We start from the raw sequence: 56,133 nt of genomic DNA on the forward strand, positions 1-56,133 counted from the left end.
CTTTCGACCGGGTTGTTGATGCCGATGTCGACGATCTCGAACCCGGCGCCTTCCATCATCATGCCGACGAGGTTCTTGCCGATGTCGTGAATGTCGCCCTTGACCGTGCCGATCACGATCTTGCCGATCCGGGGGGCGCCGGTTTCGGCCAGAAGCGGCTTCAGGATCGCCATGCCGCCCTTCATCGCGTTCGCGGCCAGCAGCACCTCGGGCACGAACAGGATGCCGTCGCGGAAATCCGCGCCGACGATGGTCATGCCGCCGACCAGCGCCTCGGTCAGAACCTTGTAAGGCGCCCAGCCGCGGTCCAGAAGAATGCGCACGCCTTCTTCGATTTCTTCGCGAAGACCGTCGTAAAGGTCGTCGAACATCTGTTGAACCAGATCGTCATCCTCAAGCTCCGAAAGGATGATGTCATCTTCTTCCGACATGGCGCTGCCTTTCCCGTCTGTCATGGTCCCGGCAGGTTCCGGACGAATGGAACCGGCGGGGCTTTCCCCTTCCATCTCTGCGCTTTCGGGGGCGCGGGGCTCGGTCGTTTGCGACCTTGACGATCTTGGAACCGACCTTGCGGGGCAATGCGCGGCCCCGACACCGCCGCAAGCGATCCGGCATTGCGAATGTTCCCGATATGTTCTAATCTGACCGGATGGCAGAGCATGGCTTGCACGATCAGAATGCGCCGAATCCCGGCAAGCCGCGCGGGCGGGGTGCCGCGAGCAATCCGCCCGGGCGCTACGAGCGGCTGCGCAGCGAGGCCGAAAGCGACGGCTGGGATCTGCCGGAGGAGGAGACGGTGCTGCGCCGCGAGGTCCGGGCCGAGGGTGCGCGGCGGATCATCACCTATAACCGCTCGCCCGACCTGCCGTTCGACCGCTCGATCAATCCCTACCGGGGCTGCGAACATGGCTGCATCTACTGTTACGCGCGCCCGAGTCACGCCTGGCTCGGCCTGTCGCCGGGGCTCGATTTCGAGACGCGGCTGATCGCCCGCCCCGAAGCGCCGCGCCTGCTTGCCCGCGAGTTGTGCGCGCCCTCCTACCGCGTCGCCCCGATCGCCATCGGCACCAATACCGATCCCTACCAGCCGATCGAAAAGGAACAGCGCATCACGCGGGCCTGTCTCGAAGTGCTGGCCGCGTTCGGCCATCCCGTGGCGATGGTCACCCGTGGCGTGCTGGTCGAGCGTGACCTCGATATTCTCGGCCCGATGGCGGCGCGGGGGCTGCTGCGGGTCGGGATTTCGCTCACCACGCTCGATGCCGGCCTTGCCCGGCGAATGGAGCCGCGCGCCCCCGCGCCGGCGCGGCGCCTTGCCATGATCCGCCGGCTGAGCGAGGCCGGCGTGCCGGTGCGGATCATGGCATCGCCGCTTGTTCCCGGGCTGACCGATCACGAACTGGAGGCGCTGCTTGCCGCCGGGCGCGAGGCGGGGGCCGAATCCGCCACATGGATCATGCTGCGCCTGCCGCATGAGGTCTCGGCGCTGTGGCAGGAGTGGCTGGTCCGCAACGAGCCGGGGCGCGCGGACAAGATCATGACGCGTCTGCGCGAGATGCACGGCGGCAAGGATTACGATTCCCGCTGGAGCCACCGGATGCGGGGCGAGGGAGAATATGCGCGCATGATCGGACACCGCTTCCGGCTTGCCACGCGCCGGCTCGGGCTCGCGATCCGCACGCGGGAGCTGCGCTGCGACCTCTTTGCGCCGCCGCCCGAAACGGGCGATCAGCTCTCGCTTTTCTGAGGGCGCGGGATTAGCCTCGGGTCATGGAAACGACAGACTGGGACGCACGCTATGACCGTCCCGATTACCTTTTCGGCACCGAACCGACCCTGTTCCTGCGCGAACATGCGGGGTTCATCGCCCCCGAAAGCCGTGTGCTCTGCGTCGCCGACGGCGAAGGGCGCAACGCGGTCTGGCTGGCCGGGCAGGGGCACCGGGTCACGAGCTTCGAGCCATCCGAGATTGCGCTGCGCAAGGCCGGCGCACTGGCGCAGGCGCGTGGCGTAAGTGTCGAGCGTCACAACGCCGATATCGAAAGCTGGGACTGGTCGCGCGAATTCGACGCGGTGGTGGCGATCCTTGTGCAATTCGCCCCGCCCGGGATACGCGAGCGGTTCTTTTCCGACATGATCCGCGCGCTGGCGCCGGGTGGGACTCTGCTGCTGCATGGCTATACGCCGAAGCAGGTGGAATACGGCACCGGCGGGCCGCCCCATGCGGAGTGGATGTATACGCCGGAACTGCTGCGCGACGCCTTCGGCGGGCTCGAGATCCTGCGGCTCGAATCCTACGAGCGCGACGGCGAATCCGGTAAGGGGCGCTCGGCCCGCATCGACCTGATCGCGCGGCGCCCGCAGGCATGACGGGCCGGCGGGATCACTCCCATTCGATCGTTCCCGGGGGCTTGCTGGTCACGTCATAGGTCACGCGGTTGATGCCCTGCACCTCGCTGATGATGCGGGTCGCGGTCTCGCCAAGGAATTCGGCCGAGAAGGGATAGAAATCCGCCGTCATCCCGTCGACCGACGTGACCGCGCGCAGGGCGCAGGCGTAATCATAGGTGCGCCCGTCGCCCATGACGCCGACGGTCCTGACCGGCAGGATCACGGCGAAAGCCTGCCAGATCTCGTCGTAAAGCCCGTGCCGGCGAATCTGGTCGAGATAGACCGCATCGGCACGCCGCAGGATCGCGAGCTTTTCGCGCGTGATCTCTCCCGGGCAGCGGATCGCGAGGCCGGGGCCGGGGAAGGGATGGCGGCCGATGAAGGGTTCGGGCAGGCCGAGTTCGCGACCCAGGGCGCGCACCTCGTCCTTGAACAGTTCGCGCAGCGGCTCGACCAGTTCGAGCCCCATCTTTTCCGGCAGACCGCCGACGTTGTGGTGGCTCTTGATGGTGACCGACGGCCCGCCCGATGCGGAAACCGATTCGATCACATCGGGATAGAGCGTTCCCTGGGCCAGGAAGCGCGCCCCCTCGATCCGGTTGGCGTGGCTCTGGAACACGTCGATGAACAGGCGGCCGATGGTCTTGCGCTTGGTCTCGGGGTCGGTGACGCCTTCGAGTTCGGTCAGGAACAGGTCCTGCTCGTCGGCATGGATAAGCGGGATGTTGTAATGATCGCGGAACATCGACACGACCTGATCGGCCTCGCCCTCGCGCAGCAGCCCGTGATCGACGAAGACGCAGGTCAGCTGGTCGCCGATCGCCTCGTGAATGAGCACCGCCGCGACCGAGGAATCGACCCCGCCGGACAGGCCGCAGATCACCTTTGCATCGCCCACCTGCTCGCGGATCAGGCGGATCGCCTCGTCGCGGTAGGCGGCCATGGTCCAGTCGCGGCTGAAACCGGCGATGCGCAGGAAATTGGCCAGCAGCCGGCGCCCGTTCGGGGTATGGTGCACCTCGGGGTGGAACTGCACCGCGTAGAACTGCCGCGCGGCATCGGCGGTCACGGCAAAGGGCGCACCGTTCGAGGCCGCATGGACCGAAAACCCGGGGGCAAGCGCCGCCACATGGTCGCCGTGGCTCATCCAGACCTCTTCGCGCCCGCCGCCCGCCTCGAACCAGCCCTCAAGCAGGTCGAGCGGCGCGTCAGTCGCCTGCAGGTGGGCGCGTCCGAATTCGGCGCGGCCCGTGCCGCGCTCGACCCGGCCGCCCAGCATCTGCATCATCACCTGCTGGCCATAGCAGATTCCGAGCACCGGCACCCCGAGCGTGAAAATCTCGGGCACAGGGCGCGGGGCATCGACGTCAAGGACCGAGGCCGGCCCGCCCGACAGGATCACGGCGCGGGGGGCGAATTCGGCAAGAAAGGCGGGCGTGACCTTCTGGAACGGGTGGATTTCGCAATAGACGTTCAGCTCGCGCAGGCGCCGCGCGATGAGCTGCGTCACCTGGCTGCCGAAATCGACGATGAGAAGGCGCTGATGATCGGGGCTGTGCTGCATGATTCAAGGCGGTTACAGCGCGACATGCGCGGCTGCAAGATGGAATGTGAGGCGAAGGGCCGCCGGACGGATCAGTCCGGGCGGGAAACGGGCGGGGAATGTCGTTTTCGCATCGCAATCGCCGCAAACCTGCCGGGCCTGCGGCAAAAGGCGCGCTACACAAGTGATGAACGTCCGTTGTCCGGGAGGATGAAACATGAGCGAAGCAGGCACAAGGCGCAGGGGCAGGGGGGGCGGCGGCGCGGCACGGCGGGCGGCACGCACCGCCGTCAGTTTCGAGACCGCACGCTATATCGAGCGCAACATTCCGAATTTCGAGATCCTGAACGAAGAGGCGCTCGAGATCATCGAGACCAATGCCGAGACCGTGCTGGAAGAGATCGGCGTGAACTTCGTCAACAACCCCGCTGCGCTCGACCGCTGGCGCGAGGCGGGGGCCGATGTCGATGACGAACGCGTGCGCATTCCGCGCGGCCTTGCCCGCAAGCTCTGCTCGACCGCGCCGTCGCGCTTTGTCCAGCACGCACGCAACCCCGAGCGCAACGTCGAGATCGGGGGCAAGTCGCTGGTGCTCGCCCCGGTCTATGGCCCGCCCTTCGTGCGGGATGCGCAGGGCGGGCGCCGCTATGCCACGATCGAGGACTTCCGCAATTTCGTGAAGCTCGGCTACATGTCGAAATGGCTGCACCATTCCGGCGGCACCCTGTGCGAGCCGACCGACGTGCCGGTGAACAAGCGCCATCTCGACATGGTGCATGCGCATATGACGCTGTCCGACAAGCCGTTCATGGGTTCGGTGACCGAGGCGAGCCGGGCGCAGGATTCGGTCGATATGTGCAAGATCCTCTTCGGCGAGGATTTCGTGCGGCAGAACGCGGTGATGACCTCGCTCATCAACATCAACTCTCCGCTCACCTTCGACGACGTGATGATGGGCTCGCTCGAGGTCTATGCGAGCAACAACCAGGCCTGCGTGATTTCCCCCTTCATCATCGGCGGCGCCATGGCGCCCGTCTCGGTCGCGGGCACGCTGACCCAGGCGCTGGCCGAGGTGCTCGCGGGGGTGGCCTATTCCCAGCTCGTGCGCCCGGGGGCACCGGTGGTGTTCGGCACCTTCGTCACCACGATCGCCATGAACTCGGGCGCGCCCACCTTCGGCACGCCCGAGGCATCGCAGGTGATCTATGGCGCGGGGCAGCTCGCGCGGCGGCTGAACCTGCCCTTTCGGTCCGGCGGCGCGCTCTGCGGCTCAAAGCTGCCCGACGCGCAGGCCGCCTATGAAAGCGCGAACACGCTCAATGCGGCACTGCTCGGCGGGGTGAATTTCATGCTTCACGCCTGCGGCTGGCTCGAGGGCGGGCTGGTCAGCAGCTACGAGAAGTTCGTGATCGACGCCGACCAGCTCGGCGTGCTGCACCGGCTGGCCGAAGGGGTCGCGATCGACGAGAACGGGCAGGCGATGGGCGCCATGCGCGAGGTCGGCCCGGGCGGGCATTACCTTGGCTGCGAACACACCCAGGCCAATTTCAAGAATGCCTTCTGGCTGACCGATCTGCTCGACTACAAGCCGTTCGAGACCTGGCAGGAAGAAGGCGCGCAGGACACCGTGGCGCTTGCCTCGAAACGGGTGGCGGAACTGCTCGCGCAATACGAACAGCCCGCGCTCGACCCCGCCATCGCGCAGGCACTTGACGAATTCGTGGCCAGCCGCAAGGCATCCATGCCCGACGCCTTCGTCTGACCCTCCCCGGATCAGGAAGGGGCGGGCGCCGCCCCTTCCGCATCGGTCGAACCCTCGCTGTCGGCCGCGGCCTGCAGCAACCGGGCCTCTCCCATCATGGCGATCAGAAGGTCGATGTGGCGCAGCAGCGAATAGCCCTGGCTGCCCGCGACACGCGCGTCCTCGGCCGCACGTTCCATGTCCATGAGGCGCATCAACACAGTCCGCGAACAGGGCAGGGCGCCGTAGCCCAGCAGCCGTTGCAGATGCGCGGTGCGGCGATAGTCGTTCGCGCCGATCCGGGCGGTGCGAATTAGCAGGCGGGGGCGGCGGAGGGCGTGCAGCATGCTCAACACGTCTTGCATCGGAGTCCTTTCGGAGAATCGGTTGTCGATCTCTCCGGCCTAACTCAACCCGAGCGTGTGTTGCGGTTCGCATCCGTGCAGCGCACGGTCGATTCATGTCTGTTTATGTATTCAGAACAATGCTGAGCGTTCCGGCGGATTTTAATATTCGTGTAACCAAATCGCCGCAAGGTTGTGTGAACGCCGGGTTAACAGGTCAAACCGTTGCCCAAAGGAATGCTGAACATGAATGGATCACCGCAGACAGCCCTCCCCGGGTGGGTGCCCGATGCTGCGCGCCACTACCTGACCCACACCGAGGCCGGCATCACGATCCGTGACCTGGCCCGCGCGGCCGGCTGCCATGCCTCGACGGTGATGCGCCAGATCCGGCGTCAGGAACTGCGGCGCGATGATCCTCTTGTCGATGGTGCCCTTTCCGCTCTGGCGCGTGCCTGTTTTCCGAAGGACCGCGCGTTTCCATGCCCCGACGATAGGGCGCAGATCTTAATTGATGCTGAACAGCTTGGCGCCGAACTGCTCCGTGTGCTGCCCCGGCTGAGCGAGGCGGGCGCGGTGCTTGCCGTGGCCGAGGACATGGAGCGCGCCATCGTCGTGCGCGACGGCGAGGGTGCGGACAGCATGCGCACCGCCGTGGTCGATGTTCCGGTGGTGCAGATCATGGCGCTGAACGACTGGATCGCCTGCACGCGCGCGGGGCGCATCAGCCGCTACCGGGTGACCGCGAGCGGCCGCGCCCTGCTGAGCCGTCTCCTCGCCGAGCGCGAAAGCCGCGCCAGCCGCGAGGGAGAGACGGGCCCCGATCCCGCGCGCGATCCCTATCGGCGTGCCTCGGCGCTCTGGGACCGGTGCTCCGAACACGCAAGTTCCCGCCGGCGCCTCCGCCCGGCGGTGACCGAAAGCCCTCTCGCGGCGCTTGCCCGGCGCAAGGACCGCGACGGCCTGCCCTTTCTCAGCGACGAACTCGTGCGCGCCGGCGAGCGTCTGCGCGAGGATTTCGAACTGGCGCAGATGGGCCCCCGGATCACCCAGAACTGGGAACGGTTCCTGAGCGGGGGCGGGCGGGGCGGTTTCGTGCCCGAAAGCAATGTCTGCGATGCACCGGCGCGGGCGCGGGCGCGGGTGGCGCGGGCGCTGGCCGAACTCGGGCCGGGACTGAGCGACGTGGTGCTGCGCTGCTGCTGCTATCTCGACGGGCTCGAAACGGCCGAGAAACGCATGGGCTGGTCGGCGCGCTCGGGCAAGATCGTGCTGCGCATCGCCCTGCAGCGCCTCGTGCGCCACTATGGCGGCGGCTATGAACCAAGCCGCATGATCGGCTGACTGCCGTTCCGCACTCGGGCGCGGGAACGGAAGCGGGAAACGAAAAACGGGCCCGCCGGATGCGGGCCCGCCGAATGGAACGCGAACGCGAGCCGGGTCAGGCAGCGACGCCCTGGCTTTCCTTCAGATAGCCCAGCAGCGTCTCGGGCGAGGATTCGCCGTAAGGATCCTCGGCATGGTTGTCGCAGCGCCCCGGCTCTTCGAACCAGGCCTCGATCACGCCGTCATTGATGATCGCCGCATAGCGCCAGCTGCGCATGCCGAAGCCGAGGTTGTCCTTGGCCACCAGCATCCCGACACGGCGCGTGAATTCGCCGGAGCCGTCCGGGATCACCTTCACATGCGCAAGCTCCTGCGACTGTGCCCAGCGGTTCATGACAAAGGCATCGTTCACCGACATGCAGTAGATCTCGTCGATGCCGAGCTTCCTGAATTCGTCGAATCCCTTCTCGAAACCGGGCAGCTGATAGGTCGAGCAGGTCGGCGTGAAGGCACCGGGAAGCGAAAACAGGATCACCCGCTTGCCGGCAAAATAATCCGACGTGCTGCGGTCTTCCCACCGGAACGGGTTGGGGCCGCCGACCGATTCGTCGCGCACACGGGTGCGGAAGGTCACGTCGGGCAGCTTCACTCCAGGTTTCATGCTCAGAGCTCCTTGTTCGATTGACAAAAACACTTGGGCTTGACTTAGAACCTTTCCAAATGGGGTTCAACCGCCAATCGCCGCCGGTCATGCGGCACCCTGCCGCGGCACAAGGCGCCGGTTGGCGCCGGTTGCGGGCCGGATCCGCGCAGATGGCTGGCGCCCCGCTGCGGCGAGGGCTATAACTTCGGTCAACCCCCGTGCCCGAAAGGTCAGAACCGTGCGAGACCTGAAACTCCCGCAGGAGCGTCACCCCGAAAAGGCCCACCGCCCCGACAACAGCCAGCCGAGGAAACCGCGCTGGATCCGCGTCCGCGCCCCGGCCGGAAAGGGCTATGCCGACACGAAACGCATCCTGCGCGAAAACCGCCTGGTCACGGTCTGCGAAGAGGCCGGCTGTCCCAATGTGGGCGAATGCTGGAACCAGGGTCACGCCACCATGATGATCATGGGAGAGATCTGCACCCGCGGCTGCACCTTCTGCAATGTCGCGACCGGGCGCCCCGATGCGCTCGACCCGTTCGAACCCGGCCGCGTCGCCGAGGCGGTGCGCAAGCTCGGGCTCAACCACGTGGTGGTCACCTCGGTCGATCGCGACGATCTCGAGGACGGCGGGGCGGAGCATTTCGCCCAGACCATCCGCGCGATCCGCCATCGCAGCCCCGGCACCACCATCGAGGTGCTCACCCCCGATTTCCTGCGCTGCCCGCCCGCGGCGCTGGAAACGGTGGTGGCGGCCCGGCCCGATGTGTTCAACCACAATCTCGAAACGGTGCCCGCGCTCTATCCGACCGTGCGCCCCGGGGCGCGCTACTTTCACAGCCTGCGCCTGCTGCAGCGGGTCAAGGAACTCGACCCCGCCATGTTCACCAAGTCCGGCATCATGGTCGGGCTCGGCGAAGACGGGCAGGCGGTGCGCCAGGTGATGGATGACATGCGCTCGGCCGATGTGGATTTTTTGACCATCGGCCAGTATCTGCAGCCGACTCCCAAACATCATGGCATCGACCGCTTCGTCACCCCGGACGAATTCTCCGCCTATGAAAAGGCCGCCTGGGGCAAGGGGTTCCTGATGGTCTCGGCCACGCCGCTCACGCGCTCCTCCTATCACGCGGGGTCCGACTTCGCCCGTCTGCGTGCCGCGCGCGAGGAACGGCTCGGCATCGCCTGAGCCTTCTTCTGGCGGGAAATATCCCGGGGGAATCGCCGCAGGCGATGGGGGCAGCGCCCCCTTCTTTGCCCCTTTCTTTCGCAAGGTCCGGTTCCGAACCGGTCCCGCTCACTCCTGCGGCAGGGCCTTCAGATAAGCGGCGATCGCCGCGCGGTCGTCCTCGGGGAGATGCCCGAGATTGGCCACGACCGAGGCCATCTGCCCGCCGACACTGTCGAAATCGGGGGTGAAGCCGGTCTCGAGATAATAGGCGATGTCGGTCTCGCTCCAGTCGAGCTTGTCGGGGCTGATCGCCGGTATCGTCCCCCTGCCGGAGGGATTCGGCGCGCCGTCCATCCACCGCTTGCGGTCCAGCCCCCCGGTCAGGTTGCGGGGCGTGTGACATTCGGCGCAGTGGCCGAGCGCCTCGACCAGGTAGCGCCCGCGCGCGAGCTCTTCGCTGACCGCATCCTCGAGCACCCATCCCGGAGACATGTTGACGAGCTTCCAGAGCCCGATGCCGCGGCGGATCCCGAAGGGGAACGGCAGTTCGTGAGGCTGATCCTGCGCGTCCGAGGAGGGCAGCGTGTCGAGAAACGCCTTGAGGTCGGCCACGTCGCGGCCCTCCATATGCATGTAGGTGCCATAGGGCAGCGACGGGTAGTAATGGCGCCCCTCGGGCGAGACCCCCTCGAGCAGCGCATTCGCGAGGTCGAGCGTGTCCCAGCCGCCGATCCCCTCGGACGAGGGCGAGATGTTCGGCGCGACGAAGGTGCCGAAGGGGCTGACCATCCGATAGCCGCCGGCCAGCACCAGGCGGTCATCGCCCTTTGCATCCGGCGCCGCGTGGCAGGAGGCGCAGCCGCTGGCCCAGAACACCGCCTCGCCCCGCCCGGCATCCCCCTCGAGCCCGGCGAAACGTTCGGGCTCCACCTGGCCGGGGCGGGTCAGGAACCAGAAGGCCGCGCCGCCAAGCAGAACGAGGACGATCAGAAAACCCAGCACCCGCGCCAGCAACATGATTCATTTCTCCATCGGTTCGGTGAGAAAGGCGATGGTGGGAAGGGCGAGGCCGCCCTGCGCACCGATGCCCCGTGCCCGGGTCGCGCGGCCCGGTTGCAGAGGTTCGCAGTTCGCTCAGTCGTCCTTGACGCGGAAATCCTCGTGGCAGCTCGAGCAGGCCTTGCCGAGCGGCCCCATGGCGGCACGCAACTCGTCCGCCCCGGCCGAGGCCGCCTCGACCATGGCCGCGCTCGACTCGCGCATGGCCTGCAGATCCTCGTCGAACTTCTCCTCGTTTTCCCAGCGCACGGCGAGGGTCTCGGTCACGTCCTGGCCGAGGGTTTCCATGTCGGAGCCCGGAATCCAGTAGGCGCCTTCCTCCATCTCGGCCAGTGCATTGAGGTTCTTCGCCGCGTTCTCGGCTGCTGTGGCGTCATAGTCGATCTCGCCCTTGGCCATGGCGCCGAGCACACCGAGGTTGAAGGCGCTGAGGCGCATATGCGCCTGGCGCGCCTTGACCGCGGCCGTGACCGCGGGATCGGCCTCCTCCTGCCCGGTGGCCGTGGTGCCGGTCATGGTGGCGGCGCCCACCGCGAGCAGGGCGCCGATGACGGGAACAGCAAATCGCATTTGGATAACTCCTGAGTAGGTTCGCGATCAGAGTGATCACGAAATGTAACAGCGCCTCACCCATGGGGAAAGTCCGGAGCCGGGCGTTCCGGTCACGAGGTTGTTATGAGGAAATCCGCAGGGGCCGTGGCGGCGCGCCGGCGTTTTACGGGCGCATGCGCTCGGCCGTGGCCCAGTCGGGCCAGTATCCGGCCCGCTCGACAACAATGATCGCGCCGCAGGCGAGGATGATCGCCAGCACGAGCACGACCCGTCGCGCCGATGGCGGACGGCGGGCCCAGAGCGCCATGCGCAGGAACCAGCGTTCGATGTTCATCGTCGAGTCTCCGCAACCAGTCTTCCGGCCCGTCGGGGCCGCTGTCAGCGCCGCGCAAGTCGAAACCGGCCCGAATCCTGCCCGAATCCCGCCGCGCGGCCCGGGGATCGGCGGCATTTTCCGGGCGGCTGTTCCGCTCTCCCTTGATCTTTTCGCGCCGGCATATGACATCACGGCCCTGTCGCAGCAAGCAAAGGTCACCGATGCCCCGCCATTCGGAATCCCGTTCCATGCCTTACAGCGCCCGGCAGATGTATGATCTGGTGGCCGATGTGGCGCGCTATCCCGAATTTCTTCCCTGGTGCGCCGCAGCCCGCATCCGCAGTATTCGCGACCACGAGGACTCGCAGGTGATGGAGGCCGATCTCGTCATCAGCTTCAAGGTGTTCCGCGAAAAGTTCGGCAGCCGGGTAACGCTCTGGCCGGGGGAACACCGGATCGACACGGAATATCTCGACGGGCCGTTCCGCTATCTGAAATCGCGCTGGGTGTTCACGGACCGCGAGGGCGGGGGCTGCGACGTGGATTTCTTCGTGGATTTCGAATTTCGCAGCGCGCTGCTGCAGCGGGCGATCGGGCTTGTCTTCAACGAGGCCATGCAGAGGATCGTGCGCGCCTTCGAGCAGCGGGCGCACAGCCTTTACGGGTAAGGCCCGTCCGCCTGCCGCCGGCACCGGCGGACCGGCCGGGGCGGTGGCGGACATGCCGGCAGATATGTTCCACCTTCCCCCTTTGCGGCATCGCGCCTTCGTGAACATTTGACAACGCGCCGATTCCGGGGTCCGATGGATTCAGGGTCCGGTTCATGGACTGACGGGCAACATTACCTGCGGGCGATCTGGTGAACGTGTCGTTCATGGCGGCCGATGGGGAAACCGGGCCGGGAATGCGAGGGACGAGGATGATGAAAGGTTCCGCCGCAGCTGACAGGCTCGCAACCTGTCGCCTTGCCGGACCGACGGGATTCCGCCCCACGCATGATCTTCCTGCCATATCGGCGACAGTGCGAGCGCGCCGGGACAGCATGCGGCCAGGCGCCGCTGCCGGCCCTTTCCGCTTTCTTCGCGGCGGCGCACGGCGGGCAACCAAGGAAAGGATGGAGGGAAAGATAAGATGAACGGGGACAAGTCTTCCAACGCATACTGGCGGGCGAACATAAGGATCATCACCATCTGCATGGTGATCTGGGCGCTGGTATCCTATGGCGGCGGCATCCTGCTGCGGCCCGTGCTTTCCGGCATCAAGGTCGGGGGCAGCGATCTCGGGTTCTGGTTCGCGCAGCAGGGGTCGATCCTGGTCTTCATCGTGCTGATCTTCGGCTACGTGTTCCGAATGAACCGGCTCGATCGCGAATACGGTGTCGAAGAGTGAGGATCCAGTCATGAGTCAATTCACCCTCAACCTGATTTTCATCGGCGCATCCTTCGCCATCTACATCGGTATCGCGATCTGGGCCCGGGCGGGCTCCACCGCGGAATTCTACGCTGCCAACCGCGGCGTGCACCCGGTCATGAACGGCATGGCGACCGCCGCCGACTGGATGTCGGCGGCCTCGTTCATCTCCATGGCGGGGCTCATCGCCTTCACGGGATACGACAACTCGACCTATCTGATGGGCTGGACCGGCGGCTATGTGCTGCTTGCGCTGCTGCTTGCGCCCTATCTGCGCAAGTTCGGCAAGTTCACCGTGCCGCAGTTCATCGGCGACCGCTTCTATTCCCAGACCGCGCGGATCATCGGCGTGATCTGCCTGCTGATCATCTCGCTCACCTATGTGATCGGGCAGATGACCGGGGTCGGCGTGACCTTTGCGCGTTACCTTGAGGTCAGCAACTCGACCGGGCTCTGGATCGGCGCGGCGATCGTGTTCTTCTATGCGGTGCTCGGGGGCATGAAGGGCGTCACCTATACGCAGGTCGCGCAGTATATCGTCCTGATCATCGCCTACACGATCCCGGCGGTGTTCATCTCGATCGCGCTCACGGGGAATTTCCTGCCCCAGCTCGGCCTGTTCGGCACCCATACGGGATCCGGCACGCTGTTTCTGGAAAAGCTCGACCAGGTGGTGACGGATCTCGGTTTCCGATCCTATACCGGCCATCACGGATCGACGCTCAACATGTTCATGTTCACGCTGGCGCTGATGATCGGCACGGCGGGGCTGCCGCATGTGATCATCCGCTTCTTCACGGTGCCGAAAGTGTCGGATGCGCGTTCCTCCGCGGGCTGGTCGCTGGTGTTCATCGCGCTTCTCTACACGGTCGCGCCGGCGGTCGGGTCGATGGCGCGGCTCAACCTCACCACCACCATGTGGCCCGGGGCGGCGAGCGGCGAGACCTTCAGCACCGATCCGGTGAGCCTCGAGCAGATCGAGACCTCGCCGAACCTCGAATGGATGCGCACCTGGGGCACCACCGGGCTGCTGACCTGGGAGGACAAGAACGGCGACGGGCTGATCCAGTATTACAACGACAAGGCCCCCGCCGATTCGGAGATCATGCAGCTGGCCGATGAAAACGGCTGGCAGGGCAACGAACTGACCAGCGTGAACGACGACATCATGGTGCTTGCGAACCCCGAGATCGCCAACCTGCCCGGATGGGTGATCGGCATCGTCGCGGCGGGCGGGCTCGCGGCGGCGCTCTCAACAGCGGCGGGGCTCCTGCTCGCCATCTCGGGGGCGGTGAGCCATGACCTCATCAAGGGGGCGATCAGTCCCGGCATCAGCGAAAGGAACGAACTGCTGGCCGCGCGGATCTCGATGGCGGTGGCGATTCTGGTGGCGACCCTGCTCGGGCTGCATCCGCCGGGATTTGCCGCCCAGACCGTGGCGCTGGCCTTCGGTCTTGCCGCAAGCTCGATCTTCCCGGTGCTGATGATGGGTATCTTCAGCAAGCGGGTGAATCGGGCCGGGGCGATCTGGGGCATGCTGTCCGGCATGCTGACGACCATCATCTATGTCTTCGTCTACAAGGGCTGGTTCTTCATCTCGGGGACCAACATGCTCGAGGACTCGCCTGAATTCTGGCTGTTCGGCATCGCGCCGGCATCCTTCGGGGTGATCGGTGCGATCATCAACTTCGTGGTGGCCTATGTGGTCTCGGCGGCAACGGCCGAACCGCCGGCCGAGGTGCAGGCGCTGGTCGAATCGATCCGCGTGCCCCGCGCCGATGCCGCTACGGGCCAGCCGGTCCAGGCCCCCTGAAACAGTGGCCGCGCCCGCATGGTCATCCATCGCGGGCGCGGCCGTTCCCTACCGGAGCGCTCGCATGACGCAGATCGTCGAGTTTCTGGCCTCGGTCCATCCCTTCGACATACTGGACGAACCGACCCGCGCGCGTGTCGCATCCCTGATGCTGCGCCGCGAAAGGGCGGGGGGCGACACCATCTATCGGCAGGGCGAGGAACTGGAAGGACTGAACCTGATCGAAAGCGGCAGCGTCGCCATCATCGACGGCAATGACGTGCAGGTGTCCGAGCTCGGCCGCGGCGACAGCTTCGGCGAGCGCGGCCTGCTGCGGGACGGGCGCGCAATCACGAGCGCGCGCATGTCGGCCCCCGGCGTCCTGCTGACCCTGCCTGCAGCCGAATTCCACCGCCTGATGCGGGAGGCACCCGTATTCGCGCGGTTTTTCGACCATTCGCCCGACAGCGGCGCGCGCCGCGCAAGCGCCGGGTTCGCGACGCGGCGGGTTGCCGATTTCCTGAGCGGCGAGGTGCGCTCATGCACGCTCGACACGCCGATTTCCGAGGCGGCGCGGATCATGCGCGATGCGCGGGTCAGCAGCCTTGGCGTCACTGAAAACGGGCGGCTGGTCGGGCTCGTCACGGTGCGCGACATGTCCGACCGTGTGGTGGCGCAGTCGCGCGACGGATCGCTGCCGGTGCGCGAGATCATGACACCCGATCCGGTCACGCTCACCCCCGATGCGCTGGGATCGGATGTCCTCGGGCTCATGTTCGAGCGCCGCATCGGGCATCTGCCGATCGTCGATGGCGGGGTGCTGCGGGGCATGGTCACGCAGACCGACCTGATGCGGGCCGAGGCGATCTCGAGTTCCGCGCTGCGCCGCGACATCGCCCGTGCCGGAACGGTTGCGGACCTTGCAGAGGCGGCCGGGCGGATCCCCGATCTGCTGGCACAGCTCGTTGCTTCCGGGCAGCGCCACGAGATCGCGACCCGGCTGGTCACCGATGTGGCGGATGCGGTCACGCGCCGCCTGCTGGCCATGGCCGAGGACCGGCTCGGCCCGCCGCCCGGAGCCTATCTCTGGGCCGCCTGCGGCAGTCAGGGGCGGCAGGAACAGACCGGCGTTTCGGATCAGGACAACTGCCTGATCCTTGACGATGCGGTGCCCGCCGACAGCCCCTATTTCGCCGAACTCGCGCGGATCGTGAGCGACGGGCTCGATGCCTGCGGGTATGTCTATTGCCCGGGCGACATGATGGCGACCAACCCGCAATGGCGTCAGCCGCGAAGCGTCTGGCGGCGCTATTTCCGCGGCTGGATCGAACAGCCCGATCCGCGCGCGCAGATGCTGGCAAGCGTCATGTTCGATCTGCGCGCCATCGGGGGCGACCCGGGGTTGCTCGAGGGACTGCAGGCCGAGACGCTGGACATGGCCGCGCGGAACTCGATCTTCGTCGCGCATATGGTCTCCAATTCGCTCAAGCACCGCCCGCCGCTCGGATTGTTCCGGGGCTTTGCCACGATCCGCTCGGGCGAGCACCGCGACCATATCGACATGAAGCTGAACGGGGTCGTGCCGATCACCGACCTGGCCCGCGTCTATGCGCTGCAGGGGCGGATCGAGCCGGTGAACACGCGCGCCCGCCTTCAGGCGGCTGCCGCGACCGGAGTGGTTTCGGCAGCGGGGGCGGCCGACCTTGTCGCGGCCTTCGATCTGATCCAGACGCTGCGGCTGGAAAATCAGCTGCGCCAGATCCGGGCCGGGGAAAAGCCCGGGAATTTCCTTTCGCCCGCCGACCTGTCCGATTTCGAACGCAACCACCTGCGCGATGCCTTCCTCGTCGTGCGCACCATGCAGTCGGCCCTGCGCCACGGTCGCGAGGTGCCGATATGACGCGCAGCATGGGGGGCGACATCTTCGGCATGCTGGTGGTCGGGCTGGGCGCGGCGGCGTTTCTGTTCGCGGCGCTTCATGCGGCCCGCAAGGCGGGATTTGCGCCGCCGCGCTGGACGATGCCGGCCGGGATCGGGGCGGCGATGCTCGTCTTCACGATCTGGAACGAATACACTTGGTTCCCGCGGGTCCGCGACCAGTTGCCGGACCGGGTGCGGATCATCGAGACCGGGCAGGGCGGCAAGGCCTGGCGCCCCTGGGCCTTCGTGTTTCCGCTCACGACCCGGTTCGCCGCGCTTGAACCGCTGGCGGCGGCACCTGACGATGAAGGAACGCTGCGCGTGCGGATCCTGCTGATCGAGCGCTGGCAGCCGACCCGCTTTGTCACGCTCGATCTGGATTGCGCCGGCGCGCGGCAGCGCATGGTGGCGGCTGACGGAACCACGCTCGACTGGGAGCGGGTCGGGGAGGAGGACGAGCCGGTCCTGCAGGCCGCCTGCACAAGGGAGGAGGAGACCGCCTGATGGCACGGATTCTGGTGATCGAGGACGAGGACAACATCGCCATTGCGCTCGAGTTCCTGCTGACCCGCGAGGGGCATGAACATTCGCGCATCGCCAGCGGTGCCGGCGCGATCGACACCATCCGCGAGATGCGCCCCGAGGTGGTGCTGCTCGACATCATGCTGCCCGATGTCTCGGGCTATCAGATCCTGCAGGATCTGCGCGCCGACGGCGACCTGGCCGGCACCCATGTGCTGGTGATGACCGCGCGCGGCGCCGAGGTCGAGCGGCGCAAGGGGCTTGCGCTCGGCGCCGACGGCTTCATCGCCAAGCCGTTCGAGCTTTCGGAACTGCGGGCCGAGATCTCGCGCCTGCTCTCGGCGTGATGCTGTCCCGCCTGTCCCTGCGCCTGCGGATATTCCTGATGTTCGCGGCGCTGGCGTTCGTGCTGCTTGTGCTGATCGCGGCGGGGGCGCTGATCATCGCGCGCGAACTTGACGATCCCGGGCTCGTGGTCGGCGGGGCAGCGCTGCCGGCCTTCGGGGTGCTCGGGTTTGTCACCTGGGTCTGGTTCCTGTTTGACCAGAACGTCGCCCGCCCGATCGAGACGCTGGCCGGCAGCCTGCGCACCGGTGCGGTGCCGGGGGCGCAGGAGGGGGCCTATCTCGCCGATCTTGCCCCGGCCGCCCGTGCCGCCGCGGCGGCGCGGGCGCGCGAATCCGAACGGCTTGCCGAGGCGGTGCGCCAGCACGGCGAGGATCTGCTGCGCGAGAAATCCATGCTGGAATCGATCCTGTCGGACATCGGCGCGGCGGCGCTCATGGTCGATGCGCGGGGACGGGTCATGTTCTACAACGGCGCGGCGGCACGGCTGATGCCGGGGCTTGCGCTCGACCGCGATCTGGCCCGCGCCCTGCGCCCCGGTGCGGTCGAGGCCGCGCGCACGCGCCTCGGGGTGAGCGGGCAGGACGGCGCCGCCACGGGCGCCGGGGCGCCGCCGGCGACCACCGGGCTCGTCTGTTTCACCACCGCCGGCGAGCGGCTGCACGGGCAGATGAGCGCGCTTGGCGAGGGGCGCGGCCATGTGCTGATCCTGCGCCCGGCGCGCGAAACGTCCGAGCGCGCCCTGCGCGAGAATACCGAGGTGCTGCGCCGCTCCGCCGCAAGCCTCATTCCGCTGCTCGGGGAACTCGACGGGCCGGTGCCGCCGCTCGTGGCCGAGGCGATCCGCTCCGAGGCGTCGCGGCTGGCCGGGGCGCTGCGGGCGCTCGCCCCCCCGGCCGAGGCGCGCGGGCCGGTCGCCGAGCGCGTGCGCGCGGCGGAACTCGCCGGGTCGGTGCGGGGCGTGGCCGGCAGCCGCTGCACCGGGGATTTCCTGATTGCGGCCGACGGGGGCGCGATTGCGGCGCTGCTTGGCGATCTTGCCGTGCGGCTCGTGGAAAGCGGCCGGCCCGCGCCCGACCTTCTGCTCGAGGACGGGGGCGCGGACACGGGGGCGCTGATCCGCCTGTCGTGGGCGGGCGAGGTGCTGTCGGTCGCGATGCTTGACCGCTGGCTGGAGCACGCGCCGGATCCCGACCGCCCCGACCAGAGCGGGGCCGAGCTTCTGGCCGAGATGGGCAGCAGCATCTGGCCCGAGATCGTGGGCGATGGGCAGGCGGCGCTGATCCTGCCGCTGCCGCTCGCGCCGCTCGATGCGCCCGGCGCAGACCACGGCGCGGCGCTCACCTATGATTTCGGGCTCGGCGGCCGGGAAGGGGGCGAGGGGCTTTTGTCGCGCCTGACCTGCGTCGTGTTCGATACCGAAACGACCGGGCTCGACCCGGCGGCGGGGCTTGTGCAGATCGCCGGCTTGCGCATCACCAACGGGCGCCTCACCGGAGAGCGGTTCGAAACGCTGGTGAACCCCGGCTGCCCGATCCCGCCGCGCGCGACGCGGGTTCACGGCATCACTGATGCCATGGTGGCGGATGCCCCCGGCGCGGCGCAGGCATTGCGCGCCTTTCACGGGTTCGCCGAAGGGGCGGTTCTGGTGGCGCATAACGCACCCTTCGATATGGGATTCCTGCGCCGGGACGCCGCCGGCGCCGGGATCGCCTTCGATCATCCGGTGCTTGATACGGTGCTCCTGTCGGCCATGGTCTGGGGGCAGGCGAGTTCGCATTCGCTTGATGCGCTGGCCGGGCGGCTCGCCATCACCATCGCGCCCGAGCGCCGCCATACCGCCATGGGCGATGCCGAGGCCACGGCCGAAGCCTTCCTGCGCCTTATCCCGGCGCTCGAGGCCAAGGGGATCGCGCGGATAGCCGATGTGACCGCCGAGGCGGCGCGCCATCGCCGGCTGCTTGAGGATGCCAATCTTTCCCGCTCGGCCGAGCCCGGCACGGAGGGGGATAAAGACAGCGATGCGGCCCGCGCCGATCCGCCCGGCGGCTGAGACGCGTGCCTCCGCGCGGGGGAAAGACGCTACCTGAGTGCCGCGAGCAGCAGCGCCAGCGCATGTTCGGAGCTGCGCGCGCGCACGGTTTCGCGCCCCACCGCGCCGTAATCCACCGTTTCGCTCCGCGTCGGCTTGCCCTTGCGCGCCGTGCCGAAGCAGACACGGCCCTCGGGCTTGTGTTCCGACGCGCCGGGCCCGGCGATCCCGGTGGTCGAGACCGCGACATCCGCGCCCGAACGGGCCAGCGCGCCCTCGGCCATTTCGCGGGCGACCTCTTCGGAGACGGCACCGCAGCGTTCAAGCGTCTCGTCGCGCACGCCGAGCAGGTCCCGCTTGGAGTCGTTGGAATAGGTAACAAAGCCGCGCTCGAACATGTGCGACGATCCCGGCACACTGGTCAGCGCCGCCGCGACGAGGCCCCCGGTGCAGCTTTCGGCGCTGGCGACCCGCAGACCGGCAGCGCGGGCCCGGGTCAGGATTTCGGACGGAACCGTCATGCGATCACCCCGTGCCAGAGCGCGGCGAGGATCATCACCCCGATCGCGGCAAGCAGCCCGGCGATGACATCGTCCAGCATCACCCCGACCGGCCCGCCCTTGCGGTCGGCCCAGCCGACCGGGCCCGGCTTTGCGATGTCGAACAGGCGGAACAGCAGGAAGGCCGCGACCCAGCCCGGCCACATGGCGGTGATGTCGATGCCCCGCGACCAGGCGGCGGCGCTGAGCGGCCAGAGCGCGAGCATCTGCCCCGCGACCTCGTCGATCACGATCTCGGATGGATCCTCGTCGCTGCTGGTGCGGATGGCCAGCCCGACCGCCCAGAAGCCCTGCAGGACGACCGCGATCGTTGCCGCCGCGAGCAGCGGAAAGCCACCGAGCGCATGAAAGAGCCAGACAATCGGCAGCGCCGCGAGCGATCCCCATGTGCCGGGGGCAGGGCGCAGATGGCCAAGCCCCCCCATGGTGGCGATGAGCCGGGCAAGCGCGGTCATGACCGCACCAGCAGGGCCGAGGCGAGCGCGGCGATGCCCTCGCCCCGCCCGACGAAGCCGAGCCGCTCGGCGGTGGTGCCCTTGACCGAGACGCGCGCGGCCTCCACCCCCATGATGCGGGCAAGCGCCTCCTGCATGGTCTCTGCATGGGGGGCGATCTTCGGGGTTTCGCAGACCAGCGTCACATCCACATTGCCGATGGCATAGCCTGCCTCGTGCGCGGTCCGCACCGCATGGGCCAGAAAGCGATCGCTCGCCGCGCCCTTCCACTGCGGATCCGAGGGCGGGAAATGGCGCCCGATATCGCCCTGGCCGAGCGCGCCATAGATCGCGTCGCACAGCGCATGGATGCCCACATCGGCATCGGAATGGCCGGTGAGCGTGCGCTCGTGCGGCACCGAAACGCCGCAGAGCATGACATGATCGCCATCGCCGAACCGATGGATGTCGAAACCGTTGCCGACCCTGATGTCCATTCCTGCTCCTGCTGCTCCTTCGGTCAGTATTCGATCGGCCCGCGCCAGATCGCCCGGCATGGTGATCTTGAGATTGTCGGCCTCGCCCTCGACGATGGCAACCGGCAATCCGGCGGCGCGGGCGACCTCGACATCATCGGCCGCCTCGCCCGGACGGGCGGCATATGCGGCATGGGCGCTGCGGATCGCGGCAAGGTGAAACCCCTGCGGGGTCTGGGCCGCGAACAGCCCGCTGCGGTCGATCGTGCCGGCGACTTCGCCCGTCCGCCCCTGCCAGAGCGCATCGGTCACCGGCAGCGCCGGCGCGGCCGCCGGGTGGTGGTCGAGCGCGTCGATCACGCGTGCGATCAGCCCCTCGCTCAGGCAGGGGCGGGCGCCGTCGTGGATCAGCACCCGGTCGATGCCGTCCGGCAGCGCCGCAAGTCCCCGCCGCACCGAATCCGCCCGGCTTGCGCCGCCCGCCACGACATGCAGGCCGGGCCGGGCGGAATATTCGGCCCAATGCGCCGAATCCTGCGGCGACAGCACGAGGATGATGCGTGAAATGCGCGCAGAGGCACGGAACCGCTTGATGCTCCAGTCGGCGACGCGCATTCCGGCAAGGCGGCGCCACTGCTTGGGTGTGCCGGCGCCGGCACGGATGCCGCGCCCGGCGGCAAGGATGATCGCGGCAGTGGTCATCTCGGGCTCCCGCAGGGATTGAGACGGCCATTCATAAGAGGGGCTTTTTCTCAAGGCAATTACCTGCCAATGCGGCGGCGCATCATTGCTGGCCGGAATGGCGCATTCGCCGGTCATTGATTGGCACCACGGACAGCTTCTGTTAAAGCCGTCTCGTTTTTTGGGGTTAAAATAAGTTGACTTGTTATCCGCTTGCACTTCCGCCGGCCGCGCCGGTGTTTCTGGCCCCGATGGCCGGTATCACCGATCGTCCCTTTCGCGACCTCGTCACCCGATTCGGTGCCGGCCTCGTCGTCAGCGAGATGATCGCCAGTCACGAAATGATCCGGGCCCGGCCCGGCACGCGGGAGCGTGCCGAACTTGGCGCCGAGGTGGACAACACCGCGGTGCAGATCGTCGGCCGCGATGCGCACTGGATGGCCGAGGCGGCGCGGATGCTCGCGGATCACGGGGCGCGGATCATCGACATCAACATGGGCTGCCCCGCACGAAAGGTGACAAGCGGGCTGTCGGGCTCTGCCCTGCTGCGCGAGCCGGACCACGCGCTGCGCCTGATCGAGGCGGTGGTGGCGGCGGTGGATGTCCCGGTCACGCTGAAGACCCGGCTCGGCTGGGACGACGACATGAAAAACGCGCCCGAAGTCGTGGCCGGTGCGGAAAGGGCCGGGATCGCGATGGTGACGATCCATGGCCGCACGCGCTGCCAGTTCTATCGCGGGCGGGCCGACTGGGCCGCGATCGGCGCGGTGCGCGAGGCGGTGACGATCCCGGTCATCGCAAATGGCGACATCAGGGACGCGGCCACCGCCCGGCAGGCGATCCGGCAATCCGGCGCGACCGGTGTCATGGTCGGGCGCGCCGTGCGCGGGCGGCCGTGGCTGCTGGCCGCGATCCGGCATGACCTGTTCGGCACGCCGGCGCCGCATGTGCCGCGCGGGGCGGCGCTCGCCACCATGGTGCAGGAGCATTACGAGGCGATGATCGGCTTCTATGGCCGCGAACTCGGGGTGCGCGTCGCCCGCAAGCATCTTGGCTGGTACATGGACGATGCGGGAACGGTGCCCGCCCTGCGCCGCCGGATCCTGACCGCGGGCCGCCCGGAAGAGGTGCTGGAGCTGCTCGGGCAGGCCCTGGCGCCATGCGGCACGACCCCCCGCACCAGCGGGGCGGCGGCATGAGCAGCGTCTATCTGAAACATACAGGCGATCATCGCGGCGCCCTGCCGAAGCTGGCGCCCACCGATCGCGGGCCGGGCGGCATGCGGCCGGGCACTCCGGGCGGAATCCTGGACGGTGCCGAAATCCTCATCGCCGTGGCCGATCACGGGTTTCAGGACCGGCTGGGCCGCAGCCTGGAACAGGAGGGATGCCGGATCCGTACGACGGTCTATCCGGGGATGATCGCCCGCTGGGCGCGCGAAGGGCTCGGCGATGCGGCAATTCTCGACGCGGGGGACGCCGATACCGCGCCGTTCTGGTTGCTCAAGCAGCTTGCCGCCCTGCGCCCGGGCCTGCCGATCATCATCTTTTCCGAGGATCCCGAAAAGGCATCCCGGCTGCGGGAACAGGGCGTCATGGTCTGGGACTGCCTGCCGCGCCCGGCCGATCCCGGTGTCATCGTCCCGGCTGTCGCGGGCGTGCTCGAGACTGCGCGCAGCGATCCCGAAGGGCCCGCCGCGGATGCGGTCCGGGGCGGACATCCGGTCGCGCTCATCGGCCAGAGCGCGGCGATGCGCGAACTTGGCGAACTGGTCAGCCAGTTGGCGAACGGCCGGCTGCCGGTGCTGATCGCCGGTGAAAGCGGCAGCGGCCGCTCGCTCATCGCCCGGATCCTGCATGAACGGTCTGCCGCACGGGGGCAGGAACAGCTTGTTCTGCTCGGCAATCACGAACTCGGCAGTTGCGAGGAAGCCAACGCAGTGCTGCAATGCGCCAGCCGCGGCACCCTGCTGATCGACGAGATCACCGAACTGACGCCCGAGGCCCAGGTGCGGGCGGTGCGCCTGATCGACCTGTCCGACGGCGGACCGCGTTTCATCGCCACCGCCTGCGCCGATCCGATGCAGGCGGTCCGCGACGGCCTGTTGCGCAGCGACCTGTATTACCGCCTGGCCGGCGCCGTGCTGCAGATTCCGCCGCTGCGGGAGCGTATCGAGGACATTCCCGCCTTTGCCGTGCATTTCCTCGAACAGGCGGGATCGACGCGCCGGCTGGATTCCGCGGCCATGGCGCTGCTCGGCCAGCATTCCTGGCCCGGCAATCTGCGCGAACTCGGCAACATGATGGGCCGGCTTGCGCTGGCCGGGACGGGCGGCACGATCACCGCCGACGAGGTCCGGGCCATTCTCGGCAAGGACAGCGCCCCGCCGCCGCCCGTCCGGCGGGATGCGCTTGCCGATACCATCACCCGGCACCTCGAGCAGTATTTCCGGCTGCACGAGCCCGACCTGCCGCCGCCGGGGCTGCACCGGCGCTTTCTGCGCGAGGTCGAGGCACCGCTGATCCGGGTCGCGCTTGATGCAACGGGCGGAAATCAGGCAAGATGTGCCCGGATCCTCGGTATCAACCGCAATACCTTGCGCAAAAAGATCGACAGCCTCGATATAGAGGTGACACGCGGACGCAAAATGATGTAAATCGGTCACATGAGCGTGGCGAAGAGGCGTCATGCACGGGCCGGACTGCGGACGGATAACCAGCATCCGGCTGGCGGGACACGAGGCGAGGGCGGGCGCGTGGCAGCGCGGACATCGAAACGGCCGCTTGCGGCATTCAATCGCTGGAGACGCACAAGGCGCGCGCGCAATCTCGGCACGCTCGGGCTGGTGGTGCTGGGGCCGCTGCTGGCGCTGGCCACGTATCTCGTGCTCGGCCAGTTCGACAAGCACAGTTCCGCGCGGCTGCTGCGTTTCGTGCTGCTGGCCGACCTCGTCTATGTGCTGGCGGTGGCGACGCTGGTGCTGCATCAGATCGCGCGGCTGGTGGCGGCGCGGCGTGCGAAATCGGCCGGGTCGCGGCTGCATCTGCGGCTGACCGGCGTCTTTGCGCTGCTGGCGCTGATCCCGACCGTGACCGTCGCGGTCTTTGCCATGCTTACGGTGAATGTCGGGCTCGAGGGCTGGTTTTCGGACCGGGTGAGCCAAGTGGTCGGATCCTCGCTCGCGGCGGCGCAGGCTTACGAGGCCGAGCAGCGCGAGGATCTGGCCGAGGACGCGCTGGCGCTGGCGCGTTATCTCGATTCATCGCGCCAGGTTGCGCTGTTCATGGACGACGGAGAACTGCGGCAGATCCTGAACCAGGGGCAGGCGCAGATCCAGCGCGGGCTGCGCGAAGCCTATGTGATCGACGGCACCGGCAGGATCCGCAGCCGCGGCGAACGGTCCTACCTGTTCGATTTCGACGATCCCGGCGAGGACAGGATCGCCGAGGCGCGCGATGACGCCCTGACCATCATCCAGGACTGGGACAACAATGAATTCCGGGCGCTGGTGCGGCTCGATGCCTTTGCCGACCGCTATCTCTACGTCAGCCGCGAGGTGGACGGCGAGCTTCTGAACCTGCTCGACGAGACCAAGGAGACGGTGCATCTTTATCAGCAACTGGAAAGCGAACGCGGCAAGGTGCTGTTCGAATTCGGCCTGATCTATCTCGGCTTTGCGGTGATCCTGATCCTTGCCGCGATCTGGCTGGGCCTCTGGTTCGCCGAACGCCTGTCGCGCCCGGTCGGGCGGCTTGCGGGGGCCGCGCAGAAGGTCGGGGCGGGCGACCTTGACGTGCAGGTGATCGAGGAAGAGGGCGACGACGAGATCGCCCAGCTCGGGCGCTATTTCAACCAGATGACGCGGCAGTTGAAACAGCAGCGCAGCACGCTGCTGGAAAACACCGAACAGATCGAAAGCCGGAGGCGGCTGTTCGATTCGGTGCTGTCCTCGGTCACGTCGGGCGTCGTCGGGCTTGACGCGGAGGGCAGCGTCACCTTCGTCAACCGCGCCGCGCACCGGCTGCTGGACTGGAGCGGCAAGAACCGCTCGGTGCCGCTGCCGCTGGCCGTGCCCGAGTTCGGCACGCTGTTCGCGACGCTGATGAAGCAGGGCGGCAGCGAGGGCGTTCATGGCGAGGTCAAGGTGACGCGGCAGGGGCGGCTTGAAAACCTGCTGGTGCAGATGGCGCCGCGGCGTGCCGAGGATGGCGAGCTCGAGGGCTATGTGGTCGTGTTCGACGACGTGACCGACCTGGTCAGCGCCCAGCGCATGGCCGCCTGGGGTGACGTGGCGCGCCGCATCGCCCACGAGATCAAGAACCCGCTGACGCCGATCCAGTTGAGCGCCGAGCGGATCAAGCGCAAGTTCGGGCCGATGGTGGGCGAGGAGGCCGGGCGGCTTGAATCCATGACCGATGTGATCGTGCGCCAGACCAATGACCTGCGGCGCATCGTCGACGAGTTTTCCAAGTTCGCCCGCATGCCCGAACCCGACCGGCGGCGCGAGGATCTGACCGCGCTGGTGCGCGATGCGGTGGTGCTGCAACAGTCCGGCCACCCGGAGCTGACCATTCAGGCCGAGCTCCCCGAGACGTCCATGCCGGCCGAGGTGGATGCGACCATGATCGCGCAGGCATTGACGAACCTCATCAAGAACGCCGGAGAAGCGATTGAAACACGACAGAAAAAAGACGAGACAGTCGAGTTCGACCCAAGGATACGGGTCACTCTTTCCCGCGATGGCGGCAGCCATGTCATCACCATCGCGGATAACGGCATCGGCCTGCCCGAGGACCGGGCGCGGCTGTTCGAGCCCTATGTGACCACCAGAAGCGCGGGAACCGGGCTCGGACTGCCGATCGTGCGCAAGATCATCGAGGAACACGGCGGCTCGCTCACGCTCGAGGACGCGCCCCGCTTTGGCGACACGCCCTGGGCGGGGGCGATGGCGGTGATCCGGTTGCCGGCGCTCGACAGCGGTGCGCCGGCGGTGGTTCCGCTCGACAGCAACAGGAAAAATCTGACGGAGAAGGCAGGTTAGGGACATGAGTGATATTTTGATTGTCGATGATGAACGCGACATCCGCGAGCTGGTGTCGGATATTCTGGAGGATGAGGGGTTCTCCACCCGGCTTGCCGGCACGTCGGATGAATGCATGGCCGAACTGAACAGCGAGCCGCCGGCGCTGCTGATCCTCGACATCTGGCTCAAGGACAGCAGCATGGACGGAATCGACATCCTCAAGCGCGTCAAGCGCGACAACCCGGATGTGCCCGTGGTCATCATCTCGGGGCACGGCAACATCGAGATCGCCGTTGCCGCGATCAAGCAGGGGGCTTACGATTTCATCGAAAAGCCCTTCAACATCGACCAGCTTCTTGTGGTGATCCGCCGCGCCATGGAGACCTCGCGTCTGCGCCGCGAAAATTCCTCGCTGCGGCGGCGCGAGGTGAGCAGCGCCGACATGATCGGCGAAAGCGCCGCCTTCCGCACCATGTGCGCGCAGCTCGACAAGGTGACCAAATCGAACGGCCGCGTGATGCTGACCGGCGCCGCCGGATCGGGGAAGGAGATCGCCGCGCGCTACATCCATTCCAAGTCGAACCGCGCCGGCGGCCCCTTCGTCACCGTCAGTTGCGCCAGCATCGCCAGCGATCGCATGGAAGAGGTGCTTTTCGGCCGCGAAACCCCCGAACGCGGCATCGAATCGGGGCTGCTCGAAGAGGCCCATGGGGGCGTGGTCTATTTCGACGAAGTGGCCGACATGCCGCTTGGCACGCAGTCCAAGATCCTGCGCGTTCTGGTGGATCAGCAGTTTCAGCGGGTCGGCGGCACCGACCGGGTGCGGGTCGATCTGCGCGTGATTTCCAGCACGAGCCGCGATCTCGAGGCCGAGATCGAGGCCGACCGCTTCCGCCCCGAACTCTACCACCGCCTGAACGTGGTGCCGATCGCGGTGCCCGCGCTCGAGGAGCGGCGCGAGGACATCCCGATTCTGGTCGCGCATTTCATCGAACGCTTTCACGCCGACCAGGGGTTCCCGCTGCGCGACCTGAGCGAGGAGGCGGCAGCGCTGATGCAGACCATGGAATGGCCCGGCAACGTGCGCCAGTTGCGCAACCTGATCGAACGGGTGCTGATCCTCGGTGACGGCAGCGGGCCGATCGAGGCGCGCGAACTGCCCTCGGAGGGCGAGGCGCAGGTGCAGGACGGGCGCATCGTGCTTTCCGGTGCGCTGGCGACGCTGCCCCTGCGCGAGGCCCGCGAGGCGTTCGAGCGCGAATATCTGCTCAACCAGATCAACCGCTTCGGCGGCAACGTGAGCCGCACCGCGAGCTTTGTCGGCATGGAGCGCAGCGCGCTGCACCGCAAGCTGAAATCGCTCGGCGTCGTCACCTCGACCCGGGCCGGCGCCCGGGTGGCCCATTTCGACGAAAACATCGCCGCCGGCGAGGCGCCCTGATCCAGTCTGGCCCTGGCGGCCAGGCGCGGCATCCGGCCTGCCGGTCCGGTCCTGTCAGGGCTGTGGCGCGGGGCTCACGTTGACGATCTGCCAGCTTCCGTCGCGGTGCCGGATCACGCAGGAATTCTGGGTGACCTGCGGCAGGATCCGCGTGGCGCCCTGCGGTGCGGCAGCGGCGACCGAGGCCGGGCAGCGCGGCAGGCTTACGGGCGTATAGCCGCGCTTCATCATGCACATGTCGCGCAGCCGGGCGCGCAGCGGCGCGTTCACGTCCTCGGTATAGACCGCGCCCTCGCGCCAGTAGCCGCCCCGGATCACGCAACGGCCTTCGGCGTTGCAATACTGGCGCGGCGGCACGAAATAGGGCGGCTCGCGCCGGATCCGGGTCGCGACCGGCGCATCGCGCAGGGATTCGACCTCGCATTCGGTCTGGTCGCGCTCCATCTGCGCGACCGATGTGCCCGGCTTGTTGTAGAACCGCACCGGCCCGCAGGCGGCGAGCGCCAGCAGCGAAAGCAGCAGGGCGGCGGGGGCAAACCGGGTCATCATGCGAGCTGTCATCATGACCCAATTCTGCCCCTATTTGACGCGGCTGACAACGGAATTGACCGTGCGGCGGCACTCTGTCATGCAGGAGGCGGCCTGAACGGGCCGGGAGACGGGGCCGCTTGGCATGAAGATCATCATCTGCGGCGCGGGTCAGGTCGGCTGGCAGATCGCGCGCCACCTCTCCGGCGAAAAGAACGACGTGACCGTGGTGGACAAGAACGCCGACCTGGTGCGGCGGGCGACCGACATGCTCGACGTGCAGGGGGTGGCGGGATTTGCCAGCCATCCGGGGGTTCTGGCGCGGGCCGGGGCCAATGACGCCGAGATGATCATTGCCGCGACCTATTCCGACGAGGTGAACATGGTTACCTGCCAGGTGGCCCATTCGCTGTTCGGCGTGCAGCGCAACATCGCCCGGATCCGGGCGCCGGCCTATCTCGAACCGGCCTGGTCCGATCTCTATGCGGGCGAACGCCTGCCGATCGACGTCATCATCAGCCCCGAACAGGAAGTGGCCGAGGCGGCGCTGCAGCGGCTTTCGGCGCCGGCGGCTTTCGACAGCGAAGTGTTCATGGACGGGCGCGCGCAGCTTCTTGGTCTTGCGGTCGAGCCGGGCTGCCCGGTGGCCAATACGCCGCTGCGCCAGCTCAGCGAGCTGTTCTCGACCCTGCGGGCGGTGGTCGTCGGCGTGCGCCGCGAAGGCACCCTTTTCGCGCCCGAACCCGATGACCAGCTTTTCGCGGGCGATGCCTGCTATGTCTTCGTCCATCGCGACGACGTGCAGCGCACCATCGACATCTTCGGCAAGAAGCAGCGCCAGCAGAATCGCATCGTGATCGTCGGCGGCGGCAATGTCGGGCGCATCGTGGCGCAGCGGCTGGAACGGGCGCCGGGGCGCATCCGCACCCGCATGATCGAGCAGAACCGCATCAATGCCGAAATCGCGGCCGAGGATCTGGACCGCACCATCGTGCTGCATGGCGACGGGCTGGATGCAACGCTGCTGCACGAGGCCGGGATCGTTGACGCGGACGCGATCCTGGCCGTCACCGACGACGACAAGACCAACATGCTGGTGGCCGTGCGGGCCAAGGCCGAGGGCTGCCCGATGGCGATCGCGCTCGTGAACGATCCCACGCTCGTGCCGCTGATGGAGCCGCTCGGCATCGACGCCTATATCAACCCCCGCGCCACCACGGTGTCCTCGATCCTGCGCTATATCCGCCACGGGCGCGTCCGGGCGGTCTATTCGATCGGCGATGCCGAGGCCGAGGTGCTCGAGGCGCAGGTGATGTCCACCTCGCCGCTCGCCGGGCAGTTGCTGCGCGACATCGAATTCCCCGAGGGCGCCCTGGTCGGGGCGGTGATGAAGGCGGGCGAGGTGCTGCGCCCCCATGGCGACCTGCGCATCGACGAGGGCGACATCGTCGCGATCTTTGCCATGGCCGCGGATGTTCCCGAGATCGAGCGGCTGTTGCAGGTCGCGATAGATTACTTCTGACATGGCGGTGCGGCGGGCAGACAGGTCGCCGTTCCTGCGGCAGCCGCTGTTCCTGCAGATCTGGGCGGTGGCGGCGCTGTCGATGGCGATGCCGGCGCTGCATGCGCTGGTGTTGGGAAACGTGGCCCTGTTCCGCGTGTTTTCCACGGCGGGAACGCTTGGCCTCGTGGCGGGCGTCATGGTCGCGCTCGCCCGCAGCGGGCGGCCGCGCAACTGGGTGCGCTCGCAGCTTCTGGCGCTGCTTGCGACCTTTGCAGTGCTGCCGCTTTTCCTCGCGCTGCCGCTCTATCACGGGCTCGGCACGACGAGCTTCATGAACGCCTATTTCGACATGGTGAGCGCGATCACCACCACCGGCGCCAATATCTACGACGATCCGGCGCGGCTCGACCCGACGCTGCATCTGTGGCGGGCGCAGGTCGGCTGGATGGGCGGGCTGTTCGTCCTGATCGCGGCGGCGGCGATCCTCGGCTGGCTGAGCCTCGGCGGCTTCGAGGTGACCTCGCGCAGCCAGCCGGGCCGGGCGGTGCTGCTCGAGGTGCAGCGGGGCGAGCGCGATCCGCGGCTGCGGCTCTTGCATGTAACCGCGCGGCTTGCGCCGCTTTACGCGGGGCTGACGGCGCTGGCCTGGATGCTGCTTTACATCGGCGGCGACGATTCGCTGGTGGCGCTCTGTCATGCCATGTCGGTGATGGCGACCTCGGGGATTTCGCCGGTCGGCGGACTCGGCGGCGCGGAGTCGGGCATCGCCGGCGAGATGGTGCTGTTCCTGTTCATGTTCCTGGCCCTGTCGCGGCTGACCCTTTCGGGCGATACGGCCGAGCCGGGGCCGCTGCGGCTGATTCGCGACCCCGAATTCCGCCTTGGCCTGCTGCTCGTGGTTTTCGTCTCGCTGCTGCTGTTCCTGCGCCATTTCCTCGGCGCCTGGGAGACCGCTCCGCAGGAGGGCGTGCTGCAGGCGCTGCGCGCGCTCTGGGGGGCGCTGTTCACGGTGATGTCGTTCCTGACCACGACCGGTTTCGTCAGCGACGCCTGGGAACAGTCGCGGCTCTGGTCGGGGCTCGAGACGCCGGGGATGATCCTGCTTGGCCTTGCGCTGATCGGGGGCGGGGTCGCCACCACCGCCGGCGGGGTCAAGCTGCTGCGGGTCTATGTGCTGTATCTCGCCGGGCTGCGGGAGCTTCAGCTTCTGGCCTATCCCTCGTCGGTGGCGGGGCGCAGCCAGCATAACCCGCGCATCCGCCGCAGCGGCATCTTCATCACCTGGCTCACCTTCATGCTGTTCGCCCTGACGCTGGCGCTGCTGACGGTGGTGCTTGCGGCAATGGGAATCGGTTTCGACCAGGCGGTGGTGCTGGCCGTCGCCACGCTCTCGACCACCGGGCCGCTGATCGAGGTGGCGGGCGAAACGCCGCTGCGCCTGATCGAGCTCGGCCCCGCCGCCAAGGCCGTGCTCTGCGCGGCGATGGTGCTCGGGCGGCTCGAGATGCTGGCAATCATTGCGCTTTTCGCGCCCTCGCTCTGGCGCCAGTGATGCCGGCGCGATGGCCCGGTGATGCACCTGTGCGCGAACGGGTGATTTTCCGCGCAACAAGTGACTGTTTTTGGGGGTGGAATCCCCGCATTCGGCAAGACATACTCGGGCAGGAAACCGGGCATGCGAAAAGGGCCTGCTCAAAAACGGGGGCGAAAGAAAAACAATGGCTTCGGACCGACAGAACCTGCAGGATGCTTTTCTAAACCATGTGCGCAAGACCAAGGTGCCCGTCACGATCTTTCTGATCAACGGCGTGAAGCTGCAGGGCGTGATCACCTGGTTTGACAATTTCTGCCTTCTGCTGCGCCGTGACGGGCAATCGCAACTGGTTTACAAACATGCGATTTCCACCATCATGCCGTCGCAGCCGATCACGCTTTACGAGGGCGAAACCAACTCTTGAACGAAGAGGACCGGACCACGACCCGCGCCTGGGTTCTGCAGCCCGACATCCGTTCCGACCCGGAGCGCCGCGATCCCGAACCCGCGCTCGAGGAGGCGGTGGCGCTTGCCGCCGCGCTGCCCGGACTCGACATCATCGGTGCCGAGGTGGTGCGCATCGCGCGGCCCGAACCGGCGACGCTGCTCGGCTCCGGCAAGGTCGAGGAACTGGCCGCGCGCCTTTCTGCCGACGAAATCGACCTCGTGCTGATCGACGGACCGCTTTCGCCCGTGCAGCAGCGCAATCTGGAACGCGCCTGGGATCTCAAGATCCTTGACCGCACAGGCCTGATTCTCGAGGTGTTCTCCGAACGCGCCGCGACCCGCGAGGGCGTGCTCCAGGTCGAGATGGCGGCGCTGTCCTATCAGCGTTCGCGGCTGGTGCGGGCCTGGACGCACCTTGAACGCCAGCGGGGCGGTTACGGCTTTGTCGGCGGTCCCGGCGAAACCCAGCTCGAGGCCGACCGGCGCAATATCGACGACCAGCTGACCCGCCTGCGCCGGCAACTGGAAAAGGTCGCCAAGACCCGCGGGCTGCATCGGCAGGCGCGGGCGAAGGTGCCCTATCCGGTGGTGGCGCTGGTCGGTTATACGAACGCCGGAAAATCGACCCTGTTCAACCGCCTGACGGGTGCCGGGGTGCGCGCCGAGGACATGCTGTTCGCGACGCTTGATCCGACCATGCGGCGGGTGGTCCTGCCCGGCGGGCTTGAAATCATCCTCTCGGACACGGTCGGTTTCGTCAGCAACCTGCCGACCGAACTGGTCGCGGCCTTCCGTGCGACGCTGGAAGAGGTGCTCGTGGCCGATCTTGTGCTCCATGTGCGCGACATCTCGCATCCCGAGACCGAGGAACAGGCGGCGGATGTGGCGACGATCCTCGAATCCCTCGGTGTCAGTGCCGAGACTCCGATGATCGAAATCTGGAACAAGATCGACCGGCTGGACGCCGACGCCCGCCACGCCGTGCTGGCCCGTGCCGAGCGCAAGGAGGATGTGATCGCGCTCTCCGCGCTGAGCGGCGCGGGGCTCGAGCCGCTGCTGGCGCATATGGGCGAAAAGCTCAGCGGTCCGCGCCGCTCCGGGCGGCTGGAGCTTGCCTTTGCCGACGGAAAGCGGCGCGCATGGCTGCATGAACAGGGCGTGGTGCAGGCCGAGCATGAGACCGAAACCGGCTGGGCGATTGATGTTTTCTGGAGCATGAGGCAAGAGCGGCTCTTTCAGGACCTCTGAGGGAGCGCGTCATGACACTGCCGGAAATCTTGCTTCTGGTCGCGGCCGGATTCGGTGCCGGGGTCATCAACACGATTGCCGGGGGCGGCACCTTCCTGACCTTTCCGGCCCTGGTCTTCAGCGGAGTTCCCCCGGTCATCGCCAATGCCACGAGCACGGTTTCGGTCTTTCCGGGCTATCTTTCGGGCGCGGCGGGGTTCCTGCCGGAACTGCGCGCCTTCCGGCGGGCGGAACTGCTGCGGCTCACGGCCCTGTCGCTGCTTGGCGCCTTTGGCGGCGCGGCCTTGCTGCTCGTTTCGTCGGACAAGGTGTTTTCGCTCGTCGTGCCGTTCCTGCTGCTCGCGGCGACGCTGGCCTTTCTCTATGGCGAGACGATTCGCAAATGGGCGGCACGAAGCGCCGTGGGCGTGAAACCGCAGGGCGCCTTCGGGCTGCTCGCGGTCTGTGTCTACGGCGGCTATTTCAACGGCGGGCTCGGGATCGTGCTGCTGGCGCTGTTCGCGCTCTGGGGGATGGAGGACATCCATCGCATGAACGGGCTGAAGAACGGGCTGTCCTTCGCGGTGTCGATCATCGCGGTCGGCACCTTCGCCGTGGCCGGGCTCGTGGTCTGGCCGCAGGCGGTGCTGATGATGGTGGCCTCGACCATCGGCGGCTATGCCGGGGCGCCGATCTCGCGGGCGCTGCCGCGCCGCGTGCTGCGCGGCTTCATCGCGCTGATCGGCTTCGGCATGAGCGCGGTCTTTTTCTATCGCCTGTTCTGAGCCGGGTCACTTCGACGGCAGAAGACGCGTGGTCCCGACCGATCCCGCCCGCGCCAGTTCGAGGTCGAGCGACATCGGCACATATTCGCCGCGCCGCCAGAGTTCCGACAGATCGTCGTAATGCCCGGACAGGAAATGCCCCGACTGGCCGGTCGAGATCACGAAGACCGATGAATCCGGGTCGGCGAAATCATAGACCCCCCGATAGCCGGCGGCATGGACGTTGCGGAACGGGGCCGGCCCGCTGCCCAGCGTGACCCCGCGCTGAAGCGTGTTGTCGCCCCCGCCGGTGGACTGGCGAATGTTGACGAAATGGCGCAGCAGCGGCACCTCGCCCAGCACCGGGTGATCCTGCAGCGCCAGATGCGCATCCCCCCAGCGCAGGCTTTCGAGCGTGGTGCCGTGGTGTTCGCCGATCCAGATCAGCGCATCATCCAGCGCGAGCCGCGCCATCTCGGAACAGGTCTCGGTGCGGGCGCTGTGGCGCACGTTGCACCAGGCCGAGGCGCCGTCGATGTCGCGGAACACGCGCTCGATGAAAAGCGGCTCCACATGGGTGAAGTCATCGGCAAGCGGCCCGAGTTCGTCACGGATCAGCCGGTCCTGAAGCGCCCGCAGCCAGGCGGCATAGATCAGCGGCTCGGGCATGTGTTCGTTCATGTCGCCGTTCCACTCCGACAAAAGCCGCAGCGCGGTCTGCCGGCGCCGCTCGAGCGTGCCCTCGGGCGCGGCTTTTTCGGTGAACCAGAGATCGGCGCCGATCAGCGGCAGCAGCGAGCGCGCGGTAAAGCTGACCGTGTCGAGCTGCGCCTCGATGAAGCTTTCGCGGGTGTGGACCTCGCGCCGCTGCATCAGGTGCTTCCAGCGTTCGATCCGCTGCGAATCGCCCCACAGGTACGACACATGGTCGGGAAAGGGGCGGTCCACGGTCTTGTTGTTGGTATTGCCGACGATCCCGCCCGAAGGGTCGAGGAATTCGGGATTGTCGGCATAGGGCAGGGTGCCCGGCCAGCGGTTTTCCTTGCGCCAGCCGGGGCTTGGCAGGCGTCCTTCGGTCTGGTGCGCGGGGGCGCGGCGCGGCGCGGCGCCGATCATCTTCATGGCCACGCCATCGGCATCGGCCAGTTGCAGGTTCTGGGCCGGGGCCACGTGTCGCTCTCCGGCGCGGATCGCCTCCTTGGTGCTGCGGGCGCGCATCACCGCCATGGCGGCGCTCAGGCTCGTGTCCTCGGGGTCGAGCCCGGTCCAGCCAAGCGTCATCACATGGCCCCGGGGCGTGATCGCGGCCAGCCCGCGCAGGTCGCGCGGCAGCACCGGACCGTTTTCGCTCCAGCGCAGGGTGAGGGTGACGGGCTTTTCACCGCGGATCTCGATGATCGAGGGGCGCGATTCGAACGGCTTGTAACCCTCGGGCGTGCGGTATTCCTCGGGGTTGTCGGGGTTCAGTTCCTCGATGAACAGATCCTGGTCGTCGAGATAGGCCGAGGTGATCCCCCAGCCGAGCCGCCCGCTGCGCCCGCTCAGCACCACGGGAATGCCCGGAATCGTGGCGCCGATGACGCCGCCGGTGCCGAGTTCGAGCCGCGCCAGATACCAGATCGAGGGGGCGCTCAGGGCAAGGTGCGGATCATTGGCCAGAAGCGCGCCCCCGGCGGCCGAACGCGAAGGCGCCGCGCTCCAGCCGTTCGAGGCGCCGGCAAGGACCGGCGGCGCAAGCGGAGACAGGAAATCTCCGCCCGCCTTGTCCACGGCTCTGGAATCCAGTTCAGCATGGCGCGGCAGAGAATTGAAAAGACTTGCATAGTCGGGCAGGGCGGCAAGCCCCTCACCGGGCGCATCGGGCATGAGATCGGCAAGGCGCGCAGGGTCGTCGAGCGCAAGCGCGGTGCGGGCGCGCAGGATCTCGTTGCTCATCTGCCCGGTTGCCCGGAACGCCATGAGCTTGGCCAGCGCGATCGAATCGGCCGCCTGCCAAGGCGCGATCGGGGCGTTGAAGATGAACATCTCGGGCGCCCCGCGCCCGAGCGCGCGCTCGTTGATCTCGTCGAGCCGCGCATTCACCCCGGCCGCATAGGCCCGGAGCGCGGCTTTCGTGTAATCGTCCTGCGCGGCGAGCGACTGCCGTGCCAGGCGATGCAGGTCGAGCCGGCGCATCAGCCGGTCGGTGGCCAGGCTGCGCGGGCCGAAGACCTCGGAAAGCCGCCCCTGCACGGTGCGGCGCATGACCGTCATCTGCCAGAGCCGGTCCTGCGCATGGGCATAGCCGAGGCCGAAGAACACGTCCGGGTCGGTTTCGCCGAGGATATGCGGCACATCCGCCGTATCGCGCACGATCTCGACCGGGGCCGCGATCCCCTCGACCCGAAGCGTCTGGTCGTAATCGGGCAGGGAACGGCTCGCCAGGTAATAGGCCAGCAAAGCCGCGGCACCGGCCAGCACCACGAGCACGGTTGCAAGTCGCAAAAGCCAGCGGAACAGCAGTTTCATCTTGGCGTGATCTCCGGCGCGCTATTCTTCTGGCCGCATACGGATTGCGGATTTCCCAAGGCCCTGCGGGGCTGCTAGCCTGATAAGGGCAACCGCAGGCCAGTCCAAGGCCGCTCCGGGATGGAAGAAGGAAAAGACGATGGTCAAGCTCGCATTTCTGGGGCTCGGGGTCATGGGGTATCCGATGGCCGGCCACCTGAGCAAAGCCGGCCATCCGGTCACGGTTTACAACCGCACCGGAGCGAAGGCCGTGCGCTGGCAGCAGGAGCACGGGGGCGCCACCGCGCCGACGCCCCGGGCCGCTGCGGCGGCGGCCGGGGTGGTGCTGGCCTGTGTCGGCAATGACGACGACCTGCGCAGCATCTGCCTTGGCCCGGAGGGCGCCTTTGCGGGGATGGAGCCGGGCTCGGTCTTTGTCGATCACACCACCGTGTCGGCCGCCGTCACGCGCGAGCTTTGCGCCGAGGCCGCCCGGAGCGACATCGCCTTTGTCGATGCGCCGGTATCGGGCGGGCAGGCGGGGGCGGAACGGGGTGCGCTTTCCATCATGTGCGGGGGCGATGCGGCCGCTTACGCGCGAATCGAACCGGTGATCGGGGTCTATGCGCGGATCTGCCGGAGGATCGGCGAAAGCGGCTCCGGCCAGATGACCAAGATGTGCAACCAGATCGCCATCGCCGGGCTGTTGCAGGGCCTGTCCGAGGCGCTGCATTTCGCCGAGGAGGCCGGGCTCGACTGGCGCGCGGTAGTCGAGGTGATCAGTGAGGGCGCGGCGGGAAGCTGGCAGATGGAGAACCGTCACGAAACCATGTGGGAGGGCGAGTTCGACCACGGCTTCGCCGTGGACTGGATGCGCAAGGATCTGCGGATCTGTCTCGAGGCGGCGGAAGAGGTGGGGGCCGCGCTTCCCGTGACGGCGCTGGTCGACCAGTTCTACAAGGACGTTCAGGCCATGGGCGGTGGCCGCTGGGATACGTCGAGCCTGATCCAGCGCCTGCGCGCTTTCAGCTGATCCTGTGCCGCCCGCTGCCCGGACGGTCAGGGAATGATGCGCGTGTATTTCGTGCCGTCGAGCGTCGCACCGATGCGCAGCCCGGCCTGGCCGAAGACGGCGGCGAGAATGGGCTTGGTCAGGCGGTTGCTGTCGGTGCCGAGCGATCCGGCCGTGTCCGCGACCACATATTCCATGTCGGCCCCGACCGACCAGCCGGCCGAACTGCGGAAGTCGCGCAGCGCCTGCTCGGTCATGAAGAACAGCACATGGGCATATTGCTGTGCGCCGATCTGCAGCCCCGCGCTCGCCTTGGTCGCCGAATAGTAATCGACCGTGATGTCGTTCACCCGCAGCGCCCCGCGCCCGTAGGCCCCGCCCAGCCAGAGCCCGGCCTCGGTCATCAGCGGCATCACCAGCACCCCGGATGCCTGTTCCGCCAGCGGCTGTGTGTTGGGATAGAGGCGATACATTTCCTTGAGCGTCGCATCGACGCGCGCGTCGATGACCGAGGCACCCTGAGTGCCGATGCCATTGCCGTTGCAGGCCGCAGCGGTCATGCCGACGCCGGCCAGCGCGGCAAGGGTAAAGCCGCGGCGGGAAAAGATGCGGGGGGAGGGGCTGCTCATGATTGTCTGCCTCGTAGCTCGTTTTGGGTGGTACGGTCTCGTGCCGTTCTGCCTGCCTTGGCCGCTTTCTGCGGCTTTCACGCAAGTTATACGCAAGCGGCCCGGCTCTGTCACGTCGCAAGCGCGAGGGCGGCGGCCGGTCGCCGCAGCGGATCCGGCGGCTTCAGCCCCGTGCCCCGAGAATCAGCATCGGCTTGGCTGCGCCCGGCCGGCGCGCATGCAGAACCGCGCCTTTCCATTCCGCCAACGGAAACGCCTCGACCTCGGGCAGGTCAAGCCCGGCGAGCCTGGCCCAGATGCGGCGGAAACTGTCCTGCCATGTGGGCGCATCCATCCCGGCCAGATGATCGCGAAGGTGGAAACGCCGGTAATCCGCGCGAACCGGCCCCATGGGGCGGATCGGTTCGCCCGTGAGAAGCCCATAACCGACAAAGACCGCTCCCGGCCGCATGGCGCAGATCACGGCCGAGCCGGTTTCGCCGCCAAGCGAATCGAACACGACATCCGCCCGGGCGGCAAGATTGCGCACCCGCGCGGGGTCATCCAGCGGAACGGGCTCGATCCCGCTGGCCGTCAGCCGTGCGGCGCGCGCGGGCGAGCGGCAGAGCCCCCGGACCTCGGTTGCGCCCGCCTGCCTTGCCCAGCGCCCGAGCAGCTCCGAACACATGGAGCCCGCGCCGCTCAGCAGCACCCGCCGCCCGGCCACCGGCCAGCGCTCGAGCATGGTCATGGCGGCAAGCGGATTGATATAGGCCCGCGCCGCCGTGGCAACATCGACCGGAACCGGCACCAGGATCGCAAGATCCGGGTCGCAATCGACAAATCGCTGCCATGTTCCTGCGCTGCGCAGCGGCAGCACGCGGCGCCCCGCGAGATGGGCGAGCGCCTCGGGCGCGCCGATCACGCGCCCGACACCTTCATAGCCGGCAATGGCGGGAAGGCGGATGCGATGCGCATAGGCCCCGCTCACCGGGATCAGATCGGAGGGATTGACCGGGGCAAGCTCCATCGCGACCCGCAGCAGCCCGGGCGGGCGCGGCGGCAGCGGCGCGGATTCGAGTGCAAGACACGCGAGCGGATCGCCGAAGGTCCGGTAGATGAGGCGCTGTTGCTGCATGCGGCTGCGCTGCCTGACCGTCGTTTCCGGCCGGGCCGCCGGTCTCAGCCGTTCAGCAGCCGGGCGGCTTCGGGGGCGAAATAGGTCAGCACCCCGTCGCAGCCCGCCCGCTTGAAGGCCAGCAGGCTTTCCAGCATGACCTTTTCACCGTCGAGCCAGCCATTCGCGGCGGCGGCCTTCAGCATCGCGTATTCGCCCGACACCTGATAGGCGAAGGTCGGCACGCCGAAGGCGTCGCGGGCGCGGCGGCAGATGTCGAGGTAAGGCATGCCGGGTTTCACCATGATCATGTCCGCACCCTCGGCAAGGTCGCGCTCGACAAGGCGCAGCGCCTCGTCCGAATTGCCCGGATCCATCTGATAGGTGTTCTTGTCGCCCTTGAGCGCGCCCGAGGCGCCGACCGCATCGCGGAACGGGCCGTAAAAGGCGCTCGCGTATTTCGCCGCATAGGACAGGATCGCGACATCCTTGTGCCCGGCCGATTCAAGCGCGCTGCGGATCGCGCCGATACGCCCGTCCATCATGTCGGAGGGGCCGATGATGTCGGCGCCCGCATCGGCCTGCGCCAGCGCCATGCGCACCAGCGCGGTGACGCTTTCATCGTTCACGATCTCGCCCTCGACCACATAGCCGTCATGGCCGTTGATGTTGTAGGGATCGAGCGCGACATCGGTCATGACCGCGATGCCGGGGGCTGCCGTCTTGATCGCGCGGATGGCGCGGTTGGTCAGGTTGTCGGGATTCCAGGCCTCGGCACAGTCCTCGGTCTTGAGCGCCGGATCCGTATAGGGAAAAAGGCAGATCGCCGGGATCCCGAGCGATTCGGCCTCGCGCGCGGCCTTTGCCACGCGATCAATGCTCAGTCGCGACACACCCGGCATGGAGGGCACCGGCTGTTCCACGTCCTCGCCGTCGCGCACGAACACCGGCCAGATCAGATCATCGGTCGAAAGCCGGCTTTCGCGCACCAGGGCGCGCAGGGCGGCGGTGCGGCGGGTGCGGCGCGGACGCGCCGCGGGAAAGGGGGCTATGGTCGGTTTCATGGCACGGGTACCTCGCAGCTTGTCGCTGCCCCGGGGATGCACCGCGGCAGGGGCCCTGTCCAGCCCCTGCCGCGGCACCGTGCCCGCGGATCGCGGATCAGACCAGCCGGTCCGCGCGGATCTCGACCGGTTCGGCGTCGCCGCGGCGCGCCAGATAGGCGGGGCGCGGCTTTGCGGCGGCAAAGGGCGCCTGCAGGCGGTTCGACACCGCGTTATAGACGAAAAACGCGTTCGAGCGCGGCGCGGGCGTGATGTTGCCGTTCGAGCCGTGGATCGTGTTGCAGTCGAACAGGATCAGCGTGCCGGCCGGACCCTCGGCGTCGGTGATGCCGAACCGCTCGGACAGCCGCGCGAGGCTGTCTTGCGAAGGGGTGCCGACCTCCTGCGCCTTGAGCGAGGTTTCGTGATTGGAATCAGGGGTTTCGCCCTCGCAGCTTATGTAAATGTCCTGCGAGCCCGGCATCAGCATCAGGGCGCCGTTATGGGCGCGGTTGTCGGTCAGCAGAAGCGAGGCCGAAACCGCGCGCATCCGCGGCATCCCGTCCTCGGCATGCCAGGTCTCGAAATCCGAATGCCAGTAGAACTCCTTGCCGGTGAAGCCCGGTTTGTAGTTCAGCCGCGACTGATGAATATAGACATCGTCATTCAGCAGGAAACGCGCGATACCGGCAAGGCGGCGGTCGCAGGCCAGCCGCATCATCAGCGGGTCGTGTTCCTCAAGGCGGAAGATGGTGCGCACCGATTCCGATTTCGGCTCGAACACGACATCCTCGCGGCGCAGGTTTTTCCCGTCGTCGCGCAGCGCCGAGGCCCGTTCGATCAGGGCGGTCACTTCCTCGGCCTCGAACATGTCCTTCAGGATCAGGAACCCGTCGCGGCGAAAGCTCTCGGCCTGTTCGCGGCTGATGGGAGCGGCCGGCGTCCATTCGGACCACAGCACCGGATCCGCACGTTCGAGCCACTCTTCCCGGTCGCGCCGCCGGCTGGGATAGAGGTCTTTGCCGCCGCTCCTTGCGGATTGCTCATCGGCAAATTCCAGGGGCATGATGTCTCCTTATCTGTTGTTTCCATCGTTGCGAGTGATGCCCCATATAAGGCTGTCGGGCGATTCTGACCAGTTTTGTGGGTTTTTCCCGTGTTTCCGCGCCCTATGGGCAAAGCGGGAACGCTGCGCTAGAACCGCGGCGAAGCCGGTCCCGGCCGCGGACCCGGCTGGTGCAGACGCGCGCAGAAATGCGAAGGAACCCTCCTCTTGAGCTGGCATCAAACCGTTTTCGAACTGATCGACATGCGGTCGTTCCCGAGCCTCTGGTTCTGGATCTTCCTGGCCTCGAGCTGGTCCGTCGCGACCTGGCGCGTGCTTGGCGTGCCGCATGACATGATCCTGCGGGCCCGCGATCCCGGCAGCGAGGCCGAGCGCGACCTTGCGGCACTGGTGCAGATCAACTGCCGCCGCCTGCTGGCGCTTGGCGCGGGGCTCGGCGCCTGGGGGCTCGGCGGTGCGGCGTTCCTGTTCACCACGCTGTTCCTGCTTGGCTTCTTCTACGATATCGAAATCGCCCAGGCGCTGTTTCTGCTGGGCTTTCCGCTGGCACTGGCGGGCAGCGCGAGCCTTACGCTGGCCCGCCGCCTGCAGGCGCGCCCGCTGGCCGGGCCGCTGCTCTGCCGCTGCCTGCTGCGCCATCGGCTCCTGCTGCAGTCGATCGGGGTCGTTGCGATCATTGTCACCGTCCTCTGGGGCACCTATCAGAACATTTCTTCCACGGCCCTGATCGGCTGAACCCGGTCCGGTCCGCTGCCAGCCTGCGAGTCCGTCCTGCCATGAGCCAAAACCGACATGTCACCATCGGCGGCGCGCCCGAAGGGTTCGATGCCCGCCTGATCCTCGACGAGATCGAGAAAAGCGACGCGCCGGTGCTGCATGTGGCGCGCGACGACAAGCGCCTTGCCGCCATGCGCGCGGCGCTGGCCTTCTTCGCACCCGCCATGCCGGTGCTGAGCTTTCCGGCCTGGGACTGCCTGCCCTACGACCGCATCTCGCCCCATGCCGACATCGCCGCGGCCCGCATGGCGACTCTGGCGACGCTCGTTCATCGCAAGCCGGCGCATTTCGTGCTGCTGACGACCCTCAACGCCGCGACGCAGCGCATCCCGCCGCGCGAGGTGCTGCGCGGTTCGGCCTTCAGTGCACAGGTCGGCGAACGGGTCGATGAATCCGCCCTGCGCGCCTTTCTGGCACGGATGGGGTTTTCGCAAAGCGCGACGGTGATGGAACCCGGCGATTACGCGATCCGGGGCGGCATCATCGACATTTATCCGCCGGGGGATTCGGGGCCGGTGCGGCTTGATTTCTTTGGCGATATTCTGGACGGCATCCGCCGCTTCGACCCCGAGACCCAGCGCAGCGATGCGCGGCTCGACAGTATCGAGCTTGCCCCGGTCTCCGAGGTCATTCTTGACGAGGCGGCGATCACCCGTTTCCGCCAGAACTACCGCATCAGTTTCGGCGCCGCCGGCACTGACGATCCGCTTTACGAGGCGGTAAGCGCCGGGCGCAAGCATGCGGGGATGGAACACTGGCTACCGCTGTTCCATGACCGGCTGGAAACCCTGTTCGATTACCTGCCGCGCGCCACGGTCACGCTTGATGATCAGAGCACGGGGGCGCGGCTTGCCCGCTGGGATTCCATCGCCGACCAGTACGAGACCCGCCGCCTGGCCATGCAGGACCGCCGCACGGGCGAAACCCCCTACAAGCCCGCCCCGCCCGAATCGCTCTATCTGGATGATGCGGCCTGGGAACAGGCGCTTGAGGGCCGCCGCGTGCTGCAGTTCAACCCGCTGCCGCAGGCCACCGGCCCCGGTGTGATCGACGCCGGCGGGCGGATCGGGCGCAGTTTCGCCCCCGAGCGCCAGCGCGAGGACGTGAACCTGTTCACCGCGCTGGCCCGGCATATCCGCGACCGCCTTGACCGCGGACCGGTGATCGTCGCCTCCTGGTCGGACGGCGCGCGCGAGCGCCTCTCCGGCCTGATCGAGGACGAGGGGCTCACCGAGACGATCCCCGTGCCCGATGCCGGCCGCGTCGGCCGGCACGGGCTGCACCTTGCGGTCTGGCCGCTCGAGACCGGGTTCGAGACGCCGGAGCTCACAGTGATTTCCGAACAGGACGTGCTGGGCGACCGGCTGATCCGCCAGCCCCGCAAGCGCCGCCGTGCCGAGAATTTCCTGACCGAGGCCCAGAGCCTCAGCCCCGGCGATCTGGTCGTGCATGTGGACCACGGCATCGGCCGCTATCAGGGGCTCGAGGTGATCAGTGCCGCCGGGGCCGCGCATGAATGCCTTGCGATCGAATATGCCGAGGGCGCGCGCCTGTTCCTGCCGGTCGAGAATATCGAACTTCTGTCGCGCTACGGCCATGAGGAGGGGCTGCTCGACCGGCTTGGCGGCGGTGCCTGGCAGGCGCGCAAGGCCCGGCTCAAGGAACGCATCCGCGAGATGGCGGACCGGCTGATCCGCATCGCCGCCGAGCGCGCCCTGCGCCAGGCCCCGGTGCTCGAACCCGAACACCACTCGTGGGAGGCTTTCGCCGCGCGCTTTCCCTACGAGGAAACCGACGACCAGCTGGCCGCGATCGGGGACGTGCTCGACGATCTTTCCAGCGGCAACCCGATGGACCGGCTGATCTGCGGCGATGTGGGCTTCGGCAAGACCGAGGTCGCCATGCGCGCGGCCTTCGTCGCCGCCATGTCGGGGGTGCAGGTCGCGGTGATCGCGCCGACCACGCTGCTTGCGCGCCAGCATTACGCAAGTTTCGCCGAGCGGTTCCGCGGCTTTCCGCTGCAACTGCGCCCGCTGTCGCGTTTCGTCTCGGCGCGTGATGCGCAAAAGACCCGCGACGGGCTGGCCGCGGGCACCGTCGATATCGCGATCGGCACCCATGCGCTGCTGGCCAAGGGCGTGCGGTTCAGCAATCTCGGGCTGCTCATCATCGACGAGGAACAGCATTTCGGCGTCGCCCACAAGGAGCGCCTCAAGGCCCTGCGCAGCGAGGTGCACGTGCTGACCCTCACGGCGACGCCGATCCCGCGCACGCTGCAGCTTTCGCTCACCGGCGTGCGCGACCTCAGCATCATCGCCACGCCCCCCGTGGACCGGCTGGCGATCCGCACCTATGTCAGCGAATTCGACCCCCTCACGATCCGCGAGGCGCTGCTGCGCGAACATTACCGGGGCGGTCAGTCCTTCTATGTCGCGCCGCGGGTCAGCGACCTGCCGGAGATCGGCCAGTTCCTGCGCGAGGAGGTGCCCGAAGTCTCGGTCGTGGTGGCCCATGGCCAACTGTCCGCGCGCGAACTCGACGCCCGCATGAACGCCTTCTACGACGGCAAATACGACGTGCTGCTTGCCACCACCATCGTCGAATCCGGCCTCGACATCCCGAGCGCGAACACCATGATCGTGCACCGCGCCGACATGTTCGGACTGTCGCAGCTCTACCAGATCCGGGGCCGCGTCGGGCGCTCCAAACAGCGCGCCTATGCCTATCTCACCACGAAACCGCGCAAGAAACTCACCCCGACCGCCGAAAAGCGCCTGCGCGTGCTCAGCAGCCTCGATTCGCTCGGCGCCGGCTTCGCGCTCGCGAGCCAGGATCTCGACATCCGCGGCGCCGGCAACCTGCTGGGCGAGGAACAGTCGGGCCAGATGCACGAGGTCGGCTTCGAACTCTACCAGTCCATGCTCGAGGACGCGATCGCCCGCATGCGGGCCGGCGATCTCGAAGGGCTCAGCGACGCGGATGACCAGTGGGCGCCCCAGATCAATCTGGGCGTCTCGGTGCTGATCCCGGAAACCTACGTGCCCGATCTCGACGTGCGCCTCGGGCTTTACCGCCGCCTGAGCGGCCTCTCGACCAAGGTCGAGCTCGAGGGCTTCGCGGCCGAGCTCATCGACCGGTTCGGCAAGCTCCCGCGCGAGGTGAACACCCTGCTGCTCGTGGTGCGGATCAAGGCCATGTGCAAGCGCGCCGGCATCGCCCGGCTTGATGGCGGCCCCAAGGGCGCGACGGTCCAGTTCCACAATGACCGCTTCGCCTCGCCCGAGGGGCTGGTCGAATTCATCAGGGCCGAGGACGGACAGGCCCGCATCAAGGGCAACCGCATCGTTCTCACACGTGACTGGCGCAAGGACGCGGACAAGATCAGGGGCGCCTTCGCCATCGCCCGCGACCTTGCCGAAAAACTCGTCCGCAAGGCCAAGAACAGCGAATCCCCCCGCCCCTGAAAATCCCCCCGCGCCTTCTTCTGGCGGAAATATCCCGGGGGAGTCGCCGTCAGGCGACGGGGGCAGAGCCCCCGCCCGCATCCCCGCCGGATCCCCCGCCCGGGCGGCGCCCCTCGCGCCGCTCGATCACGCGGATCCGCAGCATCAGCAGGAAGCCGCCCGCCGCCATGATCAGGATGCCGCCGACCATGGGCCGCAGCGTCCCGTCGAACAGCAGCCCGATCGGCGCCGCGATCACCGCCGCCATCACCGTCGAGAGCGCCCCGATGACCGAGGCCGCCATGCCGGCGATATGGCCCATGGGCTCCATCGCCATGGCGTTCAGATTGCCGATGGTCATGCCGGCGGTCAGGAACACGCTGGCCTGGAACAGGAGGAACAGCGGGAACATGAGCCGGTCGGGCAGGGCCGAAACCAGCACCAGAACCATGACCGCAAGCGTCCAGAGTCCCTCGAGTCCAAGCGCCCATGTGGTGATGCGGCGCATCCCGAACCGTACCACGATCACCGCGTTCACAAGGCTCGCGCTGGCCGAAATGATGGCAATGGTCGCGAACCAGAAGGGAAAGCTCTCGGCCCGCAGGAAGATCACGTCATAGACCTGCTGCACCATGGTGATCATGGTAAAGATCATGCCGAGGCAGAGCCCCTGCACGATGATGGTGAGCCGCACCATCTTGTGCAGCATGAGTTCGCGCGCCGCCGCCACGAGCAGCGCGGGGCGGAACGGGCGGCGCGCCGGCACCGGCAGCGGCTCGCGCAGCCGCAGGCCGAGCCAGAGCACCGCAATCAGCGTGAACAGCACGAAACCGAGGAAGATCCCGCGCCAGCCGACAAGGACGATGATCCCGGTGCCGAGAAGCGGCGCAAAGGCCGGGAAGATCGCAAAGACCATCATCGCGATCGACATCATCCGCGCCATGACGCGGCCTGAATAAAGGTCGCGCATGATGGCCAGCGAGACCACCCGCGGCGCCGCCGCCCCGAGCCCCTGGACCACCCGTGCCGCGAGCATCACCTCGAGCGTCGGCGCGACCCATGCGGCGAAGGCCCCGATCACATAGATCACCGCGCCGGCATAGATCACCGGCTTGCGCCCGAAAGCGTCCGACAGCGGCCCGGTCACGAATGTTCCAAGCCCCATGCCCAGTACGAAGGCCGTGAGCACGAGCTGCGCGCGGTTGATGTCCCCGGGGCTCAGCTCGGCGCCGATCCGGGGCAGGGCGGGCAGCATCGAATCGATCGAAAAGGCGATCGTGGCGAATGTCATCGCGATCAGCGCGATGAATTCGGCCTGGCCCATTCTCTGGCCGCGTTCGGTAAGGGTCATGGTTTCCTCGGCAATGAATTGCCGCGCCTATCACGGGAACGGGGCAGGCGCCAGAAGGGGCTTGATCTTATCCTGACAGAAAGACTAAGAGATAAACCAGCGAGTCACCCGGGAGAGGCCGACAGATGAAAATCACGATGAAGATCACGGCGACAGGCCTTGCAGCGGTTCTGCTGGTTTCCGGCGCGGCTATGGCCGGGGCGGAAGATGCTGCGGCCCCGGACGCGGGCGGCAACGGACCGGGCATCAGCTACGCGCTGTTCGAGGACGTGGTGCCGCATATCGACCTCGAGCAATGCCCGGCCGGATATGCTGGTCAGGACGTGTTCTGCCGCCTGACCCTGGCCCATGACCAACTCAATCTCGTCGTTTTCTCGGAAGAGGGCGACCAGCCGATGATCGCGACCGAAAAGGTCGATCTGGATAAGACCGAGCTCGTCTTCTGAACTCGGCATGGCCGGTGCGGAGTGCTTCCTCCCTTCGCCGCACCGGCCGTTTATTCCGCCCCGCCCAAGAGTTCGGAAATCACCTCGAGCCAGAGCGCGGAGGGCTGTGCGCCCGGAACGGCGTGGCGCCCGGCAACGATGAAGGTCGGGACCGAACCGACGCCCATGCGGCGGGCCTCGGCATCGCGGTCGCGGATGTTTTCCACATCCGACCCCGATTGCAGCAGGCGCAGCACCACCGCCGCATCCATTCCGATCGAATCGGCGATGTCGGCCAGGGTCTCGTGATCGCCGATGTCGCGCCCCTCGACGAAATATGCGGCAAAGAGCGCATCAACGGCGGCGTTCTGGCGGTGTTCGATCCCGGCCCAGTGGATCAGCCGATGCGCGTCGAGCGTATTGGGCATGCGTTTCATCGCGGAAAGGTCGATCGTGAGCCCCGCGCGTTCGGCATGTTCCATCACCGGCAGATGCGCCTTCACGACCGCCTCCTCGTTGCCGAAACGGGCGCGAAGATATGCGCGCCGCTCCATGCCCTCGCGCGGCATCTCCGGGTTCAGCTGAAACGGGTGCCACTGGATCGCGAAGGGATTGTCCGGCGCTTCGGCCAGCGCCCGGTCGAGGCTGGCCTTGCCGATATAACACCACGGGCAGACGGGATCGGAGAAAATATCAAGCCTTGCAGGGAGTTCAGGGCGAGTGTTGATGTTTTCGCTCATGTTTGTTCCGCCTTGAAATGGGCCCGCAGCGCGCTGCGGCGCAGTTTTCCGTTCGCGCCGAGCGGCAGGTCGTCAAGATGCACGAAGGCGCGCGGCTGCTTGTAGCGGGCGAGGTTCTGCGCGCAATGGGCCTCGAGATTGGCCGCGGGCACGGGAACCGGGCCGGTGTAAAAGGCGACGATGATGCGCGTGTCGGGTTTGATCTCCACATCGGTGACGGCCGCCTGCCGGATGCCGGGATGGGCGTTCAGCACCTCTTCGACCTCGAGCGGGGAGACCCGAAAGCCTCCGGCGTTCATCATGTCGTCCCCGCGCCCGAGATAGGAGATCTGCCCGTCAGCGGCCATCGTTCCCTGGTCCCCGGTCAGGAACCATTCGCCCCGGAACCGGCTTTGCGTCGCCTCGTCCGCGCCGAGATAGCCGAGCATGAGCCCAGGATCGCGGCGCGAGACGGCGATGGTCCCGGCCTCGCCCAGCGGCAGCGGCTCCCCGCTGTCATCGGTGATGGCGACGCGGCGGCCTTTCTGCGGGCGCCCGAGCGTGCCCGACCCGACGGAAAATCCCGGGCCGGCGGAAATGAAGGTCGAACATTCCGACATGCCGAATGCCTCGTAAAGCGGGGTGCCGGTGGCCTTGCGCCAGGCGGCTTGCAGCGCGGGCGACAGCTTTTCCCCGGCGCAGATCCCGTGGCGCAGGTCGGGCAGGTCGATCTTTTCGCCCGACTGCAGGATCTTGCGGTAAACTCCGGGGGCGGCGGCAAATATCGTCGCGCGACTCTTGCGCAGCAGGGCCGGGAGCGCGGCAATCGTGGTTCCGGGCGATGGAATCAGCGCCGTCGCGCCGATGGTCCAGGGGTCCATGAGCCCGGTGCCGAGGGTGAAGGTCCAGTTGAACGCCCCGGCATGGAGCAGCCGGTCATCCGCGCGCAGCCCGTACCAGTCCTCGAACATCATCTGCCGCGCCCAGATCGCCCGGTGCGCATGGGCGACCGCCTGCGGCTGCCCCGATGTGCCCGAGGTATAGACCACATAGGCCATGCGATCCGCGTCGCCCATGGCATAGGCGCAGGGCGGGCCGCTGCGCATCGTTTGCAGCCGCCCGAGCGGTATCTCGTGCGGATGGGGCGCGCTGGCGACCGCGGGGTCGCGCAGCACCGCTTTGGGTGCAAGCGTTGCGATCAGCGCCGCGATCTCCGGCCCCGTCAGTTGCGCCGAGGCCGGAACCGGCACCAGCCCGGCGGCGATGGCGCCAAGATAGGCGATCGGGAAATCCACGCTGTTGCCGAGCCGCATGAGAACGATGTCGCCGGGGGCGAGCCCCTCGGCCAGAAGCCCGCTGCCCGTCGCCCGCACCGCCCGTTCAAGGTCGCGAAAGCTCCATTCCTGCGACTCCTGCGGCGCGCTGCCGCCAAGGAGCAGGAGCGCGGGCTTGTCCGGCCGTGCGCCGGCACGACCGAGCACATGGGCGGCCAGGTTGAACGGGGCAGGACAGGGCGGCGGTGGCCCTTCATCAAAGATGGACAGCATGTTCCGTGGCTAGAGGCGCCCGCCGGGCAATGCAAGGCCGGGCCGGCCGGTTCGGGGAGAGAGAAGCCGGAACGGAAAGGGGGCGGAAGAACGGGCCGCGGCATGGCCGCGCGAGCCTCAGCCGGAAAAGCCGGTGACTTCGCGGGTGAGGGATTCGAAAAAGAGGAAATCTTCGATTTCCTCCCGGGCTTCGGTCGTGGTGATGTTGTGCACCCGCGCGAGATAGGCCTCGAAACAGGCACGATCGGCGCGTGCGATCTCGATCGCGCTGTCCTCGATATGGGGAAACCGGGCCTTCATACGGATGAACCACAACCCGCCGCTGTTTGTGAGATCAGCCCACGTCATGAGATTCTACCGTAGCGCACCATGTGCCGACCCTCGTCGAAACCTCGCAGCCAATCATGTGCCAGATTCTGCAACAGCACAGATATTAGCACGCTGCAACGCAGAGAAAAGGCGATATTCCGCTGATATGGAACTCTTACGTCGCGTAAATGATCAGGTTCAGCCGGGCTCGTACCACCAGACATCGGGGAAAAAGCCGGGCTGGTCGCCATAGACGGGAAGCGTTTCAGGGTGACGCAGCTCTTTCCTGTGTGCGATTCGTCCCATGTCATACTGCCAGATCGGGATGACGTAGCGCCCGCTGGTCAGCACCCGGTCGAGCGCTCGGACCGCGGCGGTGAAATCCCCCGTGCTCTCGACCCGCAGCATGCGGTCGATCATGGCATCGACCGCCGGCGAATCGATGCCGGGCAGGTTGCGCGTGCCCGGAAGCTCGGCCCCTTCGCTGCCCCAGTAGAGCCGCTGTTCGTTTCCGGGGCTGAGCGAAAGATCGCGCCGGAAGGTGGTCACGTCGAAATCATACTGGGCGATGCGGGCCTCGTATTGCGCGTCGTCCACCGGCTGCACCCGCATGTCGATGCCGAGCCGCCCCAGCGCCTGCGAATAAAGGTTCATCACCGTCTGGTTGCCGGTATCCCCCTGCCGCAGCAGCACGGTGAAGGAAAACGGCCGTCCGTTTTCGTCGCGCAGGCGCCCGCCCCGGACCTGCCAGCCCGCATCCGCAAGCAGTCTTGCCGCCTTGCGCAGATTGCTGCGGTTGCGCGCCGTGCCGTCGCCCCGCGGCAGGGAATAGCCCTCGAGCGCCCCGGGCGGGAGGCTGTCCGCAAAGGGTTCGAGCAGCCCGCGCACCGCGCCCTGCGCCGGCCCCGGACCCATGGCGAGGTCGGAATTGTCGAAATAGGAGCGGATGCGCGGCTGCGTCCCCCCGGTCATGGTGTCGTTGATGTATTCGAAGTTGAAGGCCAGCAGCATCGCCTCGCGCACCCGCCAGTCATTGAACGGGGCGCGCCGGGTGTTCATGGCAAAGCCGGTCATGCCGGTCGGCCGGCCATGGGGGATTTCCGTCTTGACGATGTCGCCGCGCTGCACCGCCGGAAAGGTGTAGCGCCGTTCCCAGCGTTCGGCGTTGAATTCGCGCAGGGCGCTCAGTTCGCCGCCCTTGAAGGCCTCGAACAGGACCGTCTCGTCGCCGTAGAATTCGACCCGGATCTCGTCGAAATTGTGGGTGCCGCGGCGAAAGGGCAGATCCTTGCCCCAGTAATCGGGGTCGCGGCGGAAGGTGACATATCGTCCCGCCTCGTAGGCGCTGACCACATAGGGCCCGGAGCCGATCGGGATCGGGTCGAAGCTCGCGCGGGCGAAATCGCGCCCCTCCCACTGGGCTTTTTTCAGGATCGGGCGCAGCCCCGCGATCAGCGGCAGTTCGCGGTCATTGGTGCTGAAGGTCAGACGGACCTTGCGCTCGCCGGTCTGTTCGATCGATTCGATCTGCCGCGCGAGGCTGCGATAGCGCAGGTGGCCTTCGCTGCCCAGGATTTCGAAGGACCAGATCACGTCCTCGACGGTCACCGGGCTTCCGTCCGAGAACCGGGCGGAGTCGCGCAGGGTGAATTCGACCCAGGACCGGTCGGGCGGAGTCTCGACCGATTCGGCCAGCAGCCCGTAAAGGGTGAAGGGTTCGTCCCAGGAGCGGCCCATCAGGGATTCATAACCCCAGAAGCTCTGCTGCCAGGGCGGGGTGCCCTTCTGCACGAAAGGATTCAGCGAATCGAACTTGCCGGTGTCGCCCAGGACGATCCGCCCGCCTTTGGGCGCATCGGGGTTCGCATAGGGGAGCGCCACAAAATCCGGTGGGAGCGCGGGTTCCCCGTACATAGCCATGGCGTGCTGCGGCGCGGCCTGCACCGTTGCGGCGAGGGCGGACAGCATCGCGCCCAGCAGCAGGGCTGCCAGTGCATTCATGCGTGGAAGAGTGACCTGCCCCAATCCGATACCGTTCCTGCCCGGTTATTTTGCGTGGGCGACGTTACCGGGGGATTAACGTCATTTCAAACTTTTAGCTTGGAAGTCCCGGAAAGAACGCCTATAAGTAGGGCACTGCTCGATAGGTTTCTTGCCTGTATGAAACCTGCCTCAATGACTTGACGCCCGCCTCGTGCGGGCGTTTTTTTATGCGGGATCCGGTCTTGTTCAGGACCGCCTGCAGGGGATTGCATGGGCGCCACCATATCCGCAAGACTCGGGGGCGCCAGACAGAGCCTCATCACAAATAAAGGAGCACAGGGTCATGTCCCTCTCTGGAAAGACTGCCGTCATCACCGGGTCCACCTCGGGAATCGGGCTGGGGATCGCGCGGGCGCTTGCGGGCGCGGGTGCCGATGTGGTGCTGAACTCCTTTACCGACGGCGACGACGATCATGCGCTCGCGCAGGAGATTGCGGCGGAGTGCAATGTCACCGCGCGCTACATCCAGGCGGACATGTCGAAAGGCGACGAATGCCGCGCGCTGATCGAACGGGCCGGCCGCTGCGACATTCTGGTGAACAACGCCGGCATCCAGCATGTGGCGCCGGTCGATGAATTTCCGGTCGGGAAATGGGATGCGATCATCGCCATCAACCTGAGTTCCGCCTTTCACACCACCGCCGCCGCCCTGCCGCTGATGCGCAAGGCCGGCTGGGGCCGGATCATCAATATCGCAAGCGCCCACGGGTTGCGCGCAAGCCCGTTCAAATCGGCTTACGTCGCGGCGAAACACGGGGTTCTCGGCCTGACCAAGACGGTCGGGCTGGAGACCGCGAAAGAGCCCGTCACCGTGAACGCGATCTGTCCGGGCTATGTCCACACGCCGCTGGTCGATGCCCAGATTCCCGACACGATGAAGCAATACGGCATGGGTCGGGACGAGGTGATCGAAAAGGTGATTCTCGAACGCCAGCCCTCCAAGGAATTCGTGACCGTGGATGAACTGGGCGGGCTTGCGCTGTTCCTCTGTTCGGACGCGGCGGCGCAGATGACCGCCTCGGCCATCAGCGTCGACGGCGGCTGGACCGCGATGTGAGCGGGGCGGCCGCAACCGGACGAGGCGGTGAAACCGGGAAAGGACCGGCCCCTGAGCCGAAGCGGATCAATCTCGCCCTTCAGGGCGGGGGCAGCCATGGTGCCTTTACCTGGGGCGTTCTGGATCGCTTCCTTGACGAGGAGGATGTGGAAATCGCCGCCATTTCAGGGACTTCTGCCGGGGCCTTGAACGGAGCCGCCTTCAAGGCCGGGATGATGTATGGCGGGCGCGACGGGGCGCGGGAAAACCTCGAATGGCTGTGGGAGCGGATGGGGGCGCTGCCCGAGGGCAGTCATACGGGGTGGATGCAGATGTTCGATCCGCTCCAGATCGCGCGCGGCCTCGAATATTCGCCGCTCTATGCCATGGCCGATGTCTGGGCACGGTTCGTTTCGCCCTATGTCTATGGCCCGCTCTGGCGCAATCCGCTGCGCAAGGTGGTCGAGGCCTTCAATTACGAACATGTCTGCGCGGCGGCGCTGCCCGAACTTTTCGTCAGCGCGACGCGGGTGCGGGACGGCAAGATCCGGGTGTTCAAGGACGCCGACATCACCACCGATGCGATTCTCGCCTCGGCCTGCCTGCCGAACCTGTTCCAGGCGGTCGAGATCGAAAACCCCGCGACCGGAGAATCGGAAGCCTATTGGGACGGCGGCTATACCGGCAATCCGGCGCTGTTTCCGCTGTTCGGCGAGGGGCGGCCGGCCGATATCGTGGTGGTCAGCATCAACCCGCTCGAGCGCAAGGATGTGCCGGTCACGGCGCAGCAGATCTATAACCGGATCAACGAGATCAGCTTCAATTCCTCGCTTCTGCGCGAGATCCGCGCCATCGCCTTCGTGCAGGAGCTTCTGGACGAGGGGCTCATGGGCGCCGGGCGCATGAACCGGATCCGGATTCACATGATTTCGGATGATGAGCTCATGGCCGGGCTTTCGGTCGCCACCAAGATGACGCCCAACCCGTTCGTGCTCGACCGGCTGAAGCTGGCCGGGTGGCGCGCCGCCGACAGCTTTCTGGCCAGGCACAAGGACGATCTGAACCGCCGCGGCACGGTCGACCTTGCGGCGCTGGTCAACTGAGCGGCGCGGCGGGCTCCGGCGGGCTGCGCGGGGCGGATTCGGATGGATAGACAAGGCCCGCGGTGATGATCAGCTTGGCCCCGTCCTCAAGCGACATGTCGAGCTCGATCACATCCGCGCGCGGCACCAGCAGCAGGAAGCCCGAGGTCGGGTTCGGCGTGGTCGGCACGAACACCCCGAGCAGATCGTCGCCGGCGCCCGCGCGGGTCGTGATCTCGCCCCGCGCCGGCGCCGAGATGAAACCGATCGCCCAGACGCCCCTGCGGGGGTATTCGATCATGCAGACCTTGTCGAACTTGCGCCCGGTGTCGGTGAACACCGCCTCCGAGATCTGCTTGATCCCGGCATAGATCGTGCGCACCACCGGCATGCGATCGACGATTCCCTCGGCATAGCGGATCAGCGACCGCCCGATCAGCCCCTTGGCGAGCCAGCCGACGATCACCGTGAACACGAGAAAGATCAGCACCCCGACCCCGCGCAGGTTCACGCCGATATAGGTTTCGGGGCGGAAGCGGTCCGGGATCAGCGGCAGCACCACCCCGTCGATCCAGCCGATCGCGGCCCAGATCAGCCAGATCGTGAGCGCCCCCGGCGCGATCACCACGAGCCCCGTGAGGAACGAGGAGCGCAGCCCCTTGAACCGGGGCGGGCGGCGTTTCGGATTGTCGTCGGAGATCGTGCTCATGGCGGATTCCTGCGGCAGGCCGACGCAGGTTAGGTGCAATCAACCGCCGCGGCAATTGCTGTCAGGAAGCGCTGGAATCCATGCCCGCAGACCTGCGTCCGAAGGCATGTGTTCCTTGCCCGGTCTTCGGGGCGTCAGCGGGCGGCCGGCCCGTTTCCGAGCGGCGCCAGCAATGCGTCGAGCGCGGCAAGCGGCGCCTCGTGATCCCAGATTTCCGCCCCGATGCCGAAAAAGTCGGTCACAGGTGCGAGCATCGCCACGAGGTCGGGCGTCAGCCCGCCTTCGGCCACCACGGGGATCTCGATCAGGTCGGACCACCAGGCGAACAGGTCGCCCTCCGCGCGGCTGCCGTCGCCAAGCCCGGTCTCGCCGACCGGGCCGAACCCGATGTAATCCGCGCCCGCTTCGCCCGCGTTCATGCCCTCGTGGCGCGAGGTGCCGCAATAGCTGCCGATGATCGCATCCGCGCCGAGCATATGGCGCGCCACCCGCACCGAACGCGCCCCGTCGCGCAGGTGAACCCCGTCAAGCCCGAGCCGCTGCGCCAGCAGCACATGATCGCTGATGACCAGCGCCACCTCGCGGGCATGGGCGACCTCGCGCAGCGGATCCGCGTGGCGGGCGATGTCCTCTTCCCGCGCGCCGGCAAGGTCGAGGCGCAGGCAGGCGACTTCGCGGGCATCGAGTATCCGCGCCAGAAGATCGGGAAACCCCGGGTCGATCCTCGGCGGTGTGATCAGGTAAAGCTGTGGCTGCTCGTCTGTGCTCATGGGGCGTCCTCGCGAAAACCGCGGCATGTCTAGCCCTTCGCAGCGGGAAAGCCCATGGGTTTTCGCACCCGCCGACACCCTTGCCTTGTTTCCGGCCCGCCGCCGTTCTATCGCACGGGAGAAATCCGGCGCGAGGCGTGCCGGGATGCCGAACGGAGCCCGCATGAGTGCCGAACACCCGCAGCCGCGCTTTGTCCTGATGCGCCCGCAGATGGGCGAGAACATCGGCGCGGCGGCGCGCGCCATGTGGAATTTCGGGCTCGACCACATGCGCGTGATCGCGCCCCGCGACGGCTGGCCGAATGCGAGCGCAAGCGCCATGGCGAGCGGGGCGGGGCGGCTGCTCGACGAGGCGGTGCCTTGTGCCGATCTTGACGCGGCGGTCGGGGATTGCAGCTGGGTCGTCGCGACCACGGCGCGGCCGCGGGAACTGAACAAACCGGTGCTGAGCCCCGAGGCGGCAATGCAGGAAGCGGCGGCGCGGATCGCCGGTGGGGAAAAGGTCGCGGTGCTGTTCGGCCCCGAGCGCGCGGGGCTTGAGAACGAGGATGTGGCGCGGGCCAACGCGATCATGACCGTGCCGGTCAATCCGGCCTTTCCCTCGCTCAACCTTGCGCAATGCGTGCTGCTTGCGGCCTATGAATGGCGCCGGGCGACGCAGGCGGTGGTGGCGCGGGTCGAGGCCCCGGACGAGTCCGGCTGGGCCAGCGCGCAGGAGATCGAACATCTGGCCGGGCATTACGAGGCCCGGCTTGACGAGGCGGGGCTGTTCTATCCCGAGGACAAGGCGGCGCAGATGAAGCTCGGGCTGCGCAACCTCTGGTCGCGGCTGGCGCTCACCAGTTCCGACGTGCGCCTTCTGC

General features: G+C 67.2%; 52 protein-coding genes (2 of these 52 only partly in view). 29 read left to right on the forward strand and 23 right to left on the reverse strand.

Annotated features, from left to right (window positions below; translation table 11 throughout):
- Window positions 1–431 carry the 5' portion of a corrinoid protein gene (locus B0B01_RS00325; RefSeq protein WP_076646218.1) on the reverse strand. Its footprint begins 268 nt before the window's first position, so 431 of the gene's 699 nt are visible here — the first part of the coding sequence; it begins with the start codon at window positions 429–431; its stop codon lies off the left edge, out of view.
- A gap of 233 nt (window positions 432–664) precedes the next feature.
- Between B0B01_RS00325 and B0B01_RS00330 the strand changes: the two genes are divergently transcribed.
- The gene (locus tag B0B01_RS00330) at window positions 665–1,747 is read left to right on the forward strand and encodes a PA0069 family radical SAM protein (protein ID WP_234967667.1); all 1,083 of its coding nucleotides are present in this window, start codon (window positions 665–667) and stop codon (window positions 1,745–1,747) included.
- A gap of 23 nt (window positions 1,748–1,770) precedes the next feature.
- Window positions 1,771–2,370, forward strand: a complete 600-nt coding sequence (locus B0B01_RS00335) for an SAM-dependent methyltransferase (protein ID WP_076646223.1) — start codon at window positions 1,771–1,773, stop codon at window positions 2,368–2,370.
- 13 nt (window positions 2,371–2,383) lie between these two features.
- Here B0B01_RS00335 and guaA read toward each other — a convergent pair whose 3' ends face one another.
- Window positions 2,384–3,955, reverse strand: coding sequence for a glutamine-hydrolyzing GMP synthase (gene guaA / locus B0B01_RS00340; protein ID WP_076646225.1), 1,572 nt, complete (start codon window positions 3,953–3,955; stop codon window positions 2,384–2,386).
- Window positions 3,956–4,151: 196 nt separating this feature from the next.
- On the opposite strand from guaA, the gene B0B01_RS00345 reads away from it, so the two are divergent.
- The gene (locus B0B01_RS00345; RefSeq protein WP_076646227.1) at window positions 4,152–5,696 is read left to right on the forward strand and encodes a trimethylamine methyltransferase family protein; all 1,545 of its coding nucleotides are present in this window, start codon (window positions 4,152–4,154) and stop codon (window positions 5,694–5,696) included.
- A gap of 11 nt (window positions 5,697–5,707) precedes the next feature.
- Here B0B01_RS00345 and B0B01_RS00350 read toward each other — a convergent pair whose 3' ends face one another.
- On the reverse strand, window positions 5,708–6,040 hold the full coding sequence (locus B0B01_RS00350; protein ID WP_076646229.1) for a DUF6477 family protein: 333 nt from the start codon (window positions 6,038–6,040) through the stop codon (window positions 5,708–5,710).
- Window positions 6,041–6,265: 225 nt separating this feature from the next.
- On the opposite strand from B0B01_RS00350, the gene B0B01_RS00355 reads away from it, so the two are divergent.
- Window positions 6,266–7,363, forward strand: coding sequence for a DUF6456 domain-containing protein (locus tag B0B01_RS00355; protein ID WP_076649965.1), 1,098 nt, complete (start codon window positions 6,266–6,268; stop codon window positions 7,361–7,363).
- A gap of 97 nt (window positions 7,364–7,460) precedes the next feature.
- On the opposite strand, the gene B0B01_RS00360 is transcribed toward B0B01_RS00355, so the two are convergent.
- Window positions 7,461–8,006, reverse strand: a complete 546-nt coding sequence (locus tag B0B01_RS00360; RefSeq protein ID WP_076646231.1) for a peroxiredoxin — start codon at window positions 8,004–8,006, stop codon at window positions 7,461–7,463.
- Window positions 8,007–8,226: 220 nt separating this feature from the next.
- Between B0B01_RS00360 and lipA the strand changes: the two genes are divergently transcribed.
- The gene (gene lipA / locus B0B01_RS00365; RefSeq protein WP_076646233.1) at window positions 8,227–9,177 is read left to right on the forward strand and encodes a lipoyl synthase; all 951 of its coding nucleotides are present in this window, start codon (window positions 8,227–8,229) and stop codon (window positions 9,175–9,177) included.
- Between the two features lie 108 nt (window positions 9,178–9,285).
- On the opposite strand, the gene B0B01_RS00370 is transcribed toward lipA, so the two are convergent.
- The 3 genes from B0B01_RS00370 to B0B01_RS13235 form a co-directional block, all read right to left on the reverse strand.
- A complete protein-coding gene (locus B0B01_RS00370; RefSeq protein WP_407675278.1) occupies window positions 9,286–10,170 on the reverse strand; it encodes a c-type cytochrome in 885 nt (294 codons plus the stop codon).
- A 123-nt stretch (window positions 10,171–10,293) separates the two neighbouring features.
- Entirely contained in the window at window positions 10,294–10,788 is a 495-nt protein-coding gene (locus B0B01_RS00375) for a c-type cytochrome (protein ID WP_076646237.1), read from the reverse strand.
- A 145-nt stretch (window positions 10,789–10,933) separates the two neighbouring features.
- Entirely contained in the window at window positions 10,934–11,104 is a 171-nt protein-coding gene (locus tag B0B01_RS13235; protein ID WP_200805389.1) for a hypothetical protein, read from the reverse strand.
- On the opposite strand from B0B01_RS13235, the gene B0B01_RS12965 reads away from it, so the two are divergent.
- The 8 genes from B0B01_RS12965 to B0B01_RS00410 all read left to right on the forward strand — a co-directional run bounded on the left by B0B01_RS12965 (window position 11,097) and on the right by B0B01_RS00410 (window position 19,128).
- The gene (locus B0B01_RS12965) at window positions 11,097–11,363 is read left to right on the forward strand and encodes a hypothetical protein (RefSeq protein WP_143732985.1); all 267 of its coding nucleotides are present in this window, start codon (window positions 11,097–11,099) and stop codon (window positions 11,361–11,363) included. The genes B0B01_RS13235 and B0B01_RS12965 overlap by 8 nt on opposite strands.
- Window positions 11,308–11,754 (forward strand): type II toxin-antitoxin system RatA family toxin, encoded by a 447-nt coding sequence (locus B0B01_RS00380; RefSeq protein ID WP_076646240.1) that lies wholly within the window; start codon window positions 11,308–11,310, stop codon window positions 11,752–11,754. The genes B0B01_RS12965 and B0B01_RS00380 overlap by 56 nt, the downstream gene beginning before the upstream one ends.
- 463 nt (window positions 11,755–12,217) lie before the next feature.
- Window positions 12,218–12,475 (forward strand): DUF4212 domain-containing protein, encoded by a 258-nt coding sequence (locus B0B01_RS00385; RefSeq protein ID WP_076646243.1) that lies wholly within the window; start codon window positions 12,218–12,220, stop codon window positions 12,473–12,475.
- A gap of 10 nt (window positions 12,476–12,485) precedes the next feature.
- A complete protein-coding gene (locus tag B0B01_RS00390) occupies window positions 12,486–14,309 on the forward strand; it encodes a sodium:solute symporter family protein (protein WP_076646245.1) in 1,824 nt (607 codons plus the stop codon).
- Window positions 14,310–14,373: 64 nt separating this feature from the next.
- Window positions 14,374–16,188 carry a putative nucleotidyltransferase substrate binding domain-containing protein gene (locus B0B01_RS00395; RefSeq protein ID WP_076646248.1) on the forward strand — a complete coding sequence of 605 codons (1,815 nt, stop codon included), beginning with the start codon at window positions 14,374–14,376 and terminating at the stop codon, window positions 16,186–16,188.
- On the forward strand, window positions 16,185–16,712 hold the full coding sequence (locus B0B01_RS00400; RefSeq protein ID WP_076646251.1) for a hypothetical protein: 528 nt from the start codon (window positions 16,185–16,187) through the stop codon (window positions 16,710–16,712). The genes B0B01_RS00395 and B0B01_RS00400 overlap by 4 nt, the downstream gene beginning before the upstream one ends.
- Window positions 16,712–17,077, forward strand: a complete 366-nt coding sequence (locus B0B01_RS00405) for a response regulator transcription factor (RefSeq protein WP_076646253.1) — start codon at window positions 16,712–16,714, stop codon at window positions 17,075–17,077. Before B0B01_RS00400 ends, B0B01_RS00405 begins: the two co-directional genes overlap by 1 nt.
- A complete protein-coding gene (locus tag B0B01_RS00410; protein ID WP_076646255.1) occupies window positions 17,077–19,128 on the forward strand; it encodes a 3'-5' exonuclease in 2,052 nt (683 codons plus the stop codon). The genes B0B01_RS00405 and B0B01_RS00410 overlap by 1 nt, the downstream gene beginning before the upstream one ends.
- 29 nt (window positions 19,129–19,157) lie before the next feature.
- Here B0B01_RS00410 and B0B01_RS00415 read toward each other — a convergent pair whose 3' ends face one another.
- Genes B0B01_RS00415 through B0B01_RS00425 form a run of 3 tightly spaced genes read right to left on the reverse strand, consistent with a single transcriptional unit; the run spans window position 19,158 to window position 21,279 of the window.
- On the reverse strand, window positions 19,158–19,628 hold the full coding sequence (locus tag B0B01_RS00415; RefSeq protein ID WP_076646257.1) for a CinA family protein: 471 nt from the start codon (window positions 19,626–19,628) through the stop codon (window positions 19,158–19,160).
- Window positions 19,625–20,122, reverse strand: coding sequence for a phosphatidylglycerophosphatase A family protein (locus B0B01_RS00420; RefSeq protein WP_076646259.1), 498 nt, complete (start codon window positions 20,120–20,122; stop codon window positions 19,625–19,627). The genes B0B01_RS00415 and B0B01_RS00420 overlap by 4 nt, the downstream gene beginning before the upstream one ends.
- Complete coding sequence (locus B0B01_RS00425) at window positions 20,119–21,279, reverse strand: bifunctional 2-C-methyl-D-erythritol 4-phosphate cytidylyltransferase/2-C-methyl-D-erythritol 2,4-cyclodiphosphate synthase (protein ID WP_076646261.1); 1,161 nt, start codon at window positions 21,277–21,279, stop codon at window positions 20,119–20,121. Before B0B01_RS00425 ends, B0B01_RS00420 begins: the two co-directional genes overlap by 4 nt.
- A gap of 176 nt (window positions 21,280–21,455) precedes the next feature.
- Between B0B01_RS00425 and dusB the strand changes: the two genes are divergently transcribed.
- The 4 genes from dusB to ntrX all read left to right on the forward strand — a co-directional run bounded on the left by dusB (window position 21,456) and on the right by ntrX (window position 27,722).
- The gene (dusB, locus tag B0B01_RS00430) at window positions 21,456–22,457 is read left to right on the forward strand and encodes a tRNA dihydrouridine synthase DusB (protein ID WP_076646263.1); all 1,002 of its coding nucleotides are present in this window, start codon (window positions 21,456–21,458) and stop codon (window positions 22,455–22,457) included.
- Window positions 22,454–23,914: a sigma-54-dependent transcriptional regulator gene (locus tag B0B01_RS00435; RefSeq protein WP_159438941.1), complete on the forward strand. Its 1,461-nt coding sequence runs from the start codon at window positions 22,454–22,456 to the stop codon at window positions 23,912–23,914. Before dusB ends, B0B01_RS00435 begins: the two co-directional genes overlap by 4 nt.
- Window positions 23,915–24,013: 99 nt before the next feature.
- Window positions 24,014–26,299, forward strand: a complete 2,286-nt coding sequence (locus tag B0B01_RS00440) for a sensor histidine kinase NtrY-like (RefSeq protein ID WP_076646265.1) — start codon at window positions 24,014–24,016, stop codon at window positions 26,297–26,299.
- Window positions 26,300–26,303: 4 nt separating this feature from the next.
- Window positions 26,304–27,722: a nitrogen assimilation response regulator NtrX gene (gene ntrX, locus B0B01_RS00445; RefSeq protein ID WP_076646267.1), complete on the forward strand. Its 1,419-nt coding sequence runs from the start codon at window positions 26,304–26,306 to the stop codon at window positions 27,720–27,722.
- A gap of 54 nt (window positions 27,723–27,776) precedes the next feature.
- Here ntrX and B0B01_RS00450 read toward each other — a convergent pair whose 3' ends face one another.
- Window positions 27,777–28,286 (reverse strand): hypothetical protein, encoded by a 510-nt coding sequence (locus tag B0B01_RS00450; protein WP_234967668.1) that lies wholly within the window; start codon window positions 28,284–28,286, stop codon window positions 27,777–27,779.
- 109 nt (window positions 28,287–28,395) lie between these two features.
- Here B0B01_RS00450 and trkA point away from each other — a divergent pair, with 109 nt between their 5' ends.
- From trkA to B0B01_RS00475, 5 genes are all read left to right on the forward strand, one after another.
- Complete coding sequence (gene trkA, locus B0B01_RS00455) at window positions 28,396–29,772, forward strand: Trk system potassium transporter TrkA (RefSeq protein ID WP_076646269.1); 1,377 nt, start codon at window positions 28,396–28,398, stop codon at window positions 29,770–29,772.
- Window position 29,773: 1 nt separating this feature from the next.
- Entirely contained in the window at window positions 29,774–31,306 is a 1,533-nt protein-coding gene (locus B0B01_RS00460; protein WP_200805390.1) for a TrkH family potassium uptake protein, read from the forward strand.
- A gap of 166 nt (window positions 31,307–31,472) precedes the next feature.
- The gene (gene hfq / locus B0B01_RS00465) at window positions 31,473–31,712 is read left to right on the forward strand and encodes an RNA chaperone Hfq (RefSeq protein WP_076646272.1); all 240 of its coding nucleotides are present in this window, start codon (window positions 31,473–31,475) and stop codon (window positions 31,710–31,712) included.
- Window positions 31,709–32,983: a GTPase HflX gene (hflX, locus tag B0B01_RS00470; RefSeq protein ID WP_076646274.1), complete on the forward strand. Its 1,275-nt coding sequence runs from the start codon at window positions 31,709–31,711 to the stop codon at window positions 32,981–32,983. Before hfq ends, hflX begins: the two co-directional genes overlap by 4 nt.
- Before the next feature lie 11 nt (window positions 32,984–32,994).
- Window positions 32,995–33,747 carry a sulfite exporter TauE/SafE family protein gene (locus B0B01_RS00475; RefSeq protein ID WP_200805391.1) on the forward strand — a complete coding sequence of 251 codons (753 nt, stop codon included), beginning with the start codon at window positions 32,995–32,997 and terminating at the stop codon, window positions 33,745–33,747.
- A 6-nt stretch (window positions 33,748–33,753) separates the two neighbouring features.
- Here the strand turns inward: B0B01_RS00475 and B0B01_RS00480 are convergent, their stop codons facing one another.
- Window positions 33,754–36,234, reverse strand: a complete 2,481-nt coding sequence (locus B0B01_RS00480) for a penicillin acylase family protein (RefSeq protein WP_076646276.1) — start codon at window positions 36,232–36,234, stop codon at window positions 33,754–33,756.
- A gap of 139 nt (window positions 36,235–36,373) precedes the next feature.
- On the opposite strand from B0B01_RS00480, the gene B0B01_RS00485 reads away from it, so the two are divergent.
- Window positions 36,374–37,246, forward strand: a complete 873-nt coding sequence (locus tag B0B01_RS00485) for an NAD(P)-dependent oxidoreductase (RefSeq protein WP_076646278.1) — start codon at window positions 36,374–36,376, stop codon at window positions 37,244–37,246.
- Window positions 37,247–37,272: 26 nt separating this feature from the next.
- Here the strand turns inward: B0B01_RS00485 and B0B01_RS00490 are convergent, their stop codons facing one another.
- The 4 genes from B0B01_RS00490 to thpD form a co-directional block, all read right to left on the reverse strand.
- Window positions 37,273–37,854, reverse strand: a complete 582-nt coding sequence (locus B0B01_RS00490) for a lipid-binding SYLF domain-containing protein (protein ID WP_076646280.1) — start codon at window positions 37,852–37,854, stop codon at window positions 37,273–37,275.
- A gap of 163 nt (window positions 37,855–38,017) precedes the next feature.
- The gene (locus B0B01_RS00495; protein ID WP_076646282.1) at window positions 38,018–38,971 is read right to left on the reverse strand and encodes an MDR/zinc-dependent alcohol dehydrogenase-like family protein; all 954 of its coding nucleotides are present in this window, start codon (window positions 38,969–38,971) and stop codon (window positions 38,018–38,020) included.
- A 44-nt stretch (window positions 38,972–39,015) separates the two neighbouring features.
- Window positions 39,016–40,014 (reverse strand): porphobilinogen synthase, encoded by a 999-nt coding sequence (gene hemB, locus B0B01_RS00500; protein ID WP_076646284.1) that lies wholly within the window; start codon window positions 40,012–40,014, stop codon window positions 39,016–39,018.
- A gap of 97 nt (window positions 40,015–40,111) precedes the next feature.
- Window positions 40,112–41,059 (reverse strand): ectoine hydroxylase, encoded by a 948-nt coding sequence (gene thpD, locus B0B01_RS00505; protein ID WP_076646287.1) that lies wholly within the window; start codon window positions 41,057–41,059, stop codon window positions 40,112–40,114.
- Between the two features lie 207 nt (window positions 41,060–41,266).
- On the opposite strand from thpD, the gene B0B01_RS00510 reads away from it, so the two are divergent.
- Window positions 41,267–41,794, forward strand: coding sequence for a component of SufBCD complex (locus tag B0B01_RS00510; protein ID WP_076646289.1), 528 nt, complete (start codon window positions 41,267–41,269; stop codon window positions 41,792–41,794).
- A 41-nt stretch (window positions 41,795–41,835) separates the two neighbouring features.
- Window positions 41,836–45,300, forward strand: coding sequence for a transcription-repair coupling factor (gene mfd, locus B0B01_RS00515; RefSeq protein ID WP_076646291.1), 3,465 nt, complete (start codon window positions 41,836–41,838; stop codon window positions 45,298–45,300).
- Between the two features lie 49 nt (window positions 45,301–45,349).
- Here the strand turns inward: mfd and B0B01_RS00520 are convergent, their stop codons facing one another.
- On the reverse strand, window positions 45,350–46,630 hold the full coding sequence (locus B0B01_RS00520) for an MFS transporter (RefSeq protein WP_076646293.1): 1,281 nt from the start codon (window positions 46,628–46,630) through the stop codon (window positions 45,350–45,352).
- A gap of 125 nt (window positions 46,631–46,755) precedes the next feature.
- On the opposite strand from B0B01_RS00520, the gene B0B01_RS00525 reads away from it, so the two are divergent.
- Window positions 46,756–47,076, forward strand: coding sequence for a hypothetical protein (locus tag B0B01_RS00525; protein WP_076646295.1), 321 nt, complete (start codon window positions 46,756–46,758; stop codon window positions 47,074–47,076).
- Between the two features lie 50 nt (window positions 47,077–47,126).
- On the opposite strand, the gene B0B01_RS00530 is transcribed toward B0B01_RS00525, so the two are convergent.
- The 4 genes from B0B01_RS00530 to B0B01_RS00545 form a co-directional block, all read right to left on the reverse strand.
- The gene (locus B0B01_RS00530) at window positions 47,127–47,795 is read right to left on the reverse strand and encodes a DsbA family oxidoreductase (RefSeq protein WP_076646297.1); all 669 of its coding nucleotides are present in this window, start codon (window positions 47,793–47,795) and stop codon (window positions 47,127–47,129) included.
- Window positions 47,792–49,321 carry a class I adenylate-forming enzyme family protein gene (locus B0B01_RS00535; protein ID WP_076646299.1) on the reverse strand — a complete coding sequence of 510 codons (1,530 nt, stop codon included), beginning with the start codon at window positions 49,319–49,321 and terminating at the stop codon, window positions 47,792–47,794. Before B0B01_RS00535 ends, B0B01_RS00530 begins: the two co-directional genes overlap by 4 nt.
- Before the next feature lie 117 nt (window positions 49,322–49,438).
- The gene (locus tag B0B01_RS00540; RefSeq protein ID WP_076646301.1) at window positions 49,439–49,669 is read right to left on the reverse strand and encodes a hypothetical protein; all 231 of its coding nucleotides are present in this window, start codon (window positions 49,667–49,669) and stop codon (window positions 49,439–49,441) included.
- 159 nt (window positions 49,670–49,828) lie between these two features.
- Window positions 49,829–51,631 carry an extracellular solute-binding protein gene (locus B0B01_RS00545; protein ID WP_076646303.1) on the reverse strand — a complete coding sequence of 601 codons (1,803 nt, stop codon included), beginning with the start codon at window positions 51,629–51,631 and terminating at the stop codon, window positions 49,829–49,831.
- A gap of 325 nt (window positions 51,632–51,956) precedes the next feature.
- Here B0B01_RS00545 and B0B01_RS00550 point away from each other — a divergent pair, with 325 nt between their 5' ends.
- Together B0B01_RS00550 and B0B01_RS00555 are read left to right on the forward strand one after the other, a co-directional pair.
- Window positions 51,957–52,730, forward strand: coding sequence for a 3-hydroxybutyrate dehydrogenase (locus B0B01_RS00550; RefSeq protein ID WP_076646305.1), 774 nt, complete (start codon window positions 51,957–51,959; stop codon window positions 52,728–52,730).
- Between the two features lie 65 nt (window positions 52,731–52,795).
- Entirely contained in the window at window positions 52,796–53,812 is a 1,017-nt protein-coding gene (locus B0B01_RS00555) for a patatin-like phospholipase family protein (RefSeq protein ID WP_076649970.1), read from the forward strand.
- Here B0B01_RS00555 and B0B01_RS00560 read toward each other — a convergent pair.
- Together B0B01_RS00560 and B0B01_RS00565 are read right to left on the reverse strand one after the other, a co-directional pair.
- Window positions 53,805–54,500, reverse strand: coding sequence for a DUF502 domain-containing protein (locus B0B01_RS00560; protein WP_076646307.1), 696 nt, complete (start codon window positions 54,498–54,500; stop codon window positions 53,805–53,807). The genes B0B01_RS00555 and B0B01_RS00560 overlap by 8 nt on opposite strands.
- Window positions 54,501–54,634: 134 nt before the next feature.
- A complete protein-coding gene (locus B0B01_RS00565; protein WP_076646309.1) occupies window positions 54,635–55,270 on the reverse strand; it encodes a thiamine phosphate synthase in 636 nt (211 codons plus the stop codon).
- Between the two features lie 163 nt (window positions 55,271–55,433).
- Between B0B01_RS00565 and B0B01_RS00570 the strand changes: the two genes are divergently transcribed.
- Window positions 55,434–56,133 carry the 5' portion of an RNA methyltransferase gene (locus tag B0B01_RS00570; protein ID WP_076646311.1) on the forward strand. Its footprint extends 44 nt past the window's final position, so the window shows 700 of its 744 coding nt (coding positions 1–700); it begins with the start codon at window positions 55,434–55,436; the stop codon falls past the right edge of the window.

It is taken from the genome of Pontibaca methylaminivorans (assembly GCF_900156525.1).
GTDB lineage: Bacteria > Pseudomonadota > Alphaproteobacteria > Rhodobacterales > Rhodobacteraceae > Pontibaca > Pontibaca methylaminivorans.

Bases quoted from the DNA above. Each gene is read 5' to 3' on its own strand.
- B0B01_RS00335 (WP_076646223.1), top strand. From the start codon at position 1,771: ATGGAAACGACAGACTGGGACGCACGCTATGACCGTCCCGATTACCTT.
- guaA (WP_076646225.1), bottom strand. From the start codon at position 3,955: ATGCAGCACAGCCCCGATCATCAGCGCCTTCTCATCGTCGATTTCGGC.
- B0B01_RS00345 (WP_076646227.1), top strand. From the start codon at position 4,152: ATGAGCGAAGCAGGCACAAGGCGCAGGGGCAGGGGGGGCGGCGGCGCG.
- B0B01_RS00350 (WP_076646229.1), bottom strand. From the start codon at position 6,040: ATGCAAGACGTGTTGAGCATGCTGCACGCCCTCCGCCGCCCCCGCCTG.
- B0B01_RS00355 (WP_076649965.1), top strand. From the start codon at position 6,266: ATGAATGGATCACCGCAGACAGCCCTCCCCGGGTGGGTGCCCGATGCT.
- B0B01_RS00360 (WP_076646231.1), bottom strand. From the start codon at position 8,006: ATGAAACCTGGAGTGAAGCTGCCCGACGTGACCTTCCGCACCCGTGTG.
- B0B01_RS00375 (WP_076646237.1), bottom strand. From the start codon at position 10,788: ATGCGATTTGCTGTTCCCGTCATCGGCGCCCTGCTCGCGGTGGGCGCC.
- B0B01_RS12965 (WP_143732985.1), top strand. From the start codon at position 11,097: ATGTTCATCGTCGAGTCTCCGCAACCAGTCTTCCGGCCCGTCGGGGCC.
- B0B01_RS13235 (WP_200805389.1), bottom strand. From the start codon at position 11,104: ATGAACATCGAACGCTGGTTCCTGCGCATGGCGCTCTGGGCCCGCCGT.
- B0B01_RS00380 (WP_076646240.1), top strand. From the start codon at position 11,308: ATGCCCCGCCATTCGGAATCCCGTTCCATGCCTTACAGCGCCCGGCAG.
- B0B01_RS00385 (WP_076646243.1), top strand. From the start codon at position 12,218: ATGAACGGGGACAAGTCTTCCAACGCATACTGGCGGGCGAACATAAGG.
- B0B01_RS00390 (WP_076646245.1), top strand. From the start codon at position 12,486: ATGAGTCAATTCACCCTCAACCTGATTTTCATCGGCGCATCCTTCGCC.
- B0B01_RS00395 (WP_076646248.1), top strand. From the start codon at position 14,374: ATGACGCAGATCGTCGAGTTTCTGGCCTCGGTCCATCCCTTCGACATA.
- B0B01_RS00400 (WP_076646251.1), top strand. From the start codon at position 16,185: ATGACGCGCAGCATGGGGGGCGACATCTTCGGCATGCTGGTGGTCGGG.
- B0B01_RS00405 (WP_076646253.1), top strand. From the start codon at position 16,712: ATGGCACGGATTCTGGTGATCGAGGACGAGGACAACATCGCCATTGCG.
- B0B01_RS00410 (WP_076646255.1), top strand. From the start codon at position 17,077: ATGCTGTCCCGCCTGTCCCTGCGCCTGCGGATATTCCTGATGTTCGCG.
- B0B01_RS00415 (WP_076646257.1), bottom strand. From the start codon at position 19,628: ATGACGGTTCCGTCCGAAATCCTGACCCGGGCCCGCGCTGCCGGTCTG.
- B0B01_RS00420 (WP_076646259.1), bottom strand. From the start codon at position 20,122: ATGACCGCGCTTGCCCGGCTCATCGCCACCATGGGGGGGCTTGGCCAT.
- B0B01_RS00425 (WP_076646261.1), bottom strand. From the start codon at position 21,279: ATGACCACTGCCGCGATCATCCTTGCCGCCGGGCGCGGCATCCGTGCC.
- B0B01_RS00435 (WP_159438941.1), top strand. From the start codon at position 22,454: ATGAGCAGCGTCTATCTGAAACATACAGGCGATCATCGCGGCGCCCTG.
- ntrX (WP_076646267.1), top strand. From the start codon at position 26,304: ATGAGTGATATTTTGATTGTCGATGATGAACGCGACATCCGCGAGCTG.
- B0B01_RS00450 (WP_234967668.1), bottom strand. From the start codon at position 28,286: ATGATGACAGCTCGCATGATGACCCGGTTTGCCCCCGCCGCCCTGCTG.
- trkA (WP_076646269.1), top strand. From the start codon at position 28,396: ATGAAGATCATCATCTGCGGCGCGGGTCAGGTCGGCTGGCAGATCGCG.
- B0B01_RS00460 (WP_200805390.1), top strand. From the start codon at position 29,774: ATGGCGGTGCGGCGGGCAGACAGGTCGCCGTTCCTGCGGCAGCCGCTG.
- hfq (WP_076646272.1), top strand. From the start codon at position 31,473: ATGGCTTCGGACCGACAGAACCTGCAGGATGCTTTTCTAAACCATGTG.
- B0B01_RS00475 (WP_200805391.1), top strand. From the start codon at position 32,995: ATGACACTGCCGGAAATCTTGCTTCTGGTCGCGGCCGGATTCGGTGCC.
- B0B01_RS00480 (WP_076646276.1), bottom strand. From the start codon at position 36,234: ATGAAACTGCTGTTCCGCTGGCTTTTGCGACTTGCAACCGTGCTCGTG.
- B0B01_RS00485 (WP_076646278.1), top strand. From the start codon at position 36,374: ATGGTCAAGCTCGCATTTCTGGGGCTCGGGGTCATGGGGTATCCGATG.
- B0B01_RS00490 (WP_076646280.1), bottom strand. From the start codon at position 37,854: ATGAGCAGCCCCTCCCCCCGCATCTTTTCCCGCCGCGGCTTTACCCTT.
- B0B01_RS00495 (WP_076646282.1), bottom strand. From the start codon at position 38,971: ATGCAGCAACAGCGCCTCATCTACCGGACCTTCGGCGATCCGCTCGCG.
- hemB (WP_076646284.1), bottom strand. From the start codon at position 40,014: ATGAAACCGACCATAGCCCCCTTTCCCGCGGCGCGTCCGCGCCGCACC.
- thpD (WP_076646287.1), bottom strand. From the start codon at position 41,059: ATGCCCCTGGAATTTGCCGATGAGCAATCCGCAAGGAGCGGCGGCAAA.
- mfd (WP_076646291.1), top strand. From the start codon at position 41,836: ATGAGCCAAAACCGACATGTCACCATCGGCGGCGCGCCCGAAGGGTTC.
- B0B01_RS00520 (WP_076646293.1), bottom strand. From the start codon at position 46,630: ATGACCCTTACCGAACGCGGCCAGAGAATGGGCCAGGCCGAATTCATC.
- B0B01_RS00525 (WP_076646295.1), top strand. From the start codon at position 46,756: ATGAAAATCACGATGAAGATCACGGCGACAGGCCTTGCAGCGGTTCTG.
- B0B01_RS00530 (WP_076646297.1), bottom strand. From the start codon at position 47,795: ATGAGCGAAAACATCAACACTCGCCCTGAACTCCCTGCAAGGCTTGAT.
- B0B01_RS00535 (WP_076646299.1), bottom strand. From the start codon at position 49,321: ATGCTGTCCATCTTTGATGAAGGGCCACCGCCGCCCTGTCCTGCCCCG.
- B0B01_RS00540 (WP_076646301.1), bottom strand. From the start codon at position 49,669: ATGACGTGGGCTGATCTCACAAACAGCGGCGGGTTGTGGTTCATCCGT.
- B0B01_RS00545 (WP_076646303.1), bottom strand. From the start codon at position 51,631: ATGAATGCACTGGCAGCCCTGCTGCTGGGCGCGATGCTGTCCGCCCTC.
- B0B01_RS00550 (WP_076646305.1), top strand. From the start codon at position 51,957: ATGTCCCTCTCTGGAAAGACTGCCGTCATCACCGGGTCCACCTCGGGA.
- B0B01_RS00560 (WP_076646307.1), bottom strand. From the start codon at position 54,500: ATGAGCACGATCTCCGACGACAATCCGAAACGCCGCCCGCCCCGGTTC.
- B0B01_RS00565 (WP_076646309.1), bottom strand. From the start codon at position 55,270: ATGAGCACAGACGAGCAGCCACAGCTTTACCTGATCACACCGCCGAGG.